The organism is Streptomyces sp. NPDC004126 (genome assembly GCF_050275515.1).
In the GTDB taxonomy this organism is placed as follows: Bacteria; Actinomycetota; Actinomycetes; order Streptomycetales; family Streptomycetaceae; genus Streptomyces.
Genome location: NZ_JBNNPF010000008.1, coordinates 164,540 through 217,228, shown reverse-complemented (window position 1 = coordinate 217,228; position 52,689 = coordinate 164,540). Strand labels below are relative to the sequence as shown.

Here is a 52,689-nt window from a genome sequence, read left to right as displayed (position 1 = left end):
GACCCCGGTCCTCAAACGCCGGACGGGCTATAGACAGCCCCGCCGGCGTTTGAGGCGCGGGGGTCCAGGGGCGGAGCCCCCGGGGAACGGGCGAAGGGCGGGTAGGGGAGCGGCCCGCGCAGCGGCACGCCCGGCCAGGGCATCGGCGGTGTCAGACCCCGGTGGGACACTCGCACCCGTGAGCGACCACCCCACCACCCCCTGGGCCCTCGCCGAAACCGCCGGCGGCCAGTGGCACGCCACCCCCCTGCGCCCCGGCGCGGACCGCATCACCACCGCCACCCCCGCGGAGGCGATCCGCTCCGCTCCCCCCGGCACCCGCTGGGTCTGGCGGTCCACCGCCGCCGTGTACCCCCGCATCCTCGCCGCCGGCACCCGCGTCGAGCGGTGCTACGACATCGAGGACGCCGAGCTGCTGCTCCTCGCCCACGAGGGCCGCTCCGGGGAGCCCCGTTCGGCGGCGGCGGCCTGGGCGCGGCTCAACGACGCGCCCGTCCCGCCGGACCCCCCGCAGCGCGCCGCCGAGCCCGCGCGGGCCGCCGCGCAGGACTCCCTCTTCGACGTCGACCCGGGGGCCGCCGCGCCGCTCCCCCTCGACGCCCTGCTCGCCGTGCACGCCGACCAGGCCCGCCGGATCGCCGCCACCGCGCACCCCGACCGGCTGCGCCTGCTCACCGCCTCCGAGTCGGCCGCGTTCCTCATCGCCGCCGAGATGCACCGGGCGGGCCTGCCCTGGCGGGCCGACGTGCACCGGGCCCTGCTGACCGAGCTGCTCGGCGAGCGGTACGCCGGCGGCGGCGAGCCCCGCCGCCTCGCCGAGCTCACCGACGAGATCTCCGCCGCCTTCGGCCGCCGGGTGCGCCCCGACCTGCCCGCCGACGTGATCAAGGCCTTCGCGCAGGCCGGCATCCGGCTCGGGTCCACCCGCCGCTGGGCGATCCAGGAGATCGACCACCCCGCCGTCGCGCCGCTCCTGGAGTACAAGAAGCTGTACCGGATCTACACCGCCCACGGCTGGTCCTGGCTCGCGGACTGGGTCCGGGGCGGCCGCTTCCGCCCCGAGTTCATCCCCGGCGGCACCCTCACCGGCCGCTGGGTCACCAACGGCGGCGGGGCCCTGCAGATCCCCAAGGTGATCCGCCGGGCGGTCGTCGCCGACCCGGGGTGGCGGCTCGTCGTGGCCGACGCCGACCAGATGGAGCCGCGCGTCCTCGCCGCGATCTCCCGCGACCCGGCGTTCATGGAGGTGGCCGGGCGTCCCGAGGACCTCTACACGGCCGTGTCCCGCCAGGGTTTCTCCGGCGACCGCGACAAGGCCAAGATCGCCGTGCTCGGCGCGGTCTACGGCCAGACCTCCGGGGACGGCCTGAAGAACCTGGCCGCGCTGCGCCGCCGCTTCCCCCGCGCCGTCGCGTACGTGGACGACGCGGCCCGCGCGGGCGAGGAGGGGCGGCTCGTACGGACCTGGCTGGGCCGCACCTGCCCGCCGCCCGTCGGCGCCGCCGAGGCCGACGAGGCCGGCATCCCGCAGGAGCAGGAGCCGGAGCGCGCCGACTCCGAGGTGACCGGGTGGACCCCGTCCTACGCCTCCGCCAACACCCGCGCCCGCGGGCGGTTCACCCGCAACTTCGTCGTGCAGGGCAGCGCCGCCGACTGGGCCCTGCTGATGCTGGCGGCGCTGCGGCAGGCCACCGCCGGGATGCGGGCGGAGCTGGTGTTCTTCCAGCACGACGAGGTGATCGTGCACTGTCCCGCCGAGGAGGCGGAGGCCGTCGTCGAGGCGGTCCGCGCCGCCGGGGACCGGGCGGGCCGGATCACCTTCGGGGACACCCCGGTCCGCTTCCCGTTCACCACGGCGGTGGTGGAGTGCTACGCCGACGCGAAATGAACCCGTCCCGTCAGCGCCCGTAGACGTCCCTCCAGTGCCGGTTCAGCGCGACCTCCTTGACCTGCTCCGCGGTGAGCGCGGGCGCCGTGCGGCTCGCCGGACCCGTCTGCTTGGGCGCGTTGTACGCGGAGACCGTGATCCGCACCCCGTTGGGCCGCAGGGTGTCCACGGACCAGCGGACCACCCCGGGGGCGTTGCCCTCGGCGGGGCCCTGGGTGACCTTCGCGCGGATGCCGTCGGTCGTCGCGGTGGCGTCTTCGGGGAAGCCGCTGCTGTCCTTGACCCGCTGGACGCGGAGCTCGACCAGGGAGCGGCCCTTGCCGTCGTCGAGGACGACGTAGCCGTAGCCGCCGTCGCCGCCCCTGTCCGCGACAGGGATCTCGTAGCCGCGCAGCAGGGTCGCCAGGAACATCTCGGCGTCCTCCTCGGGGCCCTTGGCGGGGCCCGTCGGGGGGCCGCTCTCCGAGGGTGCGGGCGGCAGGTCCGCCAGGGCCGGGCGCCACTTGTCCGACAGCACCAGGGCCTTCATCCGGTCCATGCCCAGCGGGGGTTCGGGGCGGGTGGGGCGGGCCTGCTTGCTCTGGACCGCGTTGAACTCCTGGGCGTCGAGGAGGTAGCCCTGCGGGGTGGCGAGGGTGGCCCGCCAGTCCTTCACCGACTTCCGGGAGTCCTGGTAGTCGTAGGACTGGATGAGCAGCAGCCGGGACCCGTCGGGCAGCTTCTCCTCCTTGCAGGAGTCGAAGGCCACGTTCCGGCGGTCGGGGCAGGTGGTCATCTCCTTGGCCATCCCGCCGGCCGGGTCGATCCGGGTGAGCAGGATGCCCACCCGGCCCTGGCCCTTGCCGTCGTCGAAGAGTCCCGTCGCCATCGGGCCCTGGCTGTCGCTGCCGCGGCTCTCGGCGGCGGTGAACTGCCCGGCCGGCATCAGCGACTTCAGGATCTCGGTCATCTGCTGCGCGGTGACCGCCCCGGTGCCCCCGCGTTCCTCCGGTCCGTCTCCCGGCGGCCGGGCCGGGCCCCGGCTGGGCAGGGCGGGCGCCGAGGCGACCTCGCCCTTGCCGTCGCCCCCGATCAGGCCGCCGGTCCAGGCTCCGGCCGTGCCGACCAGGGCGAGGGCCAGTACGGAGCCCCCGGCCACGGCGGCCCGGCGGCGGGCCACGAGGCGGCGTCCGCGGCGTTCGCCCGCCGCCACCAGGGCCTGCGGGTCCGGGGTGAAGGCGGCACCCGCGCTCCGGAGGGCTTCGCCGAGCTCGTCTTCAAGGGGCATGGGGGGCATGCGGAACCAGACCTTCCACTTGGTTGGCGGGGAGAGGGACAGGGCGGAGGGGAGGACGGCGCCGGGGAGGACGGCACCGGGGCCTCATTGGCCCGCGAACTCGGCGAGGCTGCCGCCCAGCTGCCCCCGCAGCCGGGACAGCGCCCGGGAGGTCCGGGTCCGTACGGCCGCCGAGGTGACCTTCATCGCCTCGGCGGTCTCCTCGACGCTGCGGTCCTCCCAGTACCGCAGCACCAGCACCGCCCGGTCCTTGGGCGCCAGCCGCCCCAGCGCGTCCAGCAGCGTCAGCCGCAGCGCCGGATCCGTACCGCCCGCCACCGGCTGCGCGCCGTCGGCCGCGGGGAACTCCCCGAACGGGCGCTCCCCCGCCGAGCGGCGGCGCTGGTGCGTCAGGAAGACCCGGACCAGCACCGTCTGCGCGTACGCGGCCGGGTTCTCGATGCGCGAGATCCGGCCCCACAGCAGGTACATCCGCCCCAGGGTCTCCTGTACGAGGTCCTCGGCGAGGTGGGTGTCCCCGCTGGCCAGCAGACAGGCCGACCGGTACAGATGACCCGACCGGCCCGCCGCGAACTCGCGGAACCCGTCTCTGCGACCCTGCCGCATGCACTCCCCCTCGCGTCCGTCTCACCCCATCGACGCGACGGCCCCCGGCAAATGTTTCAGCCGAGATCGTGGAAGTAGACGTGGAACTCCTCGCGCACGAAGCCCTCGGACTCGTACAGCCCCTGCGCGACGCGGTTGTCGTACGCGGTCTCCAGCTGCACCCCCGCCACCCCGGCCTCCCGCGCCCGGCGCAGCACCTCGCGCAGCAGCGCCCGGCCCGCGCCGGTGCGGCGGCCGGCCGGGGCCACGTACAGGTCGTTGAGGATCCACGCCGTGCGCAGGGTGAGGGAGGAGAAGGCCCGGTAGACCTGTGCGAACCCGACCGTGCCGGGGATCCCGGGCGCGTCGGCGAGCAGCACCAGCGACTCCCCCGCGGCGATGCGCTCCGCGAGGAACTCCCGCGGGGCGCCGCTGTCCTGGACGGTCACCTCGTAGAAGTCGAGGTAGCCGCGGAAGAGTTCCGCGGCCGTGTCCAGGTCCGCCTCCCCCGCCACGCGGAGCACGACGCCGGAGGCCCCGTCCGTGACCGTGCCGCCCGCGCCGTCGCCGCCCTGGGTTTCCGCCTTGCCGAACATGCGTCTCTCCTTGATCCGTTCGCGCGCCGGCGTCCATTGTGCGCGGGTGCGGGGGAACGGGGCCCGGAGGAACGCGCGTCAGTGCCCGGTGACGGGCTGGGCGGGCAGGGAGAAGACGTGCTGCGGGGTGACGATCCTGGTGATCGCCTCGCCGAACAGGGTGCTCGGCTCGTTGCCCTCGTGGGCGATGTCCGTGTTCAGCATGACCACCAGCGTCGCCTGCGACCCGGGGAGGTAGACCACCAGGTCCTGGTAGCCCGGCAGTGATCCGTTGTGCCCGACCCACCCCTGCACGTCGAAGACGCCCAGGCCGTAGCCGGCGCCCGGCAGCGCCTCGACCACCTTCAGCCGCTGCGCCTGGGTGGCCGGGGTCAGCAGGGTGCCGGTGGCCAGGGTCTTCGCCCAGCTCCGCAGGTCGGGGAGGTCCGAGACCATCGCTCCGGCCGCCCAGCCCCAGGAGGGGTTCCAGTCGGCGGCGTCCTCGGTCCTGCCCGAGGCGGTCTGGTCGGTGTAGCCCTGCGCGTGCGGCTCCGGGAACTGCGCGCCCGTCGGGAAGAGGGTGTGGTGCAGCCCGGCGGGCTTGGCCACCCGCTCGTCGATGTACCGGTTCAGGGGGATCCCGCTCAGCTTCTCCACCACCAGGCCCAGCAGGATCGTGTTGGTGTTGCAGTAGTCGAACTTCGCTCCGGGCTCGAACAGCACCGGGTGGCGGAAGGAGTACGACAGCAGCTCCTGCGGGGTGAAGGGGCGCCGGGGATCGGCCGTGAGGGCCTTGAAGAACGCCTCGTCCTCGGAGTAGTTGTAGAGCCCGCTGCGCATCCCGGCCAGTTCGCGCAGCGTGATCCGGTCGCCGTTCGGCACGCCCGCGACGTACTTCCCGACGGGGTCGTCCAGCCCGGCCCTGCCCGCGTCGACCAGCTGGAGCAGGGCGGTGACGGTGAAGGTCTTCGTCACGCTGCCGATCCGCTGGTTCACGTCGGTGCGCATCGGCGCCCCGGTCGCCTTGTCGGCGGTCCCGAAGGCCCGTACGTACTCGCCCTTGCCGGGGGCGGAGAGCGCGACGACCACGCCCGGCACCCCGGCCTCCTTGAGCACCTTCTGGACGGCCTCGTCCAGCTTGGCCGCCACGGCGGGCGTGAGCTGCGGGAACTCCTCGGACGCGGGAGCGCCGACGACTCCGGCCACGGGCACCGCGGCCTCCCAGGCGTAGCCGGCCCCGAGGCCGGCGGGAACCACCACCAGACCGATCGCGGCCGCCCCCACCGCCGCGCTGCGCCACCGTCTCGTCATGCCCGGCCTCCCGCTGCCGTACGTCCCTCCACGCTAGCCCCGCCCCCGGCGCGCGGGCGACCGGGGACGGGGCGGTGCGGGAGCGGGCGGACCGGTCAGGGACCGGGCGGACCGGTCAGGGGATCGGGGCGACGGTGACCTCGGCCGTGAAGGCGGCCTCCCCGTCCTGGACGGCGTCGACCCGGAGGGTCCCGGGGGCCGATCCGGGGGAGGAGGCGGTCCGGGCCTCGATCAGGCAGGGCGAGTCGAACTCGACGTAGCGGTGGAAGGTGACGTCCATCGACGTCGGCAGCACCGGTTCCGCCGAGGGGCGCACGGCGTGGGCGGCCTGGCGGGCGGCTTCCAGCAGGACCATGCCGGGGACGTGGTCGACGGGGTGGTCGTAGAGGACGGGGTGGGCGGTGTCCACCCGCAGGGGCCAGCGGCCCGGGCCCTCCTCGCGGCCGAGCACGACGTCGCGTACGTTGTCGCGGCCCACCAGGGCCGGGGCGAGGGGCGCGACCGGGCCGGGCACGGCGGCGAACACCCGCCGGACGTCGGAGCGATCCGCGCGGACGCGCCGGTAGACGGCGGGCGCGATGCAGCCGAAGCGGGTGTCGGCGACGGCGATCTGGGTGCCCTCGCGGAAGACGGCGATGTCGAGGGAGACCGCGGCGGGGATGCCCCGGCGGAGGACGAACTCCGAGCAGGTGACGCGCAGTTCCAGCTCGGCGGGCGTCCAGCCGACGTGGAGCGCGTGCGGGTTGAGGGCGTAGCCGAACCTCGACCAGCTCAGCTGGTGGCCGAGCGGGGTCCCGTACGCGGTGTGCAGCAGCAGCGGAAAGGTCTGGCGCACGGTCTCGCAGAGCATCAGCGGATCGTGCAGGCCCGCCGTGGCGGTGTAGAAGCTGTGGCTGCGCGGCCACTGGGCGGTGATGGTGAAGTCGTGGGCGCCGGTACGCTGCCAGCCCGTGAGGAAGACCTCGGAATGGGCGGCGCGGTGGACGTATTCCCTGGGCACCGTGGTGGTCAGCGCCGGCGCTCCGGCGGATATCGGCCCATGGGCGGTGACGAGCATGTTCCCCCTTGCGTGCACTTGCGTGCGTGTGCAGCCCCCGCGCTGACGGTCGACGGCGGCCACTCCGTAAAATAGAGAATGTTCGTTTTGTTTGTCGAGTGGCTGGTGGTGTGATCCATGGCGGGGTTGAAGCAGGACCGTGCGTTGAGGACGCGGGAGGCGATCCTGCGCGCCGCAGCCGAGACGTTCGACGAACTCGGCTTCCACGGCGCGAGCATCAGCATGATCATGGGACGGGCGGGGGTCACCCAGGGCGGCATGTACTTCCACTTCGCGTCGAAGGTGGAGCTCGCCCGGGCCGTCATGCTCGCCCAGGGGGACTACGTACAGCTCCCGCCGGGCGAGGACGGGCTCCAGCGGCTGATCGACATCACCTTCCACGTGGGCCGGGAGCTCCAGCAGAACGTCCTGTTCCGGGCCGGTGTGCGGCTCGCCGTCGAGCAGGGCGAGTTCGGGCTCCAGGACGACACGGCGTACCAGCAGTGGGTGGAGCAGTTCCACGCCCTGCTCGTCGTGGCGCGGGAGCGGGGCGAGCTGCTGCCGGGCGTGGACGAGCGGGAGTTCGCCCAGGTCCTGGTCGGCGCGTACAGCGGTACGCAGCTGTTCTCGCAGATCGCGACGGGGCGCGTGGACCTGCTGGAGCGGGTCGCCGCGCTGTGGAAGTACTTCCTGCCGTGCATCGCCACGCCCCGGACGCTGGCGCAGCTGCGCGCCACCGCCCGGTGAGCCGGCTGCGGGTGGTGCTCACCGGCGCGACGGGCTTCATCGGGGCGGCCGCGCTCCGCGAGCTCGGCCGCCGGCCGGACGTGTCCGTGCGGGCCGTCGGGCGGCGGCCGCCGGGGGCGGGCGCGGCCGGAGCGGCCGAGTGGGTGCGGGCGGACCTCGAACGGCCGGGGTCCGTGGCGGGGGTGTGCGAGGGCGCGGACGTGCTGGTGCACCTGGCCGGGGTGGTGAGCCCGGACGAGGCCCTGTGCGAGGCGGTCAACGTCCGCGGCACGGCCGCCCTGATGGCCGAGGCCGTCCGGGCCGGGACCGGCCGGGTGGTCCACCTGTCCACGGCCGCGGTGTACGGGCCCGGGCCGCACCGGGGCCCCGCCGTCGGCGAGCTGGAGCCGGCTCCCGTGTCGGCCACCAGCCGGACCCGGCTGGCCGGGGAGGCGTACGCCCTGGCGGCGGGAGCCGTCGTACTGCGGCCGGGCGCGGTGCTGGGCGCCGGGGACCGGTGGGTGGTCCCGGCCCTCGCCGAGCTCGTGGACCGGGTGCCCGGGCGGTGGGACGGCGGCCGGGGCCTTCTCTCCGCTGTCGACGTCGGCGACCTGGCCCGGCTCGTCACCGCCCTCGCGGTCCTCCCCGGGGGCGGCGGCGCGGTGACCGGGCGGGTGTTCCACGCCGCTCACCCCGTGCCCGTGCGCAACGGCGAGCTGCTGGCGGAGCTCGCGGACCTGGGGGTGCTGCCGCGGGCGCGTGCCGACCTGGCGTGGGAGGAGTGCCTGCGCCTGCTGCGGGCCGCGCCGGGGGCCGTGAGCGAACGGCAGTTCTCCCTGCTGGCGCGGGACCACTGGTACCGCAGCGACGAGGTCTGGAGCCTGGCCGCCTGCCCCCCCGGCCCGGGCCCGCTGGCCCGCCTGGCGGCGGCCGCGGCCTGGTACCGCGGGGCCCTGGGGCGGGACGCGGCCCCGGCCTGATCCGAAGGAGACGGCCTACGGCGCGTCCGGGCCTATGCCCTCCAGGACGAGGAGCCAGACGCCCTCCAGCTGGTCCAGCGCGGCGCCCTGGCCGTCCGGGTACGCGCCGCGCAGCGTGGCCTCGGCGCCCCAGAGCAGGTGCGCGACCAGCGCCGTCACGCTCGCCGGGTCGGCGGGGGCGTGCAGTTCGCCCCGCTCGTGGGCCTCCTGGGCGAGCCCCGCCACGACCGGGTGCCACAGGGAGGTCCAGTCCTCGACGTCGGGCAGCTCCCGGGCCAGATGGGCGCTCGCGCGCACGGTGACGTCGTCCCGCAGCAGGCGAGCCAGCTCCAGCAGCAGGCTCCCGAGGTCGTCCAGGGCCTTCCCGCGGCGCCGCCCGGCCGCCTCGTCGAGCGCCGACCGCACCGCCGAGCACCCCTCCTCGGCGACGGCTTCGGCGAGTTCGGCCTTGCTGTCGAAGTGGAAGGTGACGGCGCCCATGGAGATGCCCGCGGTCTGGCTGATGGCCTTCAGCGACGTGCCGCCGTATCCGGCGCGGTAGAACTCCGAGGCGGCCGCCTGCACCGCGGTGTTGCGCGTCCGGACCGCCCTCTCCTGCTTCACCATGTGTCTCCGATGTCGCCCACCCGGATCAGTCGCGCGTGGATGCCCTGCGTGGATGTCCTGCGCGAGTGCTTGGCGTGGGTGCCTTGCGTGGGTGGTTTGTGTGCGTGCGTACGTGGATGTCGTGCGCCGGCGGTCACCCCCGCGCCGCCCGCGGTGGCCAGCCTGCGAAACACCGGGCCCTCCGGCAAGGCCTAGTTGCCAAAAACGTGCCGGATTCCGGGCCTGTCTCGAACCGCGAGACACCTGACGCCCCCTCAACGGGCGTCGTTCCCGCCGACTTGCCGAAGTAGTCCGCCGCCGTGGATCACCCCTGGAAAAAAACAGAACGTTCGCTATTGTTTTTGCATGATCTCAGTGTTCGCCGAGGCCACCTTCGGCAGCCTCCGCCGGACCGACCAGCGCCGATGGGCCGAGGTGTACCTGCGCGGGCTGCTCGGCACGTCCGGCAAGAAGACGGTGCGGCGGCTCGCCGCCGCCGTATCGGACCGGGAGACGGCCTTCCAGTCGCTGCACCAGTTCGTCAACGCCAGCCCGTGGGACTGGGAACCGGTCCGCCGGGAGCTCACGCGCTGGGCGGAGGAGCACACCGCCCCCCGCGCCTGGGTGCTCGACGACGTGGTCCTGCGCAAGCGCGGCGACCACTCCTGCGGGGTGCACCGCCGCTTCAGCCCGGTCGACGGGCGCTCCGTCAACGGACAGGTCGGCACCGGGCTGTTCCTGGCCGGCGGCCACGGGGCGCTGCCGGTCGACTGGACGCTGTACCTGCCCGAGTGCTGGACCGCGGACCCCGTCCGCAGGCGCCGGGTCCGCATCCCCGACGGCATCGGCCACCGCTCCGCCGAGGAGCAGGCCCTCGGCCTCGTGGACGCGCTGGCCGCGCACACCCGGCTGCCCGCCGTACCGGTCGTGGCCGACACGTCCTCGCGCCCCGGCGCGGAGGCCTTCGTCCGCGGCCTCGCCCACCGCGGCCACGACTTCGTGGTGGCGGTCCCCGCGCACCTGCCCCTCGCCCGCGCCGCGACGGCGCTGCCGGGGCCGGTGCGCGCGGACCAGGGGCCGGGCGCGTACCGCGCCTTCACGACCCGCGGCCGCGCGGGCCGGCCCGCGCAGCGCACCTGGATCACCAACATGCCGCACGCCCGGACCGAGGAACTGCTCGCGCTGACCCGGACCCTGGGGCTCGCCCGGGAGGCCGTGCGGTACATGGAGAGCGATCTCGGGCTCGGCGACTTCGAGGGCCGCTCCTTCCCGGGCTGGCACCACCACATGACGCTCGTCTCGGCCGCCTACGCCTACAGCAGCCAGGCCGCCCCGACAGACCTTCCGCAGCACCACCTCGCCGCCCTTACCGCGGCGGCGTAGACCGACCACCGCCGCCCTTCCCGCGGCGGCGCAGACCGACCACCGCCGCCCTTCCCGCGGCGGCGCAGACCGACCACCGCCGCCCTTCCCGCGGCGGCGCAGACCGACCACCGCACGCCCCTTCCGAAAGAGAAACCCATGGATTCCGCCACCACTTACGACGCCCTGGCCGATGTCTACGACCTGATGTACCCGCCCGCCTCGCCGGACATATCGGACGCCGTCGCCTTCATCGCCGACCTGGCCCCGGAGGGCGGCCGCGTCCTCGAACTCGGCGTGGGCAACGGCCGGATCGCGATCCCGCTCGCCGAGCGCGGCCTGACCGTGCACGGCATCGACGGTTCCGAGCAGATGCTGGAGAAGCTCGCGGCACGGGACCCGGAGGGGAAGGTCGCCACCACGGCCGCCGACTTCACCACCGGCGGCACCGGCGAAGAGTTCGACGTGGTGTTCATCGCCCTCAACACCTTCTTCGCCCCGACGACGGCCGACGCCCAGGTCCAGTGCATGCAGCGGATGCGCGAGCAGCTGGCACCCGGCGGCCGCGTGGTCATCGAGGCGTTCGAACCGCGCGCCTTCCACCAGCAGGAGGGCGAGAAGACCAGCACCCGGTACCTCTCCCCCACCTCCGTGATGGTCGACAGCACGCACGTCATGCGCGACCGGCAGCTGATCCTCGTCATCCACACCGTCGTCGACGGCGGGGTGCCGCGCCCGACCCAGGAAGTCATCCGCTACGCCTGGCCCACCGAGATCGACCTGATGGCGCGCCTCGCCGGCCTGCGGCTGGTGGAGCGCCGCGGCGGCTGGCGCGGAGAGGCCTTCGACGCGAACAGCCACCGCCACGTCTCCGTGTACGAGGCCGTCGAAGACCCGAAGTAGGCACCGGACATGAAGGCGACCCGGAAGGCGACGCGCAAGGCGGCTCCGGTCAGGAGCCTGCTCCGGCTGACCGACGTCAGCCGCAGTTACGGGGACCGGAGCGTACTGCGCGCGGTCACCATGGAGCTGGCGTCGGCGCAGTGCACCGTACTGGTGGGGGACAACGGATCGGGGAAGTCGACCCTCCTGCGGCTGGCGTGCGGCCGCGAGCAGCCCACGTCGGGCGAAGTCCGCTTCGACGGCGAGCCCCTGCACGAGGACTCGCCCCGCACCCGCGCCCGGGTGGCCACCGTGATGGAGGCCGGCTCGGCCTATCCGGACCTGACGGTGCGCGAGCACCTGATGCTGGTCGCCGTCGGACACGGACTCGGCCGCCGCGCCGGCGAGACGGTCGACCGGGTACTGGCCGGCCACCGGCTGGCCGGCCACGCCGGATCCCGGCCCTCGGCGCTCTCGTCGGGGCAGACCCAGTCCCTGCTGCTGGCCTCGGCCTTCGTACGGCCGCACGACCTGCTGGTGCTGGACGAGCCCGAGCAGCGGCTGGACGCCCGGGCCCGCGTGGAGCTGGCGCAACGGCTCACGGCCCACAAGAGGCAGGGAGTGGCGATCCTGCTCGCCACCCACGACGACGAGCTGGCCGCGGCCGTGGCGGACCACGTGCTCACCCTGGAGGACGGACGGGCCACCGTGGCCCCGGTCAGGGGGGACCGGTGAACTCCCGGCACACCACCGACCGCACCACCAACGACCGCGCCACCACCGGCCGCACCGCCGACGACCGCACCACCACCGGCGCCGGCACCGACGACCGCACCGGCACCGGCGCCGACCTGCGCCGGCGCACGGACGAGACGCTGGCGTTCCTCCACGAGGCCCGCACCGCGACGCGCCTGGGCAAGCGCAGGAGCAACGCCTTCGTGCTGTACTGCGTCGCCCTGGGGACCGCCTTCTGGGTGGTGCCCCTCCTCATCGCCGCCGCCGGGGCCGGACGGCGCGGTGAGTGGCACGGCAGCACCTCCGACCACCTGCTGGCGGGCCTCCCCGTCGCCGTGCCCGCGCTGCTGACGCTGGTGGTGGTCCACGCCGCCCGCGGCGCCGTCTGGCGGGGCCCGGTGCTCGTGGACCTGCCGACCGTCTCGTGGCTGCTGCCCCTGCCCGTCCTGCGCGGGCCGCTCCTGCTGCCCCGGTTCCGCGCCGCCGCGCTCCGCGCGGCCGCGATCGGCCTGGCCGGCGGCGGGGTGCTGGGCTACCTGCTCTCGATCGCGGGCTCCGCCGCCTGGCTGCCGCTGACCGCGGCGGGCGCGTGGGCCGGCACCGCCGCGGCGCTGACCGCGGTGGCCGCCGGGCTGCTCGTCGAACGCCACGACCGCGCGGTCGCCCGCAACGCCGTCCGGTTCCAGGGGGTCACCTGGACGCTGGCGGCGGGCGCGGTGGCGCTCTGCGCGTACGCGGTGCTGCGCGGCCCCGGCGGCCCCGGCGGCACGCTCGTCCTGTGGTCCGGCCCCTGGGGGTGGGCCGCCCAGCCGCTCGTCGACGCGGCCGGGCACCCCACCCCGGGCTGGCCCGCCGGGACGGCCCTGTCCGCGGCGTTCACGCTCGCCGCGCTGCTGTTCGCCCGGCGCGCGACCCCGGACGTCCCCGAGGAGGCCCTCCGCGCCCGCGCCACCGTCGCGTCCCGGGTCTCCGCCTCCGTGTACTCCCTCGACCTGCGCCAGGCCCGTTCCGCTGCGCGCGGCACGCGGGGGCAGCGCGCCAGACCGCTGCTGCGGCTGCCCGTGCCCCGCAGCCGGTGGCTGATCGTGCCCTGGCGCGACGCCACCGGACTGCTGCGCGCCCCGGGTCGCCTGCTGTGGGCGGCCCTGTGGGGCGCCGCGGCACTCGGCCTGGGCGCCGCCGCCCACCACGCCCCGCCCGACGGGCAGGCCGCCCTGTGCGCGGCCGCCCTCGTCGCCGAGTACCTGGCGGCGGCGCAGCTGACGGAGCCCGCCCGCCTCGACAGCGACGACGCCCGCCGCTCCGCCAACCTCCCCTGGGAGTTCCGGGCCCTCGCGCTGCGGCACGCCTGGGTGCCGTGCGCCCTGCTGCTGGGCTGGCTCGGCGCGGGCACCGCCGCGGCCTGGCTCACCGGCCGGGGGACACCGTCCCTCGCGGTGCTGGTGGCGGCGGTGCCGGCCATGGTGGCCGCCGCGCTGGTCAGTTCGTACCGCGGGACGGTCCCCACCCACCTGCTGGTCGGCGCGGAGACCCCCATGGGCAACACCGCCGCGCTCCAGACGGGGCTCTGGTACGCGCGCGGCCCGCTGGCCGCGCTCGTGCTGTCCGCCCCGGTGCTGGTCACCGCCGACCGCGCCCAACAGGCCGGCGCCGGCCACCTCGGCTGGCTGCTCCTGGTCGGCGCGGCGGGCATGTGGTGGGCGCGGCGCACCGCCCACCGGCTGCACGGCGCTCCGCCCGGCCGGCCCCCACGAAACGCGGGCAGAAGACTGCGCGCCTACCTCATCACAAGGCTGAAATGACCGACGATCTCGCCACAACACCCGCCGTGCAGGGCCTCCTGGAGCGGCTCGGGCTCGGCCTGCTGCCGCCGCCGCAGGGCGACGGGCCCACCGGCCGCAACCGGAACGCGGCCGGCCGGACCACCACCGGCCGCGCCGTCTTCGTCAAGCAGCTGGACGCCCGGCAGCCGGACGCGGCCCGCCGCTTCCGCCGGCAGCTCGCCTACGAGGAAGCGGCCGCCGCCCTCGGCGGGCCACTGGCCTCGCCGGAGTGCCTGGGCTGGGACGCCGACGAGCTGCTGGTCGTCTTCGAGTGGCTCGAAGGCGCCCGCTCCGGCTCCGACCTGGCCTCCGACGAGGAGTTCGACGACGAACTCGCCCGCCGCGCCGGGGAGATGATCGGCGCGCTGCACTCCCTCCCGGCGGACGCCCTGCCCGCCCGGGGCCCCGGGACGGCCGAGCCGGACCCGATCCTGCTCCCCCCGCTGGAGTTCTTCGAAGCGCTCCCCCTCGCCTACCACACCCAGGCGAGCGGGGCCTCGCTGGAAGCCTGGGGGATGCTGCAGCGCGACACCGAACTCGCGGGCGCGCTGCGCCGGCTGCGCGCCGAGGAGACGGCCGCACCGACCTCCTTCGTCCACGGCGACCTGCGCCTCGACCAGTTCCTGCTGCACGGCGGACGGCTGCGCCTGTGCGACTGGGAGGAGTTCCGCAGGGCCGATCCGGCCCGGGACGTCGGCGCGTTCGTCGGCGAGTGGCTGCACCGCGCCGTGCTCGACATCCCGTCGAAGGACGCGGAGCTGAGCGGCCCGAGTCCGCAGCTCTCCCACCAGGACGTGGTCGAGCGCGGCGTGGCCGAGCTGAACCGGCTGCGGACGCGCAACGTCGCCTTCTGGGCGGGCTACCGGGCGGCCACCACGTCCGCCCCCGCCACGTCCGCCGCCGCGTCCGCCGACCCCGGCCTGCCCGTCCGGGCCACCGCCTTCGCCGGCTGGCACCTCATCGACCGGATGTTCGCCTCCGCCGAGCAGCGGCCGCGGCTCACCGCCATCGACCGGGCGGCCGCCGGCATCGGACGCTCCGCAGTGCTGCACCCCGAGAAGTTCACCACCGTCCTCGGCCTGGAGGCTTGAGATGGACGCCTTCCCCCACCTCGCGGAACTCCTGTCGGACGTGCGCGTGCACCCCGGGACCCGCAGCGCCCGCGTCGGCGACCGCGGCATCACGGCGGACACGGCCGGCCGGCTCCGCCAGAAGCTGATCACCGCGCTCTACGAGACGTTCCACGTGGGCCACGCCTTCGCCGAGGAGCGGCCCCGGACCTACCGGGACCCGCTGTTCGAGGAACTGCTGGGCGCGGCCACGCCGCACGACACGACGATGGCCGCCGCCCGCCTCGACGGCGACGGCCTGGTGCTGGTCGACGGGGTGCGCGTACGCGTTCCGGAGCCGGACGTCGTGGGGCCGCGGGTGCGGATGCCCGCCCGCCGCCCCGGCCTCTCCCCGGGCTTCTTCCTCGTCGACGGGTCGCGGGGGCATTCGTCCCGGCGGCCGCTGCTGCGGGTGTACGTGCACGTGCGGACCCCGGAGGAGGCCGTACGGACCTGGGGGGAGGTGCTGGGCGCGCTGGAGCGCGACGGGGTGCCCTACCGGGCCAAGGTGACCTCGTCCCGCCGGCTGTTCCCGCGCCGGGACGGCCTGGTGGTCTACCTGGGCGAGGACGCCTGGCACGGCGCCTCGGTCGTCGCGGCCGCGGTACCGCGGCCCGACGCGCCCCACCTGACGGCCCCCACCTCCTCCTTCGCCAGGGAACTGGCTCCCGGCATCGCCATCGCCTGGGAACCCGAGGACGCCCGGCCGGGCATGCGGGGGATGAGCTTCGGGCAGCACCGCGCCGCCGCCGTCGCGGACGCGCTGCTGGCGCACGCCGCCGGGGCCGGCCGCACGCTGGACGACTGCCTGCGGGAGCAGCTGACCGCCGCGAATATCGACCACGAGGAGCTCCACAGAAATATGGATTCCCCTCGACTTCCCTAAGTAGCGCATTCGACTTCCCTAAGTCGCGCCACTCCCGCACGGAATGCCGGGCAACCTTCCTAAGTAGCAGCCGAACCCCGTGACGCGGCCCACAGATTGATCGCCGGGACTCCGGATGATGATCTACTTGGAAACGCCAGAAGGGCGGGGCCCAAACGGGAAACCGCTCATCGAATTCTTTATCAAGGGGGAATCCCAATGGACTCCATGGACCTCATCGCCGGTTACGCCGCCTACACCACGCCGGAGGAGCTCGCCGCTTCCGAGGCCACCGACGCGCCGGCCATCACCACCACGGTGACCTCGTCGGAGATCTGCATCACGATCACCGTCGGCTGGGGCTGCTGACCTTCAGCGCCGATCCGCCAGTGGCCCGGGCCCGTCCTTCGGACGCCGCCCGGGCCTCGGCCCGAAGAGGGAGTTCCCACGTCATGCCGGAGGATCTCGAATCCCCCTCCCGCTTCACCCTGCCCAACGGCCTGCGCGTCGTGCTGTGCCGACGGGGCACGGCCCCGCTGGCGGCCGTCTGCGTGCACTACGACGTGGGGTTCCGGTCCGAGCCGGAAGGGCGCAGCGGGTTCGCCCACCTCTTCGAGCACCTGATGTTCCAGGGCAGCGAGAACGTCGGACGCTCCGAGCACTTCACGATCGTGCAGGGATCGGGCGGAACGGCCAACGGCTCCACCCGCCAGGACTACACCGAGTACTACCAGATCGCTCCCGCGTCGGCCCTCGAACGGCTTCTCTTCCTCGAGGCGGACCGAATGCGGACGCTGCGGCTCACCCAGAATTCCCTTGACACCCAGCTGGCGGTGGTCAAGGAGGAAATAAAGCTCAACGTCCACGACCGCCCTTATGGCGGATTTCCCTGGACGAACCTCCCTTCGGTCCTCTTCCGGAAATTCTGCAACGCGCACAACGGCTACGGCGATTTCATCGACCTCGACCGCGCCACGCTGGAGGAGTGCGCCGCCTTCTTCGACGGCTACTACACGCCGTCCAACGCCGTGCTCACGATCGTCGGCGACATCGATCCGGCCCGGACCCTGGAATGGGTCGCCCGGCACTTCGGCGACATCCCGGCACGGCCGGCGGCAGCCCCGCAGGACCTGGCCGAACCCTGGCCGTCCGGTCCCAGGACCGGCGACCACATCGACCCGCGGGCCCCGCTGCCCGCCACCGCCGTCGGCTACCGCCTGCCCGACCCTGCCGCCGAACGCGAGCGCTACCTCGGCCACATCGCCCTGGCCGCGCTGCTCGGCGGCCCGTCCGGACGGCTGCGGCAGCGGGCCCTCGCCCGGGGCGTCGACCTCACGACCGCCACCGCCCAGTGCGGGTTCTTCGGCCCGTTCGACGCCCGCGACCCCGACACCTTCGTCGTGACGGCCCGTCATCCCTCGGTCCGGCACCGGGAGGTCACCGGCGCGGTCGCGGCGGCGCTGGAGGACCTCGCCGGACCGGGGCCCGACGACGCCGAGATGGCCGCCGCGATCGGCGGGACCGTCGCACGGTGGCACCGCAGGCACGACAACCTCCTCGCCTTCGCGCGGGCCGTCGGCGCCTCGGCCCTGCTCCACGACGAGCCGTCTCTGCCGGTGGACCTCCCCGGGCAGCTGGAGGCCCTCGGTCCCGGCGCGGTGCGCGACGCGGCCGGGAGCCTGGCCGGCAGCGCACCCGCCGCACTCCTGGTCCACACGCGCGACGCCGGAGGAACACCGTGACGCGGCCCCTGCCCCCGCTCCACCCCGAGAAGCCCCTCGCCCTCCCCCGCGTGGTCGAGCGGCACCTGCCCTCCGGCCTGCGGATCTTCGCGGTGCCCAGGAAGGGCGCCCCGCTCGTCGAGGTCCGCGTCCTCGTCCCGCTGTCGGCCGGCGACCCCGTACGGTCGGCCGCGGCCGAGCTGCTCACGACGACGGCCTTCACCGGCTCCGTACGGCTGGACGGCCGTGACGTCCCCTGGGACTCCGCCTTCACCACCGGCCGGCCCCAGGCTCAGCGCATGGCGGAGTGGCTGACGGTCGTCGGGCACGTGCCCGCCGCCGGGCTCGACCGGATGCTCGCGATGACCGCCGCCTGGCTGGCCGCGCCCGCCGTCCCCGAGGACCGCCTCGCCCGCGAACGCGAACGGCTGTCCCAGGCCCTGGCGATCCTCGACGCCCAGCCCCAGCGCATCGCCCTGCGCGAGCTCAACCGGGCCCGGTACGGCGACCTGCCGGTCTTCGGCGCGTGGCCGCCGGCCGCCACCGTGGCGGCCCTCACGGCGGACGACGTGCTCGACACGCACCGCACCTGCCTCTCGCTCGGCGAGGCCCGCGTGATCGTCGTCGGGGACATCGACGCCGGCACCACCGCCGACACCGTGGCCCGGGCCTTCGCCGGCCTGCCCGCGGGCGCCGCGGCACCCGTCCGCCCCGGGCCGGCGCCGGCCGGCCGCATGCGGCTGGTCCCGCGCCCCGGGGCCGCCCAGTCCCACGTGGCGCTGTCCGGGCGTTCCGTGCCCTTCGACGACCCCCGGTACCCCGCGCTCGCCGTGGCCAACGCGGTGTTCGCCGGGTACTTCTCCTCCCGGCTGGTGGCCAACATCCGCGAGCGGCGGGGCCTGGCCTACCACGCTCTGTCGCGCTTCGACCGCACCCTCGGCTCCCCGTCCACGGTGACCGACGTGGTCTGCGGGACGCCGTCGACCGGGCTGGTGGTGTCCGAGGTCCTCGCCGAGCTGACGAGGCTGGTGGAGAGCCCGCCGACGCCGCGGGAGATCGACGGCGCCCGCACGTACCTCAGGGGCTCTCTGCTGACCGCCACCGCCTCCCAGTCGGACCTGGCCAACCTCCTGGCCTCGCTGTGCTGCTGGGACGTGGGCACCGACTGGATCCAGGAGTACCCCCGGCAGCTCCTGGAGGTGACTTCGGACGAGGTCGCCGCGGCCTGCCGGGACTTCTTCGGCCCCGGCCCGCAGGCGGGCGTCGTCCTCGGCGACCCGGCGGCCGCGGGGCCGTCCCTGACCCGGTTCGGATTCGAGGCAGCAGGAGAGCAGACGTGACCCACGAGGAAGTCCCCGCAGGCGGCGTGCCCGTCCCGGAGTTCACCGCCGAACGGCTGCTCCTCGTCGCGACGGGCGCCGTCCACGCGGCCCACCTGCCCACCTGGGCGGGCTGGCTCCGGCTGGCCTACCCGCGCCTGGAGACCCGTATCGTCGTCACCCGCAGCGCCGAACGCTTCGTCAGCCGGGCCGCGCTGGCCGCCCTCGGCGGCGGCGACGTGCTGCTCGACGTCTGGCCGGAGGAGGCCACGACCACCGCCCGGCACGTCGAACTCGCCCAGTGGGCGGACTCGGCGATCGTCTATCCGGCCACCATGAACTTCATCGCCCGCTTCGCCACCGGCATGGCGGACACCCCGGCCATGCTCGCCCTGCAGTGCACCCGCGCCCCCATAGCGGTGGCTCCGGCGCTCCCTCCGGGCGGGCAGGAGAACGTGACCTTGCAACACCACCTGAAGTCCCTCGGAGCCCGCCCGAACGTGGTGGTCGTCCCCACCACCCCCGGCCGCAGCATCACCACCGGACGCGACGACGCCGCCGTGCCGCCGCCGCTGCCCGTGGTGATCGGCGCACTGGCACGGAAGCGCGCGGCCCATGCTGGTTGAGGAATACGGCACGGGCCGGCTGCGCACCCGGATCTTCACGGCCCCGGACGGCAGCTACCTCTGGCACCGGACGGACCTGACGGGCACGCCGCCGCACCGGTTCGCCCATCCCTTCCCCTCCCCGAACGTCGCGGCGGCCACCTTCGACTGGGACACCGAGACCGAGACGGAGACGGCCTCCTACACCGCCCCGGGCGCCACGTCCCTGGCCCGCACCGTCTGGCCGCCCGCCCCCGCGCCCTTCGCCCTGGGCCCGGTCATGGAAGCCGTCGCCCACGCCCTCCGCGACATCGGCCGGCACCCCTTCCCGCCGGGCACCGCGGGACCCCCGCCCGCCCTCGACCGGCTCGGCCGGTGGCTCCGCACCGGCGCCGGCCCGGAAGGCGCGGTCCGGCTCCACCGGCTCTGTACGGACCGGCTGGGGCCCGCCCGGCTGGGCACCCTCGCCGAGTGGTGCCGGGACGCCGCCCCCGGCGGCCCGGACGACGCGCTGCTCCACGGCGAACCGTCCCTGGGGCTGACGGTCCCCGCGCCGGACGGCCGCCACACGGTGCTGCTGACCGGCGAGACCCTGTCCCGCGGAAGACCCGAGCACGACGCGGGCTGGCTCCTGGGCGAGCTCGCCGAGATGGCGGACGTGGCCGCCCGCAACCTCCCCGACCCGTCCGCGCCCTCGCCGTTCCGGCTCATGGCCGGCGCCTTCCTCACCGCCCACGGCGCCGCCCCGGACGACGTCCTCCTGTGCCGCAGCGCCACCCTGCGCCGCACGGCACACCTCCTGGACTTCGCCGGCAGCGTCGGCTGGAGCGCGGGCGTCAGCGCGTACGCCGACGCCCTGGCCGCCCTGACCGACGACCCCCGCTCCGTACTCGCCCCGCTCACCCCGCCGGCGTAACGGCCACCGCCGCGGCATCGCCGAGCTGTCGGTGGCCGGGGGTTGCTACCGTCGATCCGATTTCCCCGTCCCGCTCGCCGGAGAAGAAGGATCTTCCTCATGCATGATGCCCGCGCCCTGATCGACATGGGTGCCGAAGCGGTCCGTCGGCTCGCTCGTCGCGGCTACACCCTGGACCTGGCCCGGCTGGAAGACCTCCAGTCCCGGCGCAACCAGGGCATCCGCTCCGCCGACGACCTGCGGGCGGAGTCCAAGCGGGTCGCGAGCGAGGTCCAGCAGACGGCCAGGCAGGGCGGGGACATCTCCAAGCTGAAGGAGCGCGCCCGCGAGCTGAAGGACCGGATCCGGGACATCGAGACCGAGCAGGAGCAGGTCCAGCAGGAGCTGGGCGAGCTCCTCCTGACCATCCCGAACCTGCCCGACGACGCGGCTCCCGACGGCGACTCCGACGCCGACGCGGTGGAGATCCGCCGCGTCGGCACCCCGCCGGCCTTCTCCTTCGAGCCGAAGGACCACGTCGACCTCGGCGAGGCCACCGGCATCCTCGACTTCGCCCGCGCCACGAAGCTCTCGGGCCCGCGCTTCGCCGTCTCCCGCGGCGCCGGCGCCGCCCTGGAGCGGGCCCTGGCCACCCTCTTCCTCGACCTCCACACCCGACGCCACGGATACGTCGAGCACGCCGTCCCGTACCTGGTCACCCGCAAGACGATGACCGGCACCGGCCAGCTGCCGAAGTTCGAGGAGGACCTGTTCAAGACGGGCGTCGCCGACCGCGAGCTGTTCCTGATCCCGACGGCCGAGGTACCGCTGACCAACCTCTACGCCGACGAGATCATCCCGCCGGCCGAGCTGCCGCTGGCGCTGACCGCGCACACCCCGTGCTTCCGCTCCGAGGCCGGCTCCTACGGCCGCGACACCCGCGGCCTGATCCGCCAGCACCAGTTCGCCAAGGTCGAGATCGTCAGGATCGTCGACCCGGAGACGGCGGACACCGAGCTGGAGACGATGGTCGGCCACGCCGAGGCGTGCCTGCAGGAACTCGGCCTCGCCTACCGCGTGGTCAAGCTGGCCGCCGGCGACACGGGCTTCTCCGCCCGGCTCACGTACGACATCGAGGTCTGGATCCCGAGCCAGAACACCTACCGGGAGATCTCCTCGGTCTCGAACTTCGGCACCTTCCAGGCCCGCCGCGCGAACATCCGCACCCGAGGCGAGGACGGCAAGCCCAAGCCCGTCGCCACCCTCAACGGCTCCGGCCTGCCCATCGGCCGCACCCTGGCCGCGCTCCTGGAGCAGTGCCAGCAGGAGGACGGCTCCCTCGTGCTCCCCGAATCCCTCGTCCCGTACCTCGGCTTCCGCCGGATCAAGGCGGACGGCACCCCGGAGGCGTAGGACAGGCGACCCCAGGGCACTGCGCCCTGGGGTCGCCTGCCCCGCCGAACGGAACTCAGCCGCTTCCACGGAAAAACAGAAGACCCAAGTCACGGATGGTGACCTGGGTCTTCAGGATGGAGCCGCCTTCGGGATTCGAACCCGAGACCTACGCATTACGAGGCCCCACAAGATCATCCTGACTAGTGCCGGGAGGTGCCACAGAATCCCGTTTCCCCAGGTCAGAGACCTACGCCCCTTAACCCTCGTGCCGCCCAATCCACCCTGTCCCACCCAGTCCGCTCACGCAGCGCTCACGCAATGTCGTCGCCTCGGGCAGTCGGGCTGAGCTGCTTCTGGAGCTCCTCGATCCGGCTGCTCGTTGCAGCAGCACGCTGATGCTGGCGTCGGAGCTGCTCCTTCGCCTGGGTCAGCTCAGCAACAAGACGTGCCTGCTCCACCTCACTCCGGGCTGCCTCCACGCCATCGTCGGTATAGGCGGGTCCGAGCCGCTTGCTCTCGACAACCCCACGTCGCGTCTGACAGTCAGGGCAGTCGACCACCCGTCGGACGTACGTGTGCTCCCGGTGCTGGATGAAGGTGGTCACGTGATCGCAGGTGAGGGTCAGCTCCCAGGCGTCCAGGTCCTTCTTGCGTTCCTCGGCAGAGGGGAAGGACCGAAAGATCCGACTGAGCTTCTCGATCTGTGCCGGCCCCACGGGCGGTAGTGGACAGCAGAGAAAGCAGTGAGTCACGCGTGACCCGCTGGTGCCCCAGCGGCTGCTCTTACAGTCTGGGTGCAGCTGCTGGAAGCGCTTCTCCATCGCCTCGTGGTCACGCTTCTCCTCCTCGGTGAGATACATGAGCCCCGGCCAGTCCCCCAGCCCGTCATACATGGGTTCGCCACAACCTCGACATGGCACCCCGGCCTTGTACTCGTCCCAGGTGAGCCGTGTCCCTTCACGCGCCCATGTTTCACGCCGCTCCGTGTCCCGGCGATCCTTCTTCTCGGCGGCAAGAGCCTCACGGCGGGCCCGCGCGGCTGCACGCTTCGCCTTCTGCTCTTCAGTGAGCTTGGCCATCGATTCCCCTCGGAGGACCAGACGCGTACGGGGCCTACAAAGCTGATGCGCCTGCGCGGCCGACGGGGAAGCTACGTGACCGACGGCGCGACCCGGGACGCGACGATTGATCCTTCACCCTAAAGCGTGATCCGACTGCCCATCAGGCCCGTGCTGCGAGCTCGCAGAGCACCATCCACCACAGAACGGGGCTTGACCCCGAAACCCTCGCGCTCGAGGCCTGACCATAGGCCCGTTGGCCCTGGGGAGGTCGACCTTCTAATGCAGTCTCCGCCCCCAGGGGTGCCCCGGTTGGGTTATCTCGAGAGCACCGACCAACCACGCCCGCTGGTCCCTGCTCAGAAGCGGGAGCACCGCTTCAAAGTCCACCTCGTCCTTCTCCCTGGTGTTTTTTGCCTTGTAAAAAAGCTGCACCTCGGGGGTGAGGTATGGGGTTCCATTCTCAGCGAAGCGGCTGAGACGCTCGATGGGCATCCGGACCCGCAGGTCACGCCTCGATACCCATTCGCCGCCAACGGCATCGTCGAGCATGAGCTGCACCGACCACGGTTCCGCCGGGCTGCGGCGGCACCAGATGTCGTGAAGGGGTTCCTCGAGGGCTTCGCCGAGGCCCCACCTCCGGAGCTTCCGGCTGCCTGGAGGATCTGCAACGTGAAGATCCCAGCCCGCCAAGCACTCCTGGGCCCGTGCCTGATCGCGCCGCAGCACAAGAACGTCTAGGTCTCCGTGCATCCGCAGCTCGTGGCCGATGAAGAGCTCGATCGCCCGACCGCCAGCGATCCACCACGGAAAGTCACCTCCCTTGAAGAGCCCTGCCATCTCCGATGAGGGAGCAGGGCTCCACTCCCCGAGATCACCGCTCGTCACAGGCTCCGCCCCATCCCCATCTACTCCCCAGCGGCCCGCATAGGAAGGCAGATCCGGAAGGTCGCGCCCCCCAACTCCCCGTACGCGTCGGCCGAGAGATCCCCATCTTCAACCACCGACCTCCTGCCGCACATGTCAGCTACGGCATCACGGACGACGGTCAGGCCGAGGCCGGTGCTCTCGGTCCCCGACCCGGTTACACCCGGACGCCACATGTGTGCGACGTCGACGTCGACAATCCCCGGACCTGAATCGGAGAAGTCGAGAGCCGCGCGGCCCTCCTCCACCCGAGTCCGGACCCGTAGTGCTCGATCCCCCAACAGATCGCCGGCACGCGCAAATGCGTTCATGGCGTTGGCGGCCAGATTGAAGATGACAGCCTCCAGGTCCGACACCGCGGCCGCGACACGAACCGGCTCCTCCCAGTAGTCCTCCTTGATAGAGATGCCGCGTCGCTCCAGCTGGGGACGCATCGCACCCAAGGCACTGCTGACTACTTCATTCAGGTCGACGATGTCTACGCGGAAACCATCCGACCGGGCCGCTCGCGCAGCGATTCCCGCAAGGTCGATCACCCCGCGGCCTACTTCGCTGGCATCGCTCCCCGCTGCTGCCTCACGCCCGAACGCGGAAGCAAGGATCCCAGCAGTGGCGAGGGACCGGTACAAGAGATGCTCCGGTCGCATCGCTGGCAAGGGTGCCTCGTCGCGCTGCGCAGGCAGACTCGGCGCCAGCGTCAACAGCTCCGGCTGCGGTGCTGGGTCCCAAGCCCTAGGGTCGTCCGCCGAGCTCCTGGCTACCTCTGGGCGGTCAGTGATAGGGGCAAGCGCAGGGCGCTGGGCCGGCGAAGGGCGCTGAGCGGGAGAAGGAATCCCTAGCTTGGCACCGTCTCGGATCCTCTTTCGTTCCCTTGCTGCCCACTCCGTGGCGCCTCGGGCAAAATCACGGAGTTCAATGAACGCGGCGTTCTCCTGAAACCCCATCCGGTCTGTCTTCGGGATGAGAAGGCCATCCGGGTCATCGATCGATACACGCCCGATGCTGTTGTTGGTGGAGGGCCGAAGTTGCGGGTTGCGGGCCCGCAAGAGGTTCAGGTCCAGCCAATCGAAGCCCGGATCGCCGTAGGGATGCACACGCAAGCCTCGATGGAAAAGGTGAACGCCACCGACGACCTTGAGCCACGGACGCAGAGCAGCAAACTGATTCTTCGAGCCCCGAAGTTCGAACGAGCGCTTGTCCAGCAGGAACATCCACAGCTCGAAGGACGCCGCCGGCGCCTGGTACCTCAGAGGGGGCTGGAGTCGCCCCTCACGGCTGTCCGGCGCAATGTCGACGTGCTCCCCTCGGGTAATTGCGCGGCCTCTCCAGTCGTAAAGGACGGTACTCGCGTACCCCTCCTCGTCGAGATTGGCTTCGAGCTTGAATTCATACTCGTCGAAGAAGCTTCGATTGACTGCGTCCGAGACCCGGTCGAACTGAGGCGCGATGAGCGTCGCGGTGAAACCTGTGTCCTCGTCATTGAAGAACCCGGTGAGCAAGCGCATGGCACGGGCAAGCCGATCCATCTGCTCCTTGTCGAAGCCCTGCCGCAGCTGGTGCACAGTCAATGAGGTGCCGGGCTTCTTCGCTGTCGCCTGCGTTACAACTGTGAGCTCGACCTCCTCGACCGAGCCAACCGAGTCGTAGTCGGACCAGTCGATGACGAGCCTGTGCTCTACGCCGGGCTCGCTACGCGGGCGGGACAGCAGCTCAACCCGGCGCCCAAGGCGCAGTGCCGCCAGACGGCCCAACCCCTTCTCGCCGATACGACGGCGCTTGGAGTGGCTGTCCGTTGCACTGGACTTCTGAGACCTCCCGATGAGGAGGAAGCCCTCGCGGATGTCCTCGGCCGTCATGCCGTCGCCATCATCCTCAACCACAAGGGTGCCGCCGGCTTGGGTGGCGTTGTGGAGCTGAACGAGGGCCTTCGTCGCATCCGCGTCATACGCATTGCGGACGAGCTCAATCACCCCAAGGTCGGGGTGCGGGATCAGCTCCTCCCCCAGGCGGATCAGGATCTCCGGCGCGAAGCGCAGATGTGTGTTCAAGCGTCCTCCTTCGGGTCAGATCCGCCCGCGTCACAAGATCTCGGCAGGCACGCAGCGTAGCCAGCTGCACGCACAGCGCAGGCCGAGTGGCTAGATATCCTCGGCGCTAAGCGGCACACTTGGCCGGTTCTCACCCATTACTGGCCGCGCACCACGACCGTCCGGCCACCACCTGCCAGTTCGGGGACTCCCAAGAACCGGCCGCGACCAGCCCATCGGCTGGGGCGGAGCGCCGTCGCCCCCCTCAACCAGCGCTGTCGGCCCGGACGGCAGTACAAGCCTGGTGCACAGCGACCACTAGCCGCCTGTATACTCAGCCAACGAAAGTGCTTCTACGCTAGGAAGCGCTCACCAGATTTTCGGTGACCATAGCGGCGAGGAAACGCCCGGTAACATTTCGAACCCGGAAGCTAAGCTTGCCAGCGCCGATGGTACTGCGAGGGGGACCTCGTGGGAGAGTAGGTCGTCGCCGAATTAAACTCAAAGGGGCCGTTTCGCAAGATGCGAAACGGCCCCTTTTTTTGCGCCGATCCTAGCTGTACGGACCCAGGAACCGCTCACCGTTAAAGTGAATCAGATGTGTGGGGTTATCGGCACACCAGACATCCGTCTCCCAAGCGATTTCCTTGAGGTACTTACGCAGCTCGGCACGCGACGGGAGTGCCGAGATGAAGACGAGGCCAGCCGATGAACCCCGGAAGAGTTCACTGAGCTCCCGGTGCCTTTTGGCATCCACCGGGCCATGAGAGGACGCCGCTTCAATCAGGACGAGCCAGTTTCGATCCCGAAGAAAGACAACAACGTCCGGCATTTTTCCGTGCGAATCGACCGTGACACCGAGCTTCGCGAGTGAACCTTCTTCGAAGCTTGCCCATTTGTTGTCAGCATCGCCAACATAGAGCACTTCACCATTGGGCGTGTAGCGCTCGCAGAACTCGTTGATGATCTGCACGATCAGGGTGTTCTGCCCCCCGGGGCTGAGGTCAATCTTCTTTCCCCCAGGAAGCTGGACCGGGATCCTGTTCATCTCCCGCTCCCGCGCGTACAACGCCTGAAGACCCGGGCGCTGGTCAAGGTACTCAGCAAGCCGCTCATCGAACCCCTCCTGCCCGAACGATGTAATTAGGTCATGGGCAGCAGGCTCTATCTGGTAGCACCACTTCGGCGAGTTCACCGGCCGGTCCGGCTGATCGGGATTCTGCACAACGAGGCCAGCATCGACGAACTGGTGCAGCGTGAATCGGCGGATCGTCTCGCGACTATTTGCCGCGTAATCCTTCTTGTAAAACTCGCGCAGCCACTGCATGATCTGCACAGTCCGAAGCATCGACTTTTCGGCTTGCGTCCAGTCCTGATCAGGGCCGAGTTCCAGGAGAGCTAGGAGCACATAGGCCGAGCGCTCGTTGGAGCGTTCGGAGTCGAAACCAAGAAGCTCAAGAAGCCTCCGGGCTTCCGTAAGCTTATTTTCACGCGCGCCTCCGTTGAATTCGATGACGGTCTGCTCAGCCATTTAGTTTCCAGTCTCCGCCTTCTCGATGTTCCGCTCTACAACTTCGTCGATCTTTTCTTGCCCCAGCCAGACACCACTATCCCAGCCCCGACCAATCTCGGAGAGCTGCTTTCGGTTGGGGTAGCGAAGGTTTCGCAGGTCTGTAGCATTTACCTGGGTATGACCACTGAACCGCCGAATAAACCGGTCCAGCAGCGTTGAATTCAGCCACAAGCAGAGACCTCTCGCGACGTCTTCGGGCAAGCCTTCGCCACCCTCATGGAAGACGTTCACATGGTTCTCGAACCCAATTCTTTCGCAAGGGACCTGGCTTGGGTCGAACACGGCAGCCACCACACGACGCTTCTCCTCCTTGGAAGAGAGGCGCTTCACTACGACGTAATATCCGCGAGGGAACGTCATCTTCTCAGTTTCCCCGTTGAGCATGATGGCATTGTTCTTCTTTGCCCCCGGGACAGGCCAAGAAATCCCGCCCTCGCGCATATGCAAGGGATAGATCAAAGGAACAGACCCAGGGACGGGGTCAGGCCGGAGGTGCTCCTTACTCCGAAAGTCGACCACACGCCCGGTAGAGACCTGACAGCTAAGGTCAGCAAGGGCGGCCGGCAGGGCGGCATGGGCCTGCGCAAGCTCAGTGTCCTCTTCGTCAGCGCTGATGTGAATAAAGAATTCTCGATCCTCCGGATGGACCATCTCCGCATAACGAACGCTGCGACTTCGAACCTCGCTCGAGTAGCTCTTGCTAGTCGAAACCGTTACAGGACCCCGGTCATTAGCATCGGTTCGCGTCGCCGAGAAGATGACGTTCTCTTGCAGCACATCAGTGTCGGCGAAGACTTTATTGCGCGCTTCGAACACATGCACATGGTCGAGATGCATTCGATCCAGGAAATACTTCCGGAACGGACGGAAGTAGGGCCCATTAGCAAAGCTCCGAGGTGTAATCGCCACCAACTGACCGCCAGGCGCCAGCAGATGGACACCAAGCGCCATGAAGGCCGAGTAAAGATTTGATGTCTCGGTGCATTTCTCGGTAACCGCCCTACGCTCTCGCGAGTTTGCAGCCAGTTTCTTGTAGGGCGGATTCATGATCACCAGGTCGAAACGCTCTCGCGTCTCGGTGAACAAGCCTTCGTCCTCGGTCGCCCATGCGATGAAATCGCCAGGTACAAGGTTCACCTCGACGGAACCGCCCACTGCCTCCGCCGTGCTGACGCAGTCGGCGAGCGTGGCAGCCAGAGTCGCATGCAGCTGCGGATCCACCTCGCATGCCGTGACAGAGATGCGCGACCGCGGTTGCTCGCGCAAGATCCGCAGGACAAGGGAGGCGGTAAGGGAGCCGGCACCAGCACCAGGATCCAGAACGCGGATCGTCTCAGACGCTTCCAACCTGGCGAGGGAGGCGATGAAGTCCGCAGCAGGGGCAGGGGTGAAGTACTGGCCGAGCTTCGCACGCTGCTTAGCGTCCAATGCCGAGGACGATTCCTGCCTGCGCGCTTCCGTGCGGATCACAAGATCCGTCGCCGCTTCTGGTGCTCCTGTTGCCATAGACACAGCCTAGCCAGCAGTGGCTCCAGCCCTGCCCGCCTGTGGATAACAGGAGGGGCTGGTGTTCGTGGCGAGCCACGGGGGAGCAAGTCACGACCCGAGCCGGTTTCGAAGATCACGCCAACCCTGGGTCGAGGCGATGGTGCAGGTGGAGGCCTAGACGAAGGCGTGATTCGGCCGGGTCGCGTACCAGCGCTGTGATTCCGTTGCGGGGGATTTGCAGGGATTTGCAAGGTCCCTATCCTCGTGGCCAATGCGTAGTCGGAGACGCGCAGGGGTGCCGCTCTCTTGGTGGGCGGCAAGAGTGTCCGGAGCGCGAATGCGGTCAGGAACGTGCTCCTGGCGGCTCCCCGTGTTCCAGGTAGGCGGTCAGGCCGTTCACTCGGGCCTCGATGCCTGCCGCGATTCGGCGTGCAAGGCGGGGGATGGTGAGTTCCGGCACCCGGTCGGCGTCGTGAAAGTCGTAGCCGCGGAGCTCGTCCGCTTGCAGGGCGATCTGACGGCGGTCGTCGGCGCTCAGGCGGCCGCCTTCGAAGAGGTAGAGGACCTTGTCCCCCTCTCCGGCGTTCGGTGCCCAGTCGACGACAAGGAGGCGGCCGATGTGCGATGCGATGCCCAGTTCCTCCTGGACCTCGCGCGCGCAGGCTTGCCAGGGCGACTCCCCCTCCTCGACGTAGCCCCCGGGGATGTCGCGATAGTCCTTGTAGGACGGCTCGACGAGCAGGACTCGATCTTCTTCGTCGAAGAAGAGAGCGCCCGCTGCCATGCGGGGGCGGGCCATTTCGCTTCGTGCTCGTTCTCGCTCACGGTTCGGACTCTAACTGCCCGCGACGATACCCAGCCTGCGGGCCAGATCAGCCACGGCATGGGCAGGCCGACGCTGGTGCCTGGTCTCGGCCGGACCGTCCCGAACGGGGCCGAATGAGATCAGAGCTGGGCTACGGAGGCGTGGTTAATCAGGGTGCACCGAGCTTCACGCTGAGGCAGTCGTTCGAATCCACCGCCATCCCGGTCGGGGTGTAAGCGATGACACCGTGCTCGGTCCCAGCCAAGGCCCGCATCGCGGTGCAGCGCTGGCCGGCATCGCCGCTGGTGTACTTGATCACGACTGAGTCCCTGCGGTCGGCTGGGTCCTCTTCGGCAGGGTTGCCGGGCAGGATGTAGGCCGCCTCAACGTCCTGGACGTGCTTCACCCATGCGGGCACTCCGGCGCCGTAGCTGGGGGCCACGCGTGGGGTGGGAGTGCCATCGGTCTGTGGCGTTTCCGCACTCGTTGGCGAAACCGCCGAGGGGCTCCTCAGTGCTGGAGGTACCGCCGACACGTGCGGAGTCGCCGAAGCGGCCTCATCCGGGTCGTTGCCACCGGAGTCGAGAAGGAATGCCAAGGCGAGGACGGCTATGAGTCCGGCACCGGCGAACAGGCCGGCCCGCGAGAGTGGTGGCCGCACAGCAGCAGGTGGCGTCAGGGAGGTCAGTCTGTCCGGCGGGAGGGATAGCTCGGTTCCGGTGCTGAGCATTCGTATCTCGATGTTGCCGTCGGCCGCGTGACCAGTGACATTGGCGCGGTTCCCCAGGTACAGGACGATCGAGCCGACCGGGAAGCTCTGTGGCGCAGGAGTCAAAGCGGGACCCTTCGGTTACAGGTGTTGGCTGGTTTTCAGTCACTGAGGCCGAGGATCTCCAGGTGACCCGCGAAGCTGTCGGCCAGGCTGGCCAGTACGGCCTTGCCCTTAGCCGCAGTCGCGTGGGACGGGAAGCCGATCACACCGGTTTCGGTGTACGCACTCATGCCCTGGACCAGCAGGAAGGGACGGTTGCCGCCGTCGTGGTCGGCATCGGCGAACCCGTCCCGGACCAGCTCGGGTGCCGCGTGAAGGAGGATGGACGTCTCGATCTCGCCGGCGTGCATGTCGGCGTGGCGGTCGGAGACGAGGCCGGCGTTGTCGCGGCTCGGTCCCAGTCGGCTCCTACGGGGAACAGGGAGACCGCGGGCCCGTCGACGTTGGCTTCCTGGACGATGTTGGACAGGACGTAGTTTCCGCCGTGGCCGTTGACGATCACCAGCTTGTGGATGCCGGAGCGGGCGAGGGACGCGCGGATGTCGTCGATCACGACGTAGAGGGTCTTGGCGCTGATGCTGACCGTGCCGGGGAAGGCGGCGTGCTCGTGGCTGCACGACATGGTGATCGGCGGCAGCAGATGCACGGGGTACCTGTTGGCGACCTCCTGGCTGATGACGCAGGCGATTGCCGTGTCGGTGATCAGCGGGAGGTGTGGGCCGTGCTGTTCGAACGAGCCGATGGGGAGAAGAGCCACTGGCGGCTGCTGGGCCTCAATGTCCGTGCTGGTGGCAGTCGGCAGAAGGCTCACGGTGTTCCTCGACAAGCGCTGATTACGGTTCGTCTTGCGCCCTGCGGTGGTACGAGCGACTCCGATGCTGAAGGCCGCGGGATTCATTACACGGCCGTTGTGATCTCCCCTGTGAGCGTCATTCGGCCAAGTCTTCGCTGCGGCCTTGATTGCGTTGCGAGGGTCCCACGCCGTCCCTATCCTCGTGGGCAACGCGTTGATGGAGACGAGTAACTGAGGACCACGCGAGCAGAGAGAGCCGCCGGTAGCTGGGAAGGCGGACTCGCGCCCGAAGGTGAAGACCCTCCTGAGCGCGGGGAGGAACGGCCGCTTGGCCCAATGCCCCGCCGGTTCGCCCCCGTCATCGGGCTGAATGAGGCTGCCGCCCGCGGGCGGCGGCGAAAGTGCGGTGGTACCGCGAGTTCCCTTCTCGCCCGCACTCCCAAGGGATCATGACGACGCCCCTGGAGGGCTGCGATGATCCACACCACGAGCCGCGTTCTGACCTCTGACCTACGCGGCCACATCGACCAGACCGTCTCTGTCTCCGGCTGGGTGAACGCACTCCGGCTGCAGCGCAAGATGCAGTTCGTGATCCTGCGCGACCACTCCGGCATGGTCCAGGTGACCCACAAGCGCGATGGCGGCCCGCTGGAGGAGCTGCTCGAGTCCCTCACCCCGGAATCCGCCGTACGGATCACCGGGCGCGTCGTGGACGCGGCCCAGGTCAAGCTCGGCGGTCTGGAGCTCGTCCCCGAGTCGGTCGAGGTGCTGAACCTGGCGGAGACGCCGCTGCCGATCGACGAGCACACCGGGCCCGAGCACCGGCTCGACTGGCGCTTCCTCGACGTCCGCAAGCGGGAGACCGCGCAGCTGGTGTTCACCGTGCAGACCACCCTGGAGCAGGGGCTGCGCGAGTACGCCATGGAGCACGGCTGCACCGAGATGCACACCCCGAAGCTGATGGGGACCGCCTCGGAGTCCGGGGCGGAGGTGTTCAAGCTCGGGTACTTCGACCGGTCGGCGTACCTGGCGCAGTCGCCGCAGTTCTACAAGCAGATGGCGGTGGCCGCCGGCATCGACCGGGTCTTCGAGATCGGCCCCGTCTTCCGGGCCGAGCCGTCGTTCACCTCCCGGCACGCGACCGAGTTCACCGGCGTGGACGTGGAGCTGTCGTGGATCGACGACGTCGAGGACGTGATGGCCTTCGAGGAGCAGATGCTCGCCCACGCCATCGCCAAGGTGACCGAGGTCCACGGTGAGCGGATCCGCGAGGTCTTCGGGGTCGAGGTCGCGGTTCCGGAGACGCCGTTCCCGCGGATCACTATGGCCGAGGCCCAGGAAGTCCTGCGGGCCGGCGGCTGGGACCCCGAAGGGGTGAAGGAGGACCTGGACCCGGACGGCGAGCGCCGGATCGCAGCGCACATGAAGGAGCAGACCGGGCACGAGTTCGCGTTCATCACGCACTACCCGGCGAGCATCCGGCCCTTCTACCACATGCGCCCCGTGGGCCAGCCGGACCTGACGCTCAGCTTCGACCTGCTGTGGAAGGGGCTGGAGGTCACCACTGGCGCCCAGCGCGAGCACCGCTCCGACGTCCTGCTGAAGCAGGCGGAGGAGAAGGGCATGGACACCGAGCCGATGCAGGACTACCTGAACATCTTCCGCTTCGGCTGCCCGCCCCACGGCGGCCTCGGCGCCGGCCTGGGTCGGATCCTGATGGTCATGCTCGGCCTGGACTCCATCCGCGAGGCGGCCTTCCTCTTCCGCGGACCGAACCGCCTCACCCCCTGACGCAGCCGTACGTGCCGCTGCCCCCGCCGCCGGTTCGGCGGTGGGGGCAGCGGCAGGGCCGTGATCAGTAGCGGGTGTGTCCCAGGTCGAGGGTCCACGCCTCGGCCGGGTACTTGTCCCAGTGGGACCGGAGGGCCAGCTCGCGATCCGCGTAGCGGCCCTGGTGACACAGGCCGCCGTGGGACAGCGTGACGCTGAGCGCCAGCGGGGACTCGGTGGTGACCCAGTGCGGGGTCAGAGCGTGGCTCCACAGCTGGTCACCGGGGTGCATGGTCACCGATTGCCGCTCGGCCTCGTCGTGTGCCGGCGGTTCCTCAGCGGTGGTCTCCCCGATGACGGCGGCTTCAGCCGTCAGGTGTTTGTCGGGGTTGTGGTAGCTGTGGAAGGTCTTGGTGCCGTGGACCTGCCAGACGAGACCGTGCGAGTTGTCGTTGTGGTACGTCGACGCGGCTCCGTGGGAGGACAGGAAGAGGATGGGCGCGCACCGCTGCCAGGTGAAGCCCTGGGAGGCGAGGTACGCACGCCAGGGGATCACGACCTCCTCCTGGAAGCCGTCGAGGAGCTCGCCGTAGAACCGGGCGAGGTTGAAGTGCACGAGGCGGAAGGGCCAGGTGGCGATCTCCTCGACCGGAGCGGTTCGGAAGGCCGCGGTGCGGTCCATGCGGACCTGCCAGTCGTCCTCGCCGAGGACCGTGAAGCGCACCTCCTCGTCGCGGCGGATGTGGTCGAGGATGTCGATGGCGGACATGAAGAGGTAGTCGAACGGGACGTGCAGGCGGAAGTTCGGCGGCTGCCTCCAGCAGGCGGTGAAGTTGTGCGGGTCGGTGACGGAGACCGGCGGGTGCACGGATGCCTCCCTGGCTCAGGCCGCCGCGCAGGCGCGCGATGCGGGACGGCAGATGGCGGCGCAGTCGGGGCCCACACGGTCCTTGGCCGGCGAGCCGAGGAAGCCCGTGATCTCAGAACGCGGCGCCTGGACGTTGATCCCATCCACGCCGTAGGGGCATCGCCGCACGTCACCCCCGGCGGACACGTAGAGGGTGGCCGAACGGCACGGGTGGGCCTCCTCGTCGGACAGCTGCATCCGTCGCAGGTCGTCAAGGTAGGACCGGTAGGCGTTGGAGAGGCGGAAACATCGGGCCAGGGCCGCGGTGTCCGCCTCCCGGCGCTCTACGGAGTCCTGGAGGGACCCTCCGTCTCTGCGCGGGCCCTGCTCGTTGAGGAGGACGGGGCTGAGCTGGACCTCTATGGCCGTGCCGGCGACGAGGTCGGCGAGCTGGGCGACCTCTTCTTCCTCGACGTCCCAGTAGGTCAGGTGGAGGACCTTCGCCGGAACGTCCACGGCCAGCAGGGTCGCGACGGCGGAGGCAGCGGTGCGGGTGGTGCGGCCCAGTGCCATCGCGCCCTTGGAGTCAGCAGAGACGGTGACGTTGCTCAGGAGGTGTTCGACCTCCGCGAGGGCGGTGATCTCGGCCTCGGTGCGAGCCGAGGTCACCATGGACACGGACATCCCGAACTGGTGGGCCAGGCGGACGAGCTGCCGCAGCTCCGGGTGGTGGGTCGGCTCTCCTCCGGTCAGGCAGACGCCTTCCACCCCGGCTTCCTTGAGCCGCGACAGGGCCCGGGTGTAGGTGGTGAGGGTGAGGAAGCCGTGGGCGCGGTCGGCGCGGAAGCAGAAGCCGCACGCGACCTTGCAGTGGCCGGCCGTCGAAATCAGGGCCGTACGGGCCGGGGTGCTCATTGCACCCCCGTGTTGTCCCAGACCGCGATGGCCACGGTGCTCCTGTAGAAGGCGCACATCTGCGGGTCCGGGGTGTCGCCGCCGATGAGGGCCTGCTCGTTTCGGGACGGTCCACCACAGATGGCAAGGGCCGGGCAGTCGCCGCAGGCGGGGATCGGGGCGACCTTCTTCGCCGCGGCGGCCAGCAGGCCCGGGTTCTGACTGAGCTCGTCGACGGGGTGGAGGAACGAAGGCTCGGTGAAGTTGATGTCGCACACGCTGACCCGGTTGCCGGGCAGCAGGGCGGCGTTCAGGCTTCGGTCACCCTGCATGTGGTCGAACAGCATCGGGCGTCGGGTGTCGAGGGCCTGAAAAGCGCGGTCCAGGACGGAGAAGAGCATCCCGCCCCTGCCGAACGCGGTCAGACGGGCCTCGTACAGCTCGCGGGCCAGGTCAGCGCCGTTGACTCGCCACTCACCCCCCGTGGGGATGGGGGTGTTGACGTAGATGAACTTCAGTCCGAGGTCGTCGATGATCCACCGCACGGTCTCCGCCAGGCGCCCGATATTCGATGCCGTGGGGGTGAGGTTGCAGCCGACGTGCAGGTTCTCCGCCGCGACCAAGCGGGCGACGTTGCGGCGGATCCGGTCATCGGCAGGCTGACCGCCGAGCAGGAGCCGGTTGGCGGAGTTGATGCCGGGCGGCCCGTCGATCGAGATCCCGACCCCGTACTCGCGCTGGACGAAGTGGTCCAGGGCCTCATCCGTGAGGCGGGCGCCATTGGTGACGACGGTGCGGCGGACGCGTGCAACGCCGTAGCGGGCGGCCAGGGTGTCGGCGAGCTCGTCGCCGTACTTCATGAGGTCGAAGCGGATGGTCGGCTCGCCGCCGAACCACTGGATGGAGACCTCCTCCTGGCCGGCGTTCTGCTCGAACAGGAACTCCAGGCCGGTGGCGAGCTCCTCCTCGGTCATGTCCGGCTTGCCGCTGTTGGTGTCGACGAAGCAGTACGTACAGGCCATGTTGCAGCGGTCGGTGAGGACCACCCGCAGCCCGCTGATCCGTTGCGGCGTCGCGTCGAAACCGAGGGCGTGGAGGCGGTGGTGGAGCGCTTCACGGCGGTCGGCGGTGGGGCCGTCCTGGGTGAAGCCGAGCCCGGCGAGGGCTTCATGCGTCGCGGTCGGGGAGACTCCGGCGAGGTCAGCGACCTCGCCGGAGTCGAGAAGCACACTTTCCAGGGTGACCGGGTCGAGGAGGACAGCCTCCCCGGCCCGGTCGTACTGGAAGTACTTCCCCCACAGCAGCAGGGGAGCAGTCACTGGGTCAGGCCGCCGTTTCCTCTTCGGCGATGCCCAGCTCGGCCATCACGGCGCGGACCTGCTCCTCGGCGCCGGCCTGGAGCTGGGCCGAGGCCGCGGGGCTGCCGCCGTCGGAGAGGACGATGACGCCGGGCAGCGTCGGGTTCGGCACGATGACCGTGAGGCCGGCGGGCTCGGTGCTGATGACCATGATCGCGTCGGTCAGCTCGACCCAGTCGGTGCGATCCTTGAGCGCGTCGAGGATGCGGCCCTGCTTCTCGCGGAAGGAGGCGCGCTCCCCCATCCACACGCCCGCCTTGGACTTGGAGTCCACGACGTCCGCGTAGATCAGGTGGTTCTGCTTCTCTTTCCTAGGTTTAGGCATGCCGATCTCCTTGATGGAAGGGTGACTGCCCGGGTCGGGCAGCTCTGATCCGCTCTGCTGACCGCCGGTCGGAGTGCCGACTGCACCCCGGCCGGTTTGGTACACGGCGCCCAGAGGCGCCGTTTCCCGCACGTGGTCGACTGGTTGACCGGCGACGTGCGGGAAGTCTGTTCAGCTCCGGATGCCGTTGCCCCGTGCCGACTGGAAAGTGATCACTGAGTGTCCGCCGCAACGTTCGAAGCGATCGGGCGTAAAGGCTGGAGCGAGCCAGGATCCGCCGTCCACTCGCGGCCCGAGTCGTCCATCGGGCGCATGTGCGCCACCCTTTTGACCACCTTGCCGGTGGTCTTCGAGGTGAAGACCAGCACGGTGCCAACGGTTCCGCGCCGCCCGCTGGAAGGCTGGGCGACCTCTCGACCGAGGAGCCGGCGACCAGGGTCGTCCGCCACCCAGAGGTTCGCGTCGTTGGTCGTGATCACTGGGCGCCCCCGAGGCCGAGAAAGGCGTCGAACTGAGAGGAGCTCCAGGTGGCGGGATCACCGTGCTCGGTTCGGAACGCTTCCGCCGCCCGCGGCAGTCGGCGCCTCTCCAACGGCAGGCCCACGTCAGTCTCCGCGTACGGGGCGACGGCCGCCTCGTACTGCGGGGTGGTCTCGCCGGGGGTTCGGCGGGGAAGCCGGGGGCTACTCACGGTCCGTTCCCTTCGCTGGGCTCTTTGGGGTGGCGTAAGAGTCGCTCCGGTGCGGGTGTCACGGCCATGACGCGGCGGATGTCATCTGGTGCCCACTTGGGTATGTGGGGTGTCATGGAGGTGGCATCGGCATGTCATGTGTGCGGATCCCGTTGCAGATCAAGCCTGTTGGCCGGTAGTCAACGGATAGGGACGGGGCGATGTGGCCCGTCTCCTGACTTTGAGGGAGCGACCGATGCAAGATCCGGCCACGCTGTTGCGGGTATTAGTCCAGCAACGACGCTGGCGGTACCGGGACTTCGCAACCGCCTTCGCACGGGCGGCTTCGCAGGCCGGCTTACCGGGCCTGTCGGTATCGGAAGCGCAGTTCCGACGGTGGACGTCGGGCCGGATCAAAACCCTGCCGGGACCGGATACATGTCGGGTGCTTGAGCACCTGTTCGAGGTGGAGACCCTAGCCCTCTTCGGTCCTCCACCTGCGTCGTCCCCGACCATGTCGGGGGCTCCCGCTGTGTACGACCTCGAAAGTGACATCGCCATGACCGCACGTGACGCCGCAGATGAAGCCGGTGCTGCCGCCGCGCAGTCCGTATCCGACACCACCATCGACCAGCTTCGCGACGATGCTCTTGCCCTCGCCCGCTCGTATGGGTCGGTGAGCGCGTTCGACGTCTTCCGGCGCGCCAGAGTGCTCCGCACGGAGGCGGAACACCAGCGGGGGCTGACGCAGGTGCCCGCCCAGCAACAAGACCTGCTGATCGTGGCGGGGCAGGCGTGCGCGCTGCTGTCGACCGCCGCGTTCGACCTCGGCTCCCTGGACGACTCGGCACGCCTCGCCCGGTCGGCAGCCCTGTACGGGGAGATGGCCAGATGCGATCCACTGCGCGCCTACGCGACCGGGTCCTTGGCGATCTGCGCCTACTTCACGGGGCGGCCGTCGGAAGCCGTACGGCATGCGCGGACGGCGCTGGCCTATGCCGAGCTTGGGGACACGGCGCGTCGTCGGCTGCTGTCCATCGAGGCTCGCGCCCACGGACACCTTGGAGACCACGAGCGGGCGACCCGAGCCCTCGTCGCATCGACCCGGCAGGACCGGGGCGAGCGCGACGAGCTGCACGACGGGGTGGGCGGCGAGTTCGCGTTCAGCGAGGAGCGGCTGTTGATGTCCAACAGCACGACGGCCCTCCTCGTCGGCGACGGGGCAGGTGCCGAGGCCACCGCTCAGCGGTCACTGGATCTTGTCTCGTCCCGGCCGCCGGCCCGGCAGTCGGTATCGGTGCGCGGGAAGGCTGCGGCCGATCTCGCCGCCGCACAGCTCCTGCGGGGCGACCTGGACGCGGCGGCCGTGACGCTGGAGACGGTCTGGGCGATCCCTGAGGACCAACGCGTGGCGGGGCTGCTGGAGCGGACCGGGACCTTGAGGCGGGCGCTGACCGCCCCCACGTTCAGGGGGGCGGGCACAGCGATCACGCTGGGCGAGCGGATCGAGGAGTTCGGCCGCAGATCAGCGCCAAGGCAGTTGGGTACCGGGCGAGGATTGCTCGCCATCGACTCCTGACCCGCTCCGCCCCTTCCTACCTTTACCCGAGGGCAGCGAGGATCCGGGCTTCCTTGGCTGGGTCCACGCCGTGTTCGGACCACCTTGGATGTTCGACCGGTCGACCGTCCGCCTGCATCCACGCCCAGGTGTCGGCGATGGTGTCCGCGAGCGGGCGGCACAGGAGGCCAGCCGCGGCGGCACGCGAGGCGTCGATGGACCACACGCCAGCATGGGTACGCCACAGCGGAAGCTCGGTCCACTGCTTGACGTCGTACGCCTTAAGGGTCGCAGCGTCGGTCCACACTGGATGGCCGGTGCCGCCCGTGACGGCGAGGCACGTGTTGATGAAGTCCGCCCAGCTGATGCCTTCGGGGTGGGCGATGTTGAAAGCCCCACCGTAGGTGTCGGCCGCAGCTTGATCAACGGCGAAGGTCGCCACATCGCGCACATCGACGGGCTGGATCCTCTGCTCGCCCGGCGCCGGGACAACGATCGGGCCGCCGCGCTGGGCCCTGGTGAGCCACCACGGGAGACGGCCGACGTACTCTCCGGGACCCAGGATCACCCCCGGCCGTACGAACACCGAGTCGTCCCCGAACGCGGTACGCACGGCGGCCTCTCCCCCGGCCTTCTGGAATCCGTACTTCGTCGGGCTGCCGTCGGGGCCGGTGTGCCCGAACGACTCGTCGGCGTCTGGTGGGCACTCCAGCAGCGGGGAATCTTCGGTGAGCGGGTGGTGGGGCCAGCCCTCATACACGGACACCGTGGAGACGTGCACCCACCGGGCGGCAACCGGGCGCAGAGCCTCGGTGGCGAGAAGTACATCGCGAGGCGGGAACTCGCTGCTGGAGGTGTCGATGACGGCATCCCACGGCCCGTGCGTGGCAAGTCGCTTCACGTCATCGGGGTCAGTCCGGTCACCGCGAACAGTGTCGGCGCCCTCGACCGCACCGGAGCGGCCACGGTTGAACGTTGTCACCTCCCAGCCTCGTCGCAGAGCTTCGTCGACAATCGCGCGGCCGAGGAACCAGGTGCCGCCCATCACCAAAATCCGCATGGGGTCGACCCTGCCACGAAGCGCCGGGCAGACACCATCCCGGCCCTGGTCGAGGCTGGCCTGGATTTGGACACGAGCGTGTGCACAGTGACGCGCCGCTGCAGAGATCACACGGAACCACTTCGGATTCCGCAAGAGCCGACCCTCCATGCAGGGGCACTAGTGGACACTAAGGCAGGCCATCCGACAGAGTTTTATGGACTAACTGCCATTAACCGCTAGACGCGACCATTAATAGTGTGTCAAAGTCGGCTCTGCCGCCAAACACCAGGACTGACGGCCAGACCCGGGGAGAGTCTATGAATCAGGAATCCCAGCAGCAGTTCATCTCGGTACCTGTGCCGAGTCAGTACGTCACGCAGGTGTATGCCTTCCTCGCGGAGCTGACGGGCGCCACTTCTTCCCTCCCGCCGGTTCCTCCGACTGGTACGGGGACGAGCACGTCAACTGACTCGCCGGACGAGGATCCGCTGCCGGTCGTCGAATGGACGGTGGAAGACTTCCGGAAGCTGATGATCGAGCCGTTGAGCTCGGTGCAGGCCATCACCCGAGTGCTCGACCTCCTTGCGAAGGAGCCTGACACGCGGGTGAGTTACACCTCGATCGCCAACCACCTGGGCATGGAAAAGAAGAGCCTTCAGGGCAACCTGTCTGCGTTCACACGTGCCGTGCGCAAGCACTACATACGCCGTAATTGGCCGATGACATGGGCGGACGGGCTCACCAGCGAGCCTGGGCTCAAGTCGGAGTTCTTCTACACGATGAACGCGACCGTCGCCGAACGCTGGCTGAAGGCACGCAGCCAGGGCTGACCTGAACAAACGAGCGGGGGAGCGAGTCGAACTCGCTCCCCCGCTCTCATGTATCGGATCTTGCTAGTGGCGGGGTCGACTGTGCCGACCCACGGTCGACACGGGTGCGATGACCGGCTGTGGGAGGTCGAGCTGCTGACGTGCCGCCTGCCAGTTGGTGGTGGTGCGGCGTCGGGCAGCTTCGGCGCGCGGGTTGGGGCTGGGGTTTCGACTGGTGTGCTGAAGGCGGGTGATCAGGACGCGGGCCGGCTGGCGGGCTGTGGCCAGTTCGCGTTGAGCTGCGGCCTCCTTCAGGAGCTGGTGGGGTTGGTGGCCTCTGGCCTCTGCGTCGGCGAGGAGCTCAGCGAGGGCGGGCCAGCCGGGGTCGGTGAGGATGCGGTCGGCCTGGTCAGGGACGGCGGCGCGTACGTCGTGGGCGAGGGTGTGGTGGGCATTCCCCCTGGGTTGACGTTGCTCGAGGACGGCGAGCGTGGGAGTCAGGGCCTGGTCGGCGGCTGCCTGTAGGTGGTGGAGGGCTTGGCGGGCGGCGTCGGCTTGGTGGGCATGGCCCTTGGCCTCGTGCCAGCGGTTAGCGATGATCCCGGCCCACAGGAGGGCCGCGAGGAGTGCGGCGAGGGCGCTGCCGTCGGGGCCGGTGGCGGTGTGGATGACGTCGCGGGCCGCCTTGCGGATCGCGTGGGCGGCGCGGTCTTCGGCCCGGATCTGGGAGCGCTGGGCGCGAGCGAACGCCCTGGATGCGGCCTGGAGTTCGCTGCGGAGGTGGGTGGGGGCCCTCTGGGCAGTGGCTTCGAGGAGTTCACCGAGGGCGGTGATGTGGGCCTGGGCGTGGGTGTCGTCTGCGAGGTCGGTGCGGAAGCTGTCGAGGGCTTCGGTGGCCTGGTGCCAGCCGGTGGTCGGGCGGTTGCGGCGGGCGGTGGGGTGTTCCTCGGGCTGGCCGCATCAGGGCGCCGAAGGCCATGAGGGCGGCGGCCGGGGGGATGGCGGCGATCACGTAGTCCAGGAGCGGAACCTCGGTGGTGCCGCGTGTGCCGTAGGCGCCGGCCACGTTCAGGGCGATGGAGCCGAGGGAGCCGGAGGCGGTCAGTGCGATCGCCCACCAGTCGGTCACGCGGCGCAGGCTGGCACGGAGCATCAGGAGCTCGCCGGAGACGATGAAGGCGTCCAGGGTGGCGGGCCAGGCCCACTGACGTTCTGGGGCGTTGCCCAGGCCGTGGCGTCCAGCGACCTCGGCCAGGTGGGCGTAGGAAAGCCAGAAGCCCGCGGCGGTCAGCGCGACGATCACGCATCCGGCGGCGGCCAGAACGTACCGCTCGGCGGCCGGGGTGGTCCTGAACGGAGGGGTGAGGGTGGTCAAGCGGGTGCACTCCAAGGGCTGGGGTGTGGCCACCAGGCTGCAGGTGGCCGTGAAGGGTGGAGACTCGTCCCACTCATCCCGCCGCTGGTCAGGGCAGGTACGGGAGGTCGGCCGATGTCGACCCGACTCGTTGCGTGGGACGGGAAGTCCAGGTCCGGACGGCCGGTGGGACGACTGGGGACGGGTCGGTACGGTGGCCGATCAGCAGGCCGGGCCGAGACGCTCGGAGGGCGACTGCGAGCCGCGCCTTAGGTGTTCGGCCAGGTCAGCGGCGCGGTGATGCCGGGTTGACCCGTTGCGGCGTGCTGACTCGTCCCTGCGCTGACCTGCGCAGGGACGGGTGGGACGAGTTGAGGCGGGTCACGGCCCGGTGGGGGGGTGCTGCCTCGTGGGCGGGTCGCTCCGGCGGGCAGTACCGGGTCCAGGCGTCGGTGAACTGCGCGAAGGTGAAGCCCTTGGCCTGGTTGCCGCCGGGGAAGCGGCGGTTGCCGGAGCTGATGCCGTAGTCGGTCAGCAGGGCCCGCAGCTTCAGCGGGGTGAGGCCGGCGGAGCTGATCTCAGCCCATGGCGCCTCAGGGTCGGCGTTGAGGAAGTTCAGCAGGTCGGCGGTCCGCAAGGCGGGCGGGTTGCCAACACTGGCGAAGGCTTTGCGGATATCGGTCAGGATGCGGGTCTTCAGCCCGCCGTCCTGGTCCCGCCCGGACTCGTAGTCCGTCATGGCCTTGCACGCCGTACGGGCGATCATCGGCCAGCGTCCGCCCGCGAGGTCGGCGACGCTGATCAACGGCTCCCAGGTGTCGGCGGCGCGGTCGTCGACCGGAAGCGTGGGCTCCAGTGCGAGGGCCTCGTCGCGGACGCTGGCGAGCCAGGCAGCGAGCCGTTCCCGGAGGGCCCTGACCTTCAGGTCGTCGCGGCCGTAGCGCCAGGAGGTGACCTTCTCAGCGTCGGCGCGGCGGCGCATGCGGATGACCACGGACCGGTCCATGATCGTGTCGGGCAGGTCCCCGATGCCAGCCAAGGCGGCCATGGCGAAGGTGGAGAACTTCTGCACGTCGTGGTTCGGGCCCGAGACGCGCAGGGTGGGGCGGTTGCGCTGATGGCCCGCGTTGAGCAGGCCGCGCATCTCCTCGTTCTTCTCCGCGACCTTCGCTGACCCGAAGATCGTGTCGACCTCGTCCACCAGCAGCGTGGGCGGATTCGCGTCGCCGATCGAGCGGAAGATCGCTGCCGCAGACGCGTTGACCGTGATCAGCGGATCGTGGACCGCCTCGATCAGGACCTCCAGCAGCCGCGACTTCCCGCACTTCTTCGCCGGACCGACCACCGCGAGGCGCGGGGCGTGTTGCCACACCGTTTGTAGGTGGGTGGCTGCCGCCCACAGCGTGGCTGCGGTCAGCGCCTCCTCGCTCGGCATGACCACGTAGCGGCGAATCATGGCCCGCAGCTCGTCCAGGATCCGCTCCCCCTCCGAGGCGGGCGTGAGCGGCTGCGGAGGGACTCCGGCCTCACCAGGGGATTCGATGGCCGTGTCGAGGTCCCCGGCCTGTGCGTCTTGCAGGTGGGCACCGGGCTGGCCGTGGATCGCGACTGCAGGCCAGGTCGCCATGACAGGTGCGGCAGGGGGCGTGGATGTCGTAGGTTCCAAGGGGCAGCTCCTTCTCGTGTGGCCGCGTGCATGCTGGCCACTCGGGTCGACCGTGTGATTGCGGGTGGGGATGTTGCCGGGGCCTCCGACGTTGGCGCGTCGGGGGCTCACTTGTTTCCCGTGAGCCCTTGGAGGAGCCGGGCGACGACGAACAGTACGTCCGACCCCTGGCACAGTCCAGCGTTTCTGTGTCAGCTCCGCGCAGAATGGTCTGCTACCTTCTCTCGCCCTCAAGCGGCCAGACCCAGCAGGTTCACCAGGTCTGCGGTCACCACGCGGTACGCCTTGCCCAGCCGGAGGACCTTGCACGGGTACTCGCCCCGCTTGGCCAACTCGTAGCCCTTGCTCCGCCCGAGGCCCAGCGCGCGGTTGCTGGTGTCCAGGTCAATGGCCACTGGCAGGGCCAGCACTTCCTCCCGGCTCATCCACTTCGGCTGGCCCACGTTCTCGTCGTCGCGCACGCGGCGCTCCTCTCTTCACAGCCCACGGCGAACACGTCGTCGCATCCGTCTCCGGGCCTCGAATACCAAGTGTGGAAAAGCTAATGTGTCTCCATGACACAAACTTCTTTCGATGATGGAGATGAGGACGACGTTCCCGAATGGGCGGACCGGGTTATGGCCGATGTGGCCCGTGAAGTCCGGCGCCGGAGGAAGGAGAAGGGGTGGAGCGCACAGGAGCTGGCCGACAGGTGCGAGGCGATCGGCTTCCCGATCCCGCGCAACGTCATCGCCAACATGGAGTCCGGCCGTCGCGCCGTCCTACCGCTGGTCGAGGTGATGGTGCTGGCCAAGGCCCTGCACACGCACCCGATCCACCTGATCTACCCCGTCGGGTACATCGCGGAGGTCCAGAAGCTCCCTCTCACCTATCCCGTGAACACGGAGAAGGCCATGCGCTGGTTCGCCGACCTGGACCAGACGTTCACTGCCGGGCCGGCCAACCAGTCCATGCTTCACGACCACCTCGCCCATGGCGAAGCGCTGGCCGAGGCGGTGGCCGCGATCAAGGGCGAGGCGCACCAGCGAGAGGTTGCCGACCTGGCAGCCGATGACGGCGAGCGTGCTCAAGCCCTACGCGCCCAGGCCGACTTCGCTGAACGGGCCGCGCGCGCCAAGTACGACCTCCGCAGAGTGCGCAGAGCGATCTACGCGGAGGGCGGGTACCTCCCCGACCTTCCGACCACACTCACCGACGTCGACCCCGACGAAGGCTACGAAAGGAAGACCGTTTGAAGGGCTCCACCTACCGCCGCTGCTCCTGCCGCGACCCCAAGACCGGTAAGGAACTCGGCACTTCCTGTCCGAAGCGCAACAGCAGGAACCACTGCACCTACTCCATACGCCAGGAGCTGCCTTTCCGCGAGGACGGCAGCCGGCGTTCGTTCGCCCGTGGCGGGTACACCAACATCAAGGCGGCACAGGCCGACCTCGACCACGTGCGCGCTCTACTGGGGCTCGCCAAGGCCGACGACCCCGAAGGAATCCAGCTCGTCGCCGAGATGCTGGCGGAGGTCAGCGGCGAGAAGCTGCCCCTGCCGGACGTGGAGGAGACGCGGCGGCGACTCAAGGCCGGCCAAGACCTCGTCGGGAGTCTGACCGTCGCCGAGTGGCTGGACCGGTGGCTGGCGGGCAAGCGGATCCGGAAGTCGGGCATCAGCCGGTACGAGACTGACATCCGCGTGCACCTGAAGCCTCACATCGGCCATCGACGCCTCGACCGGCTGCGCGTAAGCCACCTGAGCGAGATGTTCACGGCCATCGCCGACGGCAACGCGGAGGTCCTGGAGCAGAACGCCCAGCGGCGGGCTGCCGTGGAGGAGTTGGCAACGATCCCGTGGAAGGGGGCCGAGAACCGTGCTCGCCGGAAGGCACTGAAGGAGGCGCTCGACGCGATGCCGGCCTTCCGACGGGTGACCGGCCCTGCCACGCGCCAGCACGTGAAGGCCACGCTCCGCGCGTCCCTGAACGACGCGATCGGGCAGCAGATCATCACGTTCAACCCGGCGGCCCACGTCGAGATCGACCCAGTGCGCAAGCCGAAGGCGCTGGTGTGGACGGACGAACGGGTCGCCAAGTGGGAACAGACCGGCGAGAAGCCCTCCCCGGTGATGGTCTGGACGCCGGAACAGACAGGCGCCTTCCTCGACTTCGTCGCCGACCACCGGCTGTACGCGATGTGGCACCTGATCGCGTTCCGTGGCCTGCGGCGCGGGGAGGCGTGCGGGCAGCCCTGGTCGGAGACCAACCTCGACCGGCACTCCCTCACCGTTACCGGCCAGCTCGTCCAGGACGGCTGGGACGTTGAGGCGTCCGAGCCGAAGACGGATAGCGGCTTCCGCGTGGTCGCACTCGATGACGACACGGTCGGCGTCCTGGAGCGGCACCGGAAGCAACAGGAGGCCGACCGTGCGGAGTGGGGGACGGCCTGGGTGAACACCGGGCTCGTCTTCACTCAGGAGGACGGCTCCTGGCTCCACCCGGGCAAGGTGACCGATCTCTTCGAGCGGCTCGTCGCCGCCTCCGGCATGCCGCCGATCCGGCTGCACGACCTCCGGCATGGGGCCGCCACGCTCATGCTGGCCGCCGACATCGACATCAAGATCGTGTCGGACACGCTCGGGCACAGCGACACCCGGATCACGCGCGACATCTACCAGAGCGTGCTCCCCCACGTCGGCAAGAGCGCCGCCGAGGCCACCGCCAAGCTGGTCCCCCTTCAACGGAAGGCCGAGCACGAAGAGCAGGTCCGCAAGGCTGCCAAGGAGGCCAAGCAGGCAGCGAAGGCGAAGGCCAAGGGGAAGAAGAAGGTCAAGGGCAAGAAAGCCGCCAGGAAGGGCTGACGGCCCCTCCGCTCACGCATCGCTCACGCAGGCAAAGTCACGGCACCCCGGTCGTGTGACACGTCATGCCCCGAGCAACAGAAAAGGCCAGGTCAGAAGTTATCTGACCTGGCCTTTCTCTGAGCCGCCTTCGGGATTCGAACCCGAGACCTACGCATTACGAGTGCGTTGCTCTGGCCAACTGAGCTAAGGCGGCACCGCTGGGAAGACAAGAATTCCCTGGGAGGGAGGCTCTCATCAGCAGCGGCGCCAAGTCTACAGGGTTGAACGGGGTGCCCCGAACCGGGGCGGGCGGACGGGGTCAGCAGCGTTTGCCGTCCGCCGGGGGCAGGCCCTGGAGGAGGTAGCGGTTGATCGCCGTGTCGACGCATTCGCTGCCCCGGCCGTACGCCGTGTGGCCGTCGCCGTCGTACGTGAGGAGGGTGCCCGACTCCAGCTGGCCGGCCAGGGCCTGGGCCCACTTGTACGGGGTCGCCGGGTCGCGGGTCGTGCCGACCACCACGATCGGGGCCGCGCCCGCCGCCTTCAGGGACTTCGCCGCGCCCGTGGCCTTCACCGGCCAGTACGCGCAGTTCAGGGAGGCCCAGGCCAGGCCCGTGCCGAAGACCGGGGAGGCCTTCTCGAAGGAGGGCAGCGCGGAGTCCACCGCCTCGGGCCCGCTGAAGGCCGGCGGCTGGTCCAGGCAGTTCACGGCCGCGTTGGCGTACATCAGGTTCGCGTACGAGCCGTCCGCCTCGCGCTCGTAGTAGCTGTCGGCGAGGGCCAGCAGGCCCGCGCCGTCGCCGTCCATCGCGGCCGTGAGGGCCTCGCGCAGCTGCGGCCAGGCGCTCTCGTCGTAGAGGGCCGCGATCACGCCCGTCGTGGCGAGGGCCTCGCCCAGCGGGCGGGCCGGGTCGCCCGACGGGACCGGCTGGGCGTCGACCTTGCGGAAGAACTCCTTCAGGCGCTGCGCCACCGCGTCCGGGCCGCCCTGGCCGAGCGGGCAGTCCGGCTGCTTCGCGCAGTCCTTCGCGAAGGAGCGGAAGGCGGTCTCGAAGCCCGCCGTCTGGTCGCGGTTCAGGTCGAGGGAGGAACGGGTCGGGTCCATCGCACCGTCCAGGACCAGCCGGCCCACACGGCCCGGGAAGAGGTCCGCGTACGTGGCGCCGAGGAAGGTGCCGTACGAGGCGCCGACGTAGTTCAGCTTCTCGTCGCCGAGGACCGCGCGGAGCATGTCCATGTCCCGGGCGGCGTCCACCGTCGAGACGTGCGGCAGCACCCGCTTGGAGCGGGCCTCGCAGCCCGCCGCGAACTCCTTGAACGCGGCCACCAGCTTCGCGCGCTCCGCCGGATCGTCCGGGGTCTGGTCCACCTGGGTGAAGCGGTCCATCGCCGGCCCGGTCAGGCACTGGACCGGGCTGCTGCGGGCCACGCCGCGCGGGTCGAAGGAGACCATGTCGTACTGGGCGCGCACGGCGGCCGGGTAGCCGATGCCCGCGTACCCCTGGAGGTAGCCGATGCCCGAACCGCCGGGGCCGCCCGGGTTGACCAGCAGGGAGCCCAGCCGCTTGCCCGGGCCGGTGGCCGGCCGGCGGGACACGGAGAGCTCGACGTCCTGCCCGGAGCCGGGGTCCGCGTAGTCCAGCGGCGCCTTCATGGTGGAGCACTGGAAGCCGGGGACACCGCAGTCGCGCCAGCTCAGCTTCTGGTCGTAGTACGGGCGCAGCGCGTCCGGAACCGCGCTGGGCTCGGCCGAGGCCGCCGCCCCGGGCCCCCCGGTGGTGCACCCGGAAACCAGCAGCCCGGCGGCTGCGATCACGGTTCCGGCGGTACGCAGCAGGCGCCTGGTGTCCATGCGGCGAGCCTACGTGCTGCCGGCCGCCCCCGTCGGGCGCGCCGGAGCCCGGGCGACCGCCCCGAACCGGCGCCGGCCGGGCGCCGCCCGGGCGCGCGGCGCGGACCGGGGGCCCGCGGCCCTCCGCCCGGGACCGCTCGTACGGGTGAAGCGGGGCGCGTACCGGGGCGCGCGGACGGTCAGCCCGCGCGGAGTGCCATCGTCATGGCCTCCACGGCGAGCAGCGGCGCCACGTTCCGGTCGAGGGCCTGCCGGCAGGCGATGACCGCCTCGATCCGCCGCAGCGTCCGCTCGGGGCGCGAGGCGCGGGCGATCCGGTCGAGGTCCGGCCGTACGTCCTCGTTGGCGATGGCCACCGCCGAGCCGAGCTGGAGGGCCAGCACGTCCCGGTAGAAGCCGGTGAGGTCGGTCAGGGCGAGGTCGAGGCTGTCGCGCTGCGTCCTGGTGCGGCGGCGCTTCTGGCGGTCCTCCAGCTCCTTCATCACCCCTGCGGTACCGCGCGGCAGCCGGCCGCCCGCGCCCGCTCCGGCGCCGAGCGCGGCCCTCAGCTCCTCGGTCTCCTTGGTGTCGACCTCCTCCGCGACCTGCTTGGCGTCCTCGGCGGCGGCGTCGACCAGCTCCTGCGCCGCCTTGAGGCAGCCGCCCACGTCGTCCACCCGCGTCGGCAGCTTGAGGACGGCTGCGCGGCGGGCCCGGGCGGCCTCGTCCGTGGCGAGCCTGCGCGCCCGGTCGATGTGGCCCTGCGTCGCGCGGGCGGCGGCCGCCGCGGCGGCCGGCTCCACGCCGTCCCGGCGGACCAGGACGTCGGCCACGGCCGCCACCGACGGGGTGGTCAGGGTCAGGTGCCGGCAGCGGGAGCGGATCGTGGGCAGCACGTCCTCCAGGGAGGGCGCGCACAGCAGCCACACCGTCCGCGGAGCGGGCTCCTCCACGGCCTTGAGGAGGACGTTGCCCGCGCCCTCGGTGAGCCGGTCGGCGTCCTCCAGGACGATGACCTGCCAGCGCCCCACGGCCGGCGAGAGCTGGGCCCGGCGAACCAGGTCCCGGGTCTCCTTCACACCGATGGACAGCAGGTCGGTGCGCACGATCTCCACGTCGGCGTGGGTCCCGGCCATGGTGGTGTGGCAGCCGTCGCAGAAACCGCAGCCCGGTTCACCGCCGAGGGCGCGGTCCGGGCTGACGCACTGCAGGGCCGCCGCGAAGGCGCGGGCGGCGGTGGCCCGGCCGGATCCGGGCGGGCCGGTGAACAGCCAGGCGTGCGTCATCTTGGACGCGGGCGGCGGCGGGGTGCCCTGCCCGGCGGCCGTGACGAGGGCGTCGGCGTCGCGGGCCGCGGCGGCCAGCTGCGCCTGCACGCGGTCCTGACCCACCAGGTCTTCCCACACGGGCATGCCGCCCACCGCCTTTCACTCTCCGTCGACACTGCCTGCTCACATTGTGGCGCCCGCCACTGACAACCCCGCCCGCGGTCGCTTCCCGCGGACCGGGCGCGCCGTCAGCGGCGGCGGCGCGGCCCGCCCCGCCCGTCGGCGTCGTCCTGGCCGCCCTGGCCGTCCTCGTCGTCCCGGCGCGGTCCCAGCAGCTCGTCCGCCAGGGTCGGCAGGTCGTCCATCGGGGTCGCCTCGGCCCAGTCGGACGGGGCCCGCCGCGGCCGGCCGTCGTCACCGACGACGGGGAGCTCGCGGGTCACGTCGTTCCCCGAGTCCCGGAAGATGCCCGGCGGCACCCGGTCGGCCGGGGCCTCCTGCGAGTGGGGCTCCGTCGGCCGCTCCGCCGGACGGGTCCGCCCGGACGCGGCCTGCCGGGCCTCGTCCCCGGCGGGACCGTCCGGGCGCACGGGCGGCAGTACGGCCGTCTCGTCCACGGGACGCGGGGCGTGCGGATCGATCTTGGGTACCGGAACGGTCTGGGTCACGTCGTCGGGCTGCACGAACCGGCGGACCACCGGGGTCTCGACCGTGACGGCCTCGTCCGGCAGCGGCTCCTTGCGCATCACGACCTTCGGCGCGGGCTGCCCGGCGGACTCCGCCGGGGCCTGCGCGGCCGCGGCACGGGTCCGGGCCTCGGCCGCGGCACGGGCCTGGGCCTCGGTCCGGGCCTCGGCCGCGGCACGGGCCTCGGCGGCCGCCTGGGCCTCGGCCGCGGCCTGGGCCTGCGCGGCCCGGGTCGCCTGCTCGGCAGCCGCGACGGCGGCCGAGGCCTCCGCCAGCCGGCGCGCCTCCTCCGCCCGCAGCAGGGCCTCCTCGGCACGCCGCTGCTTCTCCAGGCGCCGCTCCTCGGCCTCGGCCCGCAGCCGGGCCTCCTCCGCCTCCTGGAGCCGGATCCGCTCCCGCTCGGCGGCGCGGGCCTTCTCCTCCGCCTCGGCACGCAGCCGCTCGGCCTCGGCCCGGGCCCGGGCCTCCTCCTCGGCCCTCAGCCGCTCCTCCTCGGCGCGGCGCGCCGCCTCGGCCTCGGCGCGCAGCCGGGCCTCCTCGGCCTCCCGGGCCAGGCGGGCCTCCTCCTCGGCCTTCAGCCGGGCTTCCTCGGCCTTGCGCGCGGCCTCCTCCTCGGCCTTGCGCCGGGCCTCCTCCTCCGCGAGCCGGCGGGCCTCCAGCTGCGCGGCCACCTCGGCCTCGGAGAGCGGGAGCATCCGGTCCAGCCGGTGGAGCACGACCGTGGTCACCGAGCCCGGGTCCTGCCCGGCGTCGACGACGAGGTAGCGCCCGGGGTCGGCGGCGGCGAGCGTCAGGAACCCGGCCCGCACCCGCTGGTGGAACTCGGTCGGCTCGGACTCCAGCCGGTCCGGCGCCTCCGTGAACCGCTCCCGGGCGGTCTCCGGGGACACGTCGAGCAGCACGGTCAGGTTCGGCACGAGACCGCCGGTGGCCCAGCGGGAGATACGGGCGATCTCGGTCGGGGACAGGTCGCGCCCGGCACCCTGGTAGGCCACCGAGGAGTCGATGTAGCGGTCGGTGATGACCACCGCGCCCCGCTCCAGGGCGGGCCGGACCAGCGAGTCCACGTGCTCCGCGCGGTCGGCGGCGTACAGCAGGGCCTCGGCGCGGTTCGACAGCCCGGCGGAGGAGATGTCCAGCAGGATCGACCGGAGCCGCTTGCCGACCGGGGTGGCGCCCGGCTCGCGGGTCACGACGACCTCGTGGCCCTTGCCCCGTATCCATTCGGCCAGCGCCTGCACCTGGGTGGACTTGCCGGCCCCGTCGCCGCCCTCCAGGGCGATGAAGAACCCGGTCGTGGGCGGGGCCTGGACGGGTTCCCCGCCGCGCAGCGCCTCGCGCAGGTCGCGGCGCAGCGGCACCCCGCGCCGGTCGTCGGCCTTGACCAGGACCACCACCGCGACGGGCAGCAGCAGCACCCCGGCCAGCATCAGCGCGTAGCCGGCGCCGCCGTGCCAGAGGCCGGACTGCCCGCCGACGCGGTGCGGGCCGATCGCCGCGGCCACCAGCGGGGCGGCGACCGCGCCGACGGCGACCGCCACCCGGACCACGGCCTGCAGGTGCTCGGTGACCCGGCCCCGGCGGAACTCCTCGGTCTCCTGGTCGAGCAGGGTGTGCCCGGTGTTGGCCGCGACGCCCGCGGCGGTGCCCGCGAGCAGCGCCAGGAACAGCACGGTCGCCGTGTCGGAGACCAGCCCGGTCAGCAGCAGCGCCAGCCCGGCCACGGCGACGGCCAGGGCCAGCAGCCGGCGCCGCGACAGCGCGGGCAGCACCTTGCCGGCCTGCGCGGCACGGATCCCCAGTGCGGTACCGCCGACGAGGGCGAGCACCAGCAGGGCGTACGTGGCCGGGCCGCCGCCCAGGTCGAAGGCGTGCAGCACGGAGACGGACGCGGCGAAGGCGATCGCCCCCGCGACGGCGGCGCAGGCCACCACGAGCAGCCGGAGCACGCCCGTACGGCCCTTCTCGGGCCGGTCGCCCGCCCGCGGGGCCCGCAGGCCCTCCAGCGGGGAGCGCGGCCTCGGGGTCTTCACGGCGGGCAGCGTCAGCGGCACCAGCAGCGAGAGGGACGCGGCGAACAGGCCGGCGGCCACGTACGAGCCGAGCGCCGCCTGGTTCGCGGCGAACCAGTCCACGCCCAGGGCCAGCGCCCGCCCTATCAGGGTCGCGGCGAGCAGCGCGGCGGCCGCCACGGGCATCGCCGCGAAGGCGGTGCGCAGCGAGAGCCGCCGCAGCGCGTCGAGGTGGTCGGGCAGGGGCCGTACGGTCGCCCCCTCCGGCGGCGGCGCGGGCAGCAGCGCGGGCGCGGCGCTCTCCTTGGCCAGCGTCCACACCCGCTCGGCGCCGCCGGAGACGAACACGGTGGCCAGCAGCGCGACCGTGGCCTGCGCGGGGATCCAGTCGAGCCACAGCGGGGCGACGACGAACAGGGCGATCCGCAGCCCGTCGGCACCGACCATCGTCCAGCGGCGGTCGAGCTTGCCTCCGGGGCCGGTGAGCTGGGCCAGCGGGCCGAGCAGGACCGCGCCGAACAGGACGGTGGCGAGGAAGCGCACGGCGAAGACGGCGGCGACGGCGAAGGCCGCGCCCCGGTAGCCGCCGCCGAACAGGCCCTCGGGGCCGGCGGTGACGGCCGCCTGGAGGGTCAGCAGCACCAGCACGAGCAGGGCG

At 71.2% G+C, this 52,689-nt stretch carries 44 protein-coding genes, 1 tRNA gene, 1 rRNA gene and 3 pseudogenes (1 of these 49 running past the window's edge); 21 read left to right on the top strand and 28 right to left on the bottom strand.

What is annotated here, in order from left to right:
* Positions 1-178: 178 nt before the first annotated feature.
* Positions 179-1,888: a bifunctional 3'-5' exonuclease/DNA polymerase gene (locus ACQKM2_RS10775; protein ID WP_427708431.1), complete on the top strand. Its 1,710-nt coding sequence runs from the start codon at positions 179-181 to the stop codon at positions 1,886-1,888.
* Between the two features lie 10 nt (positions 1,889-1,898).
* Here ACQKM2_RS10775 and ACQKM2_RS10770 read toward each other — a convergent pair whose 3' ends face one another.
* The 5 genes from ACQKM2_RS10770 to ACQKM2_RS10750 all read right to left on the bottom strand — a co-directional run bounded on the left by ACQKM2_RS10770 (position 1,899) and on the right by ACQKM2_RS10750 (position 6,692).
* Entirely contained in the window at positions 1,899-3,155 is a 1,257-nt protein-coding gene (locus ACQKM2_RS10770; RefSeq protein WP_427708430.1) for a hypothetical protein, read from the bottom strand.
* Positions 3,156-3,248: 93 nt separating this feature from the next.
* Positions 3,249-3,770 carry a SigE family RNA polymerase sigma factor gene (locus ACQKM2_RS10765; protein WP_427708429.1) on the bottom strand — a complete coding sequence of 174 codons (522 nt, stop codon included), beginning with the start codon at positions 3,768-3,770 and terminating at the stop codon, positions 3,249-3,251.
* Positions 3,771-3,826: 56 nt separating this feature from the next.
* Positions 3,827-4,345, bottom strand: a complete 519-nt coding sequence (locus ACQKM2_RS10760) for an N-acetyltransferase family protein (RefSeq protein WP_427708428.1) — start codon at positions 4,343-4,345, stop codon at positions 3,827-3,829.
* 78 nt (positions 4,346-4,423) lie between these two features.
* On the bottom strand, positions 4,424-5,635 hold the full coding sequence (locus tag ACQKM2_RS10755) for a serine hydrolase domain-containing protein (RefSeq protein ID WP_427708427.1): 1,212 nt from the start codon (positions 5,633-5,635) through the stop codon (positions 4,424-4,426).
* Between the two features lie 115 nt (positions 5,636-5,750).
* On the bottom strand, positions 5,751-6,692 hold the full coding sequence (locus tag ACQKM2_RS10750) for a ScbA/BarX family gamma-butyrolactone biosynthesis protein (RefSeq protein ID WP_427708425.1): 942 nt from the start codon (positions 6,690-6,692) through the stop codon (positions 5,751-5,753).
* A gap of 117 nt (positions 6,693-6,809) precedes the next feature.
* Here ACQKM2_RS10750 and ACQKM2_RS10745 point away from each other — a divergent pair, with 117 nt between their 5' ends.
* Both ACQKM2_RS10745 and ACQKM2_RS10740 read left to right on the top strand, forming a co-directional pair.
* Positions 6,810-7,418, top strand: coding sequence for a ScbR family autoregulator-binding transcription factor (locus ACQKM2_RS10745; protein WP_427708424.1), 609 nt, complete (start codon positions 6,810-6,812; stop codon positions 7,416-7,418).
* Positions 7,415-8,377, top strand: coding sequence for an NAD-dependent epimerase/dehydratase family protein (locus ACQKM2_RS10740; RefSeq protein ID WP_427708422.1), 963 nt, complete (start codon positions 7,415-7,417; stop codon positions 8,375-8,377). The genes ACQKM2_RS10745 and ACQKM2_RS10740 overlap by 4 nt, the downstream gene beginning before the upstream one ends.
* Before the next feature lie 15 nt (positions 8,378-8,392).
* On the opposite strand, the gene ACQKM2_RS10735 is transcribed toward ACQKM2_RS10740, so the two are convergent.
* Positions 8,393-8,983 (bottom strand): TetR family transcriptional regulator, encoded by a 591-nt coding sequence (locus ACQKM2_RS10735; RefSeq protein ID WP_427708420.1) that lies wholly within the window; start codon positions 8,981-8,983, stop codon positions 8,393-8,395.
* Positions 8,984-9,328: 345 nt separating this feature from the next.
* Here ACQKM2_RS10735 and ACQKM2_RS10730 point away from each other — a divergent pair, with 345 nt between their 5' ends.
* The 12 genes from ACQKM2_RS10730 to serS all read left to right on the top strand — a co-directional run bounded on the left by ACQKM2_RS10730 (position 9,329) and on the right by serS (position 21,691).
* Positions 9,329-10,345, top strand: a complete 1,017-nt coding sequence (locus ACQKM2_RS10730; RefSeq protein WP_427708418.1) for an IS701 family transposase — start codon at positions 9,329-9,331, stop codon at positions 10,343-10,345.
* Between the two features lie 138 nt (positions 10,346-10,483).
* Complete coding sequence (locus tag ACQKM2_RS10725) at positions 10,484-11,227, top strand: class I SAM-dependent methyltransferase (protein WP_427708416.1); 744 nt, start codon at positions 10,484-10,486, stop codon at positions 11,225-11,227.
* A gap of 9 nt (positions 11,228-11,236) precedes the next feature.
* Positions 11,237-11,941, top strand: coding sequence for an ABC transporter ATP-binding protein (locus tag ACQKM2_RS10720; protein WP_427708414.1), 705 nt, complete (start codon positions 11,237-11,239; stop codon positions 11,939-11,941).
* Positions 11,938-13,743 carry a hypothetical protein gene (locus ACQKM2_RS10715; RefSeq protein WP_427708412.1) on the top strand — a complete coding sequence of 602 codons (1,806 nt, stop codon included), beginning with the start codon at positions 11,938-11,940 and terminating at the stop codon, positions 13,741-13,743. The genes ACQKM2_RS10720 and ACQKM2_RS10715 overlap by 4 nt, the downstream gene beginning before the upstream one ends.
* Complete coding sequence (lxmK, locus tag ACQKM2_RS10710; RefSeq protein ID WP_427708410.1) at positions 13,740-14,855, top strand: class V lanthionine synthetase subunit LxmK; 1,116 nt, start codon at positions 13,740-13,742, stop codon at positions 14,853-14,855. The genes ACQKM2_RS10715 and lxmK overlap by 4 nt, the downstream gene beginning before the upstream one ends.
* A 1-nt stretch (position 14,856) precedes the next feature.
* On the top strand, positions 14,857-15,759 hold the full coding sequence (locus ACQKM2_RS10705; RefSeq protein WP_427708408.1) for a T3SS effector HopA1 family protein: 903 nt from the start codon (positions 14,857-14,859) through the stop codon (positions 15,757-15,759).
* Positions 15,760-15,957: 198 nt separating this feature from the next.
* Positions 15,958-16,107 (top strand): LxmA leader domain family RiPP, encoded by a 150-nt coding sequence (locus tag ACQKM2_RS10700; RefSeq protein WP_007264905.1) that lies wholly within the window; start codon positions 15,958-15,960, stop codon positions 16,105-16,107.
* 83 nt (positions 16,108-16,190) lie between these two features.
* On the top strand, positions 16,191-17,480 hold the full coding sequence (locus ACQKM2_RS10695; protein ID WP_427708406.1) for a M16 family metallopeptidase: 1,290 nt from the start codon (positions 16,191-16,193) through the stop codon (positions 17,478-17,480).
* Positions 17,477-18,799 (top strand): M16 family metallopeptidase, encoded by a 1,323-nt coding sequence (locus ACQKM2_RS10690; protein WP_427708404.1) that lies wholly within the window; start codon positions 17,477-17,479, stop codon positions 18,797-18,799. Before ACQKM2_RS10695 ends, ACQKM2_RS10690 begins: the two co-directional genes overlap by 4 nt.
* Positions 18,796-19,404 (top strand): flavoprotein, encoded by a 609-nt coding sequence (locus tag ACQKM2_RS10685; RefSeq protein WP_427708402.1) that lies wholly within the window; start codon positions 18,796-18,798, stop codon positions 19,402-19,404. Before ACQKM2_RS10690 ends, ACQKM2_RS10685 begins: the two co-directional genes overlap by 4 nt.
* Positions 19,394-20,299 carry a hypothetical protein gene (locus ACQKM2_RS10680; protein WP_427708400.1) on the top strand — a complete coding sequence of 302 codons (906 nt, stop codon included), beginning with the start codon at positions 19,394-19,396 and terminating at the stop codon, positions 20,297-20,299. Before ACQKM2_RS10685 ends, ACQKM2_RS10680 begins: the two co-directional genes overlap by 11 nt.
* Before the next feature lie 99 nt (positions 20,300-20,398).
* Positions 20,399-21,691, top strand: coding sequence for a serine--tRNA ligase (gene serS, locus ACQKM2_RS10675; protein WP_427708399.1), 1,293 nt, complete (start codon positions 20,399-20,401; stop codon positions 21,689-21,691).
* 293 nt (positions 21,692-21,984) lie between these two features.
* Here serS and ACQKM2_RS10670 read toward each other — a convergent pair whose 3' ends face one another.
* The 3 genes from ACQKM2_RS10670 to ACQKM2_RS10660 all read right to left on the bottom strand — a co-directional run bounded on the left by ACQKM2_RS10670 (position 21,985) and on the right by ACQKM2_RS10660 (position 25,706).
* Positions 21,985-22,752, bottom strand: coding sequence for a hypothetical protein (locus ACQKM2_RS10670; RefSeq protein WP_427708397.1), 768 nt, complete (start codon positions 22,750-22,752; stop codon positions 21,985-21,987).
* Between the two features lie 258 nt (positions 22,753-23,010).
* Positions 23,011-23,571: a nucleotidyltransferase domain-containing protein gene (locus tag ACQKM2_RS10665; RefSeq protein WP_427708438.1), complete on the bottom strand. Its 561-nt coding sequence runs from the start codon at positions 23,569-23,571 to the stop codon at positions 23,011-23,013.
* Between the two features lie 68 nt (positions 23,572-23,639).
* Positions 23,640-25,706, bottom strand: coding sequence for an ATP-binding protein (locus tag ACQKM2_RS10660; protein ID WP_427708395.1), 2,067 nt, complete (start codon positions 25,704-25,706; stop codon positions 23,640-23,642).
* 358 nt (positions 25,707-26,064) lie between these two features.
* Between ACQKM2_RS10660 and rrf the strand changes: the two genes are divergently transcribed.
* Positions 26,065-26,181: ribosomal RNA gene (gene rrf, locus ACQKM2_RS10655) — 5S ribosomal RNA — on the top strand.
* A gap of 57 nt (positions 26,182-26,238) precedes the next feature.
* On the opposite strand, the gene ACQKM2_RS10650 is transcribed toward rrf, so the two are convergent.
* From ACQKM2_RS10650 to ACQKM2_RS10630, 5 genes and pseudogenes are all read right to left on the bottom strand, one after another.
* Positions 26,239-27,216, bottom strand: a complete 978-nt coding sequence (locus ACQKM2_RS10650) for a BsuBI/PstI family type II restriction endonuclease (protein WP_427708394.1) — start codon at positions 27,214-27,216, stop codon at positions 26,239-26,241.
* Entirely contained in the window at positions 27,217-28,764 is a 1,548-nt protein-coding gene (locus ACQKM2_RS10645; RefSeq protein ID WP_427708392.1) for an Eco57I restriction-modification methylase domain-containing protein, read from the bottom strand. It abuts the gene before it with no gap.
* A gap of 325 nt (positions 28,765-29,089) precedes the next feature.
* Positions 29,090-29,545, bottom strand: a complete 456-nt coding sequence (locus tag ACQKM2_RS10640) for an NUDIX domain-containing protein (RefSeq protein WP_427708390.1) — start codon at positions 29,543-29,545, stop codon at positions 29,090-29,092.
* A gap of 175 nt (positions 29,546-29,720) precedes the next feature.
* A complete protein-coding gene (locus ACQKM2_RS10635) occupies positions 29,721-29,870 on the bottom strand; it encodes a hypothetical protein (RefSeq protein WP_427708389.1) in 150 nt (49 codons plus the stop codon).
* 551 nt (positions 29,871-30,421) lie between these two features.
* Positions 30,422-31,221: pseudogene (locus tag ACQKM2_RS10630) on the bottom strand (creatininase family protein).
* Between the two features lie 369 nt (positions 31,222-31,590).
* Here ACQKM2_RS10630 and aspS point away from each other — a divergent pair.
* Positions 31,591-32,907, top strand: a complete 1,317-nt coding sequence (gene aspS, locus ACQKM2_RS10625; RefSeq protein ID WP_427708387.1) for an aspartate--tRNA(Asn) ligase — start codon at positions 31,591-31,593, stop codon at positions 32,905-32,907.
* 64 nt (positions 32,908-32,971) lie between these two features.
* On the opposite strand, the gene ACQKM2_RS10620 is transcribed toward aspS, so the two are convergent.
* The 5 genes from ACQKM2_RS10620 to ACQKM2_RS10600 all read right to left on the bottom strand — a co-directional run bounded on the left by ACQKM2_RS10620 (position 32,972) and on the right by ACQKM2_RS10600 (position 36,789).
* Positions 32,972-33,754 carry a hypothetical protein gene (locus tag ACQKM2_RS10620; RefSeq protein ID WP_427708385.1) on the bottom strand — a complete coding sequence of 261 codons (783 nt, stop codon included), beginning with the start codon at positions 33,752-33,754 and terminating at the stop codon, positions 32,972-32,974.
* Positions 33,755-33,769: 15 nt separating this feature from the next.
* Complete coding sequence (locus ACQKM2_RS10615) at positions 33,770-34,648, bottom strand: radical SAM protein (RefSeq protein WP_427708383.1); 879 nt, start codon at positions 34,646-34,648, stop codon at positions 33,770-33,772.
* Positions 34,645-35,946: a radical SAM protein gene (locus tag ACQKM2_RS10610; RefSeq protein ID WP_427708381.1), complete on the bottom strand. Its 1,302-nt coding sequence runs from the start codon at positions 35,944-35,946 to the stop codon at positions 34,645-34,647. Before ACQKM2_RS10610 ends, ACQKM2_RS10615 begins: the two co-directional genes overlap by 4 nt.
* 4 nt (positions 35,947-35,950) lie before the next feature.
* Positions 35,951-36,310 (bottom strand): hypothetical protein, encoded by a 360-nt coding sequence (locus ACQKM2_RS10605; RefSeq protein ID WP_427708379.1) that lies wholly within the window; start codon positions 36,308-36,310, stop codon positions 35,951-35,953.
* A 212-nt stretch (positions 36,311-36,522) separates the two neighbouring features.
* Positions 36,523-36,789: a hypothetical protein gene (locus ACQKM2_RS10600; protein WP_427708377.1), complete on the bottom strand. Its 267-nt coding sequence runs from the start codon at positions 36,787-36,789 to the stop codon at positions 36,523-36,525.
* A 723-nt stretch (positions 36,790-37,512) separates the two neighbouring features.
* On the opposite strand from ACQKM2_RS10600, the gene ACQKM2_RS10595 reads away from it, so the two are divergent.
* Entirely contained in the window at positions 37,513-38,559 is a 1,047-nt protein-coding gene (locus tag ACQKM2_RS10595; RefSeq protein WP_427708376.1) for a DNA-binding protein, read from the top strand.
* A gap of 22 nt (positions 38,560-38,581) precedes the next feature.
* On the opposite strand, the gene ACQKM2_RS10590 is transcribed toward ACQKM2_RS10595, so the two are convergent.
* Entirely contained in the window at positions 38,582-39,598 is a 1,017-nt protein-coding gene (locus ACQKM2_RS10590; protein ID WP_427708374.1) for an NAD-dependent epimerase/dehydratase family protein, read from the bottom strand.
* Between the two features lie 299 nt (positions 39,599-39,897).
* On the opposite strand from ACQKM2_RS10590, the gene ACQKM2_RS10585 reads away from it, so the two are divergent.
* Complete coding sequence (locus ACQKM2_RS10585; RefSeq protein WP_427708373.1) at positions 39,898-40,410, top strand: hypothetical protein; 513 nt, start codon at positions 39,898-39,900, stop codon at positions 40,408-40,410.
* A gap of 63 nt (positions 40,411-40,473) precedes the next feature.
* On the opposite strand, the pseudogene ACQKM2_RS10580 reads toward ACQKM2_RS10585, so the two are convergent.
* The 4 genes and pseudogenes from ACQKM2_RS10580 to ACQKM2_RS10565 form a co-directional block, all read right to left on the bottom strand.
* Positions 40,474-41,343 (bottom strand): annotated as a pseudogene (locus ACQKM2_RS10580) (mobilization protein); the annotation flags it as partial.
* Positions 41,344-41,395: 52 nt separating this feature from the next.
* A pseudogene (locus ACQKM2_RS10575) lies at positions 41,396-41,692 on the bottom strand (DUF2637 domain-containing protein); the annotation flags it as partial.
* A 337-nt stretch (positions 41,693-42,029) separates the two neighbouring features.
* Entirely contained in the window at positions 42,030-43,370 is a 1,341-nt protein-coding gene (locus ACQKM2_RS10570; protein ID WP_427708372.1) for a DUF3631 domain-containing protein, read from the bottom strand.
* A 269-nt stretch (positions 43,371-43,639) separates the two neighbouring features.
* A complete protein-coding gene (locus ACQKM2_RS10565) occupies positions 43,640-43,834 on the bottom strand; it encodes a hypothetical protein (RefSeq protein ID WP_401169985.1) in 195 nt (64 codons plus the stop codon).
* Between the two features lie 129 nt (positions 43,835-43,963).
* On the opposite strand from ACQKM2_RS10565, the gene ACQKM2_RS10560 reads away from it, so the two are divergent.
* Together ACQKM2_RS10560 and ACQKM2_RS10555 are read left to right on the top strand one after the other, a co-directional pair.
* Positions 43,964-44,644: a helix-turn-helix domain-containing protein gene (locus ACQKM2_RS10560; protein WP_427708371.1), complete on the top strand. Its 681-nt coding sequence runs from the start codon at positions 43,964-43,966 to the stop codon at positions 44,642-44,644.
* Positions 44,641-46,251, top strand: coding sequence for a tyrosine-type recombinase/integrase (locus ACQKM2_RS10555; protein WP_427708370.1), 1,611 nt, complete (start codon positions 44,641-44,643; stop codon positions 46,249-46,251). The genes ACQKM2_RS10560 and ACQKM2_RS10555 overlap by 4 nt, the downstream gene beginning before the upstream one ends.
* Before the next feature lie 122 nt (positions 46,252-46,373).
* Here ACQKM2_RS10555 and ACQKM2_RS10550 read toward each other — a convergent pair.
* The 4 genes from ACQKM2_RS10550 to tmk form a co-directional block, all read right to left on the bottom strand.
* A tRNA-Thr gene (locus tag ACQKM2_RS10550) sits at positions 46,374-46,447 on the bottom strand.
* A 105-nt stretch (positions 46,448-46,552) separates the two neighbouring features.
* Entirely contained in the window at positions 46,553-48,085 is a 1,533-nt protein-coding gene (locus tag ACQKM2_RS10545; protein WP_427708369.1) for an alpha/beta hydrolase, read from the bottom strand.
* 179 nt (positions 48,086-48,264) lie between these two features.
* Complete coding sequence (locus tag ACQKM2_RS10540; protein ID WP_427708368.1) at positions 48,265-49,476, bottom strand: DNA polymerase III subunit delta'; 1,212 nt, start codon at positions 49,474-49,476, stop codon at positions 48,265-48,267.
* 104 nt (positions 49,477-49,580) lie between these two features.
* Positions 49,581-52,689 carry the 3' portion of a dTMP kinase gene (tmk, locus tag ACQKM2_RS10535; RefSeq protein WP_427708367.1) on the bottom strand. It continues 167 nt past the right edge of the window, so only the last 3,109 of its 3,276 coding nucleotides appear in the window; its start codon lies off the right edge, out of view; it ends in the stop codon at positions 49,581-49,583.

Excerpts from the sequence above, each read along its gene's own strand:
- ACQKM2_RS10545 (WP_427708369.1), bottom strand. The coding sequence starts at position 48,085 with ATGGACACCAGGCGCCTGCTGCGTACCGCCGGAACCGTGATCGCAGCC.
- ACQKM2_RS10670 (WP_427708397.1), bottom strand. The coding sequence starts at position 22,752 with ATGGCCAAGCTCACTGAAGAGCAGAAGGCGAAGCGTGCAGCCGCGCGG.
- ACQKM2_RS10560 (WP_427708371.1), top strand. The coding sequence starts at position 43,964 with ATGACACAAACTTCTTTCGATGATGGAGATGAGGACGACGTTCCCGAA.
- ACQKM2_RS10680 (WP_427708400.1), top strand. The coding sequence starts at position 19,394 with ATGCTGGTTGAGGAATACGGCACGGGCCGGCTGCGCACCCGGATCTTC.
- lxmK (WP_427708410.1), top strand. The coding sequence starts at position 13,740 with ATGACCGACGATCTCGCCACAACACCCGCCGTGCAGGGCCTCCTGGAG.
- ACQKM2_RS10745 (WP_427708424.1), top strand. The coding sequence starts at position 6,810 with ATGGCGGGGTTGAAGCAGGACCGTGCGTTGAGGACGCGGGAGGCGATC.
- ACQKM2_RS10540 (WP_427708368.1), bottom strand. The coding sequence starts at position 49,476 with ATGCCCGTGTGGGAAGACCTGGTGGGTCAGGACCGCGTGCAGGCGCAG.
- ACQKM2_RS10570 (WP_427708372.1), bottom strand. The coding sequence starts at position 43,370 with ATGGCGACCTGGCCTGCAGTCGCGATCCACGGCCAGCCCGGTGCCCAC.
- ACQKM2_RS10615 (WP_427708383.1), bottom strand. The coding sequence starts at position 34,648 with ATGAGCACCCCGGCCCGTACGGCCCTGATTTCGACGGCCGGCCACTGC.
- ACQKM2_RS10735 (WP_427708420.1), bottom strand. The coding sequence starts at position 8,983 with ATGGTGAAGCAGGAGAGGGCGGTCCGGACGCGCAACACCGCGGTGCAG.
- ACQKM2_RS10760 (WP_427708428.1), bottom strand. The coding sequence starts at position 4,345 with ATGTTCGGCAAGGCGGAAACCCAGGGCGGCGACGGCGCGGGCGGCACG.
- ACQKM2_RS10700 (WP_007264905.1), top strand. The coding sequence starts at position 15,958 with ATGGACTCCATGGACCTCATCGCCGGTTACGCCGCCTACACCACGCCG.
- ACQKM2_RS10695 (WP_427708406.1), top strand. The coding sequence starts at position 16,191 with ATGCCGGAGGATCTCGAATCCCCCTCCCGCTTCACCCTGCCCAACGGC.
- ACQKM2_RS10565 (WP_401169985.1), bottom strand. The coding sequence starts at position 43,834 with ATGAGCCGGGAGGAAGTGCTGGCCCTGCCAGTGGCCATTGACCTGGAC.
- ACQKM2_RS10645 (WP_427708392.1), bottom strand. The coding sequence starts at position 28,764 with ATGGCAACAGGAGCACCAGAAGCGGCGACGGATCTTGTGATCCGCACG.
- aspS (WP_427708387.1), top strand. The coding sequence starts at position 31,591 with ATGATCCACACCACGAGCCGCGTTCTGACCTCTGACCTACGCGGCCAC.
- ACQKM2_RS10590 (WP_427708374.1), bottom strand. The coding sequence starts at position 39,598 with ATGCGGATTTTGGTGATGGGCGGCACCTGGTTCCTCGGCCGCGCGATT.
- ACQKM2_RS10725 (WP_427708416.1), top strand. The coding sequence starts at position 10,484 with ATGGATTCCGCCACCACTTACGACGCCCTGGCCGATGTCTACGACCTG.
- ACQKM2_RS10755 (WP_427708427.1), bottom strand. The coding sequence starts at position 5,635 with ATGACGAGACGGTGGCGCAGCGCGGCGGTGGGGGCGGCCGCGATCGGT.
- ACQKM2_RS10705 (WP_427708408.1), top strand. The coding sequence starts at position 14,857 with ATGGACGCCTTCCCCCACCTCGCGGAACTCCTGTCGGACGTGCGCGTG.
- ACQKM2_RS10730 (WP_427708418.1), top strand. The coding sequence starts at position 9,329 with ATGATCTCAGTGTTCGCCGAGGCCACCTTCGGCAGCCTCCGCCGGACC.
- ACQKM2_RS10665 (WP_427708438.1), bottom strand. The coding sequence starts at position 23,571 with ATGGCAGGGCTCTTCAAGGGAGGTGACTTTCCGTGGTGGATCGCTGGC.
- serS (WP_427708399.1), top strand. The coding sequence starts at position 20,399 with ATGCATGATGCCCGCGCCCTGATCGACATGGGTGCCGAAGCGGTCCGT.
- ACQKM2_RS10585 (WP_427708373.1), top strand. The coding sequence starts at position 39,898 with ATGAATCAGGAATCCCAGCAGCAGTTCATCTCGGTACCTGTGCCGAGT.
- ACQKM2_RS10605 (WP_427708379.1), bottom strand. The coding sequence starts at position 36,310 with ATGCCTAAACCTAGGAAAGAGAAGCAGAACCACCTGATCTACGCGGAC.
- ACQKM2_RS10765 (WP_427708429.1), bottom strand. The coding sequence starts at position 3,770 with ATGCGGCAGGGTCGCAGAGACGGGTTCCGCGAGTTCGCGGCGGGCCGG.
- ACQKM2_RS10650 (WP_427708394.1), bottom strand. The coding sequence starts at position 27,216 with ATGGCTGAGCAGACCGTCATCGAATTCAACGGAGGCGCGCGTGAAAAT.
- ACQKM2_RS10770 (WP_427708430.1), bottom strand. The coding sequence starts at position 3,155 with ATGCCCCTTGAAGACGAGCTCGGCGAAGCCCTCCGGAGCGCGGGTGCC.
- ACQKM2_RS10750 (WP_427708425.1), bottom strand. The coding sequence starts at position 6,692 with ATGCTCGTCACCGCCCATGGGCCGATATCCGCCGGAGCGCCGGCGCTG.
- ACQKM2_RS10640 (WP_427708390.1), bottom strand. The coding sequence starts at position 29,545 with ATGGCCCGCCCCCGCATGGCAGCGGGCGCTCTCTTCTTCGACGAAGAA.
- ACQKM2_RS10720 (WP_427708414.1), top strand. The coding sequence starts at position 11,237 with ATGAAGGCGACCCGGAAGGCGACGCGCAAGGCGGCTCCGGTCAGGAGC.